We start from the raw sequence: 56,258 nt of genomic DNA on the forward strand, positions 1-56,258 counted from the left end.
GACGAGCCGGTCAAGGTCATCGGCATGCGCCGCAAGATCGCCGAGAATATGGCGGCATCGAAGCGCGCGATCCCGCACTTCACCTATGTCGAGGAAATGGACGTCACCGCGCTCGAAGAGATGCGCGCCGACCTCAATGCCAATCGCGGCGGGCGTCCGAAGCTGACGATGCTGCCCTTCCTGATCGTCGCGATCTGCCGGACGATTCCGCAATTTCCGATGATCAACGCGCGCTACGATGACGAGGGCGGTGTAGTGACGCGTTACGGTGCCGTGCATCTCGGCATGGCAACGCAGACCGATGCCGGCCTGATGGTCCCGGTGATCCGCGACGCGCAGGACAAGAATGTGTGGCAGCTCGCGAGCGAAATCGCCCGCCTCGCCGAAGCCGCACGCACGGGCAAGGCCAAGGTCGAGGAGCTGACCGGCGGAACGCTGACCGTCACCTCGCTCGGCCCGCTTGGCGGTATCGCGACGACGCCGGTGATCAACCGGCCTGAAGTCGCGATCATCGGCCCGAACAAGATCGTCGAACGCCCGGTTTTCGACGGCGACGATATCCGCCGCGCCAAGCTGATGAACCTGTCGATCAGTTGCGACCACCGCGTTGTCGATGGCTGGGACGCTGCAAGCTATGTGCAAGCGCTCAAGAAGCTGATCGAGACGCCGGTTCTACTGTTCGCGGACTGAGTCTATGCCGTCATTGCGAGGAGCGTAGCTGCGCTCGCAATGACGGCTATCCAAGCTGCGTTACAATCCCAGCCCGGCAAAGCTCGTCTGGTCGAACTTCAGCTTGAAGGTCACATAGGCACCCGAGCGGGCAAAGCGCGCATCCTCGAAATCGCGGTCGTGGAAGCCCGCGAAATTATAACCGAAGGTGACATTCGCATTGGCCATCGGCGCGAGGGTCAGCGTCGGGCCGGCGGCCCAGGCGACGGTATCGCCGCCGGTGCCGACGCGAACGCTCCCGGAGGCGCCGACGTCGACATGCTCACCCAGATTGAAGCGGAAGTCGGCGCCGAGCATGTTCGACCAACCTTTGACGTCATCGGCGCCGAAGCGGTCGAAATTATAGCGCGTGCCCCAGAAGAAACCGAATTCGCCGCGTTCATACCATAGCCGGTCGCCGTCGCGCCGATCGCCGCGATCACCGAGCGGCGACCAGTTGACCGACAGGCTGTTGATGACGCGGCGGCTGGTCGCATCGCCGTCGATCGTCAGCGCCGCGCCGCCGATCGGCCCGGCCTGACCCGCGACAGCATCGCGCACCTTGTCCGAACGGACTTCGGTCTTGTTGAGCCACGACAGCCGCGAATCGGCCGGACGGTGCGCCCAGCTGAGTTCGAACTGGATCACTTCGGTCGACGGCGTGGTGCCGGTGCCGCTGGCTTTCGCATAGGTGAAGAGCGCGCCGAGCGCCCGGCCTTCGCCAAGCTGGCGCAGCCCGCCGAGCGTGAGGCCATAGCGATTGGCAAGCTCACCATCGCGATATTCGGCGCGGCCCGTGATCGTCCAGCGGTCGGCGCGATAGGTGGCGCCGGTGCTGACCGCCACGAAATCCTCGGTCAGCGCACCGTTGCCCGCGAGGAAGCCTCCCGACGCAGCAGGCTGGCCGGCATTCAGGACATCGCCCGCGCGGATGCCGCCCAGGGTGCGGTTGCCATCGACCGAGAGATCGACCGACCAGCGCTCGCCGAGCCGCAGCGACTGCGACAGGCCATAGGCCGCAAAGCTGCGCGGGCCATATTCGCTGATATCCTGCTGGTTGGCGGTCGCGAGCAGGCGTGCCCCGGCCCATGGCGCGAGATCGAAGCCCAGCCGCGCGGTGCGGGCCTTCACGCTGCTGCCGTCGGCGATTTCGTAGCTACCGACCAGATTGACGTCGCGCGTGATCGCGAACCGCGCGCCGAGCCGCTGACGGGTCGGGAAATCGACGCTTGCATCCTGTCCGCCCAGGGCGAATTCGCTCTGCGCGTCGAGTTCGAGGCGCTTGTCGAGCAGCCGCTGCGTCGCACCGAGCTGGACGATGTCCGATTTGTTGGTGCTGCCGTCACTGAGCCGGTCGTCGGCGTGGGTCAGTCCGGCGCGGAGCAGCGTGGTGCCATTGTCATATTCGACCAGCGCGCGCGCTGCCCGGCGGCGGGCATCGGTGTCGAGATAATCCTCCTGCCACGCGCTGCCCGTCACCGAAAGCTGGCGACCAACGCGCAGCCGCCCGTCGAAACCGAACTTGCGCGTGCCATTTTCGCTGCTGCTGATCTGACCGGTGCCGAAGCCGCTTTCCTGTTCGCGAATATATGCGAGGAAATCGGCGCTGCTGCTATGATGCTCGGCCTCGATCAGCCACGCCTTCGCGGTCCCGGTGGGGCTGCTGTTGCTGCTGCCTGCCTTGCTGCTTGCGTCACTGACCGCGATTTCGGCGCGAACCTCGGTATCGGCATCGGGCCGGAAGCGCGCATCGACGCCGCCGAGGTTGGTTTTGCGATCATTATCCTCGTCGTGGATCAGCGTCGCGCCCACGCGCAGCCGGTCGTCGTCGCTGCGATAGCTTACGCGGCCGCCGGCATTGAGCACCCGTTCGCCGACGCCATCGACTTCATATTCGGCGACGATAAACTGCGGATCGAGCGCCGAGGACCGGCTGAGTATCGGCTCGCGAAAGCGCAGCGTGCCAGCGGCATAATCAATGTCATAGTCGAGGTTGCGCGTCAGCGTCTTGCTGTCGACGATGCGTTCGCTGTGCAGCCGGTCGCGCGTTTCGATCGTGATGCGGTCGCTGTTCGGCAGAATGTCCCGCGCAGCGAGCTGATAGGGGCCGGTCAGGCCATTGCCTTGAATCTCGTCGCGGCGGAAGCGGTAGGGCGTATCGGCGGCGAAGGCCGTCGCGCCGAGGTTGCGCCCGCGATACTCCATCTTGGCACCGTTGAGCGCGCGCTGATAGCGGGCAAGCTGCGGCTCCGAAATGCCCGTCTCGAAATCGCCGAACATCGCATAGAATTGCGGCCGTTCGAGCCGCAGATAGAGCTTGCGAACCGACGCGGCATCATAGCGCGTCTCGTTGCGGTCGGCGTAAATGGTGTAATAGGCGCGCGGATCGATCACGCCGCCAAATCGCGCGTCGTCCTGTTCCTTGTCGCTGTCATAGGCCAGCGTCATCAGCCATTTGCCCTGGATGCGGCCCTTGGCATAGAGTGCGAGCCGCGCATCGGCGTTGAGGTCGTCGAGCTTCTCCGCGACGGCTTCCATGCGGTCGTCCAGCGTATTGTAGCCGAGCGTGCCGGCTGCAAAGCCCACCACGGTCCAGGGGCGATTGCCCGGATCGAGCCAGGTTTCGATCGTCTGCTGGCGCTCGACCTTGGTGTCGCGAAAGCGGAAATCGATCGTCAGGGTTCCCGAAGCGGTCGTCGGTTCGAGCTCGATGAAGGCAAGACCGTCGTCACCTTCGGTCTTCCATACCGGCTGTGCGCGTTCGAGGCCGGCGAGCTGACGTGCCTGCTGCGCTTCGGCCTCGACCGCCGGGTAATAGGGTGCGGGGACGCTGAAATCGCCCGTCAGCCCGGCGCGGATCGGCTTGCCGTCGCGATCGGTCAGGCGCACAGCGATTACCGGGCGCGTGACACCGTCCGCCACAAGCACCGATTTTTCCCGCACCAATGTCGCGCGCATCGGCGTGATCGAATAATGGACATTGCGCTCGATCGTCTGCACCGGCGCGCCGTTCGCATCCTCGACCTTCGCTTCGAGGCGATTCTCGCCCTCGGCAATCTCGATCCCGCGCCAGACACTGACCGCGACGCTGCCATCGGCCGACTTGCTGACGCCTTCGAAATTGAGCGCGTTGACCGGCTTGCCATTGATACTGAGCGTCACGCGCTGCCCCGGCAGATGCTTGACTGCGGCGCGGATCGATTTGCCGCGCGGATTATGATCGGGTTCGGGAAAGATCCAACCGATGCCCGGTGCCTGGCCGGCAAGCCAGTCGCGATTGGCGCCTGCGGCTTCGGGGTCGCTCAACACTTTGCGGGTTTCGGCAGCGTTGGTCGCCGGAGCGGCGCGCGGCGCGCTGATCGCGGCCCGGAAATCGGCGCGCTTCAGCGAACCGCCGCGACCTTCGGCGAAGCGCGAGATCGCGCTGCCGGTATCGACGGTGGAGCGGGCGCAATCGACCGGCGCGCGGTCGAGCGGCAGGGTCGAAGGATCGATCTGGACGACGTGCAGGCCCGGGCGAACGCCTTCGAAATGATAGCGGCCATCCTCGTCGGTGACGGTGTAGCTGCCGTCCTGGAGCATCACGCGGACGCCGCCGATCCCGCGAGCCTTGCCCGGGTCGACGGCGCAGCCGCCGTCGGTGATACGGCCGATGATCGTCATACGGTCGCCAAGCTGGTCGCGTTTGATCGCGATCGTCGCTTCGGCGACGTTGCTGGCGGTCCCGCGGTTGTCCTGCGCCGTCGCGCGATTGAGCGCGCTGCCCGGCTGCGCCGAAACGGTGACTTCAGCGACATAGGTCAGCAGGGCCGACGCCGAGGGGGCGATGGAGGGAAGGGCGACACTGAAGTTGCGTCCGTCGGCTGCCACGATCGGGTCGACGCGCGTGCCGTCGATGCGAACCGTATCGGCGCGAAGGCGCATCCCGGCGGGCAACTGGTCGCTGACCGTCACTGCGCCGGTCGTCCGCCGCGCGTCGCGGTTCGACACGGTGATGCGATACTGGACGACATCGCCGGGCACCGCGATCTGCGTCGAAGTCGTCTTGGCGATCACCAACGGCTGGCCGGGCTGATCGACGGGAATATCGACCCGCACCGGGGCAGGGCTGGAAAGCGTGAAGGCGCGGCTGTAGCTCGCGTCGGTGATCGTGAAGGGCTGACCGTCGTCGGGACGGCGCAAGCCCGCAAGATCCGCAGGGCTGGAAGCCGAGGGCGCGGTGTAAGGCGCGGGCGGTTCGACGAGCAGTCGATAGGTGCCGGGCGCCACAAAGGGAAAGCGATAGTCGCCCGCGGGGAAGGTATAGACCGTGCCTCCGCTGTCGGTGACGTTCTGCCCGGTGACGACCGTGGACGGGTAGGAGGAGGTTCCGTCGTCGCCGAACACTTGCGCCGGCTGGCCGGTTGCTGCGTCGATCAGCGTGACGCGGCTGCCCGCGACGGGCGAACCATCGCCACTGTCGAAGACGATGCCGAAGGGATCGACCAGAAAGTCGATCGTCGCGATGGCGACGAGGCTCGCATTGGCGCGATCGGTGACGCGGATCTGAATTGGCGCGCCCGGCGTGACTGACAGGCGGCAATCGCCGGCAACCACGGCGGGCGGAACGCCGATCGTGTTGATGATACCGACAAATTCGCCGCTGTTTGGCGCGGTTTCGGTCAGCGTGATCTGTTCATGATCGCCATTCTGCAAGTCGATGCTGACGGGCAGCAGGTCGCGCTGCGCCGGATCGGTATTTGCGGAGGCGAGGGTGACGCCGACGACAAGCATTTCGCCCGCCCGGAAGCTGGCGGTGCTCTGCAGCGACGCCGGATTTGTCGGCAGGCCGGCATAGGGTCCGGCAAGCTGGATGAGTTGGCCCGCGCTCGCGGCGCTCAGGCCCTGTGCGGCGATGATCGACCCGCCGCAGGGCGTCGGAACGACCGGAACCGATTTGTTGCCCCCGCTGTCGACCAGGCGGTAGGTGCTGATGACCGGCTGCTCAGGCGGCCTTGCAAGCACCGTCACATCGACGCGATTGGAGAGCGTTTGCGCCGCGCCGCCGCTGCCCGTCCACTGCGCCGACGCGGTATTCGAAATCACCTGCGCATGCGCCGCGGGTGCCGCAGGCAGCAGGGCTGCCGCGACCAGGGCGGTCACATAGGAGAGGGTTTTCGAGCCGAAGGTCATCGCCGGTCCTGAAGGGGGCGGTGCCGCGCCATGCGCGCCGCCGCCCCCTTCGCTGGTCCTGTCAGTTGACGGTCGCGCGGAACAACAGGGTGCGCGTGTCGCCCGCGGCCACCGTCGCAACGGTGCCCGACACGACCGGCGCGGCATAGTTGGTCCCTGCCGCAACGCCGTCGGTGTTGCAGGTGCCCGCCGTAACCGTGCCGTTGACCCGCGCCGAACCGGCGACATAGGTCAGCTGCGTCGGCACGCTGTCGTTGATCGCGACCGACGTGGCGCTGGCACCGCCCGCGGCGTTGGCGACGAGGATGCAATATTCCACCGTCGCCCCCGGGATCAGCTTCGGATTCGTCGTTCCGTTGAACGGATCGTCGACCACGCGGCTGGTTTTGGTTACCGTGAGCGTCGCGGTCTTGACCGTATAATCGTCGGCGGCGCTATGCGACGCGTCGCGATTGGCGTCATTCACCCCGGCGACGTCCGCAAAGACAGTGTCCTTGGCGGCCGTATTGGCCCCGGCAGTTTGCGTAATCGCAGCGCCCTGCGTGCCCGAAGCCCCACCTTCACGTGCCGTCGCGCGGAGCTGGACGCCCGCAACAGCACCGGTGGAAAGACCGGCCGGGACGTCGGCGACGACGAACAGACGGATCGGCGTATCGGTTGCAAGCTCGTCGATATAGGTGACGAGCGTATCGGCCGCATCGAAGCTGCCGACCGTTCCCGATGACGTATTGTCGCGGTAGATGCGGACGTTGCCGACATCGAAGTTGTCGGAGCCGCCATGCGCAGCCGTCCCGCCAGCGATCTGGCTGGCCGTCAGTGCGAAATCGAGCACTTCGTTAGATGTATTCGTCAACTGGAACGTCGTGACGGCATTGCTTTGCCCCGGCACGACCTCGGTCGTGACGCTGCCCACTTCTTCGACAAGCAGATTGATCTTGCGGTCGACAACAAAGCTGTTCGACGCGGTCTGCTGGCCCTGTGCGACGCCGCCGACCTGATAGTCGACGGTGACGTTATTCGTAATAGTGGTGCCCGCGGTCGTGCCGGCCGCATAGGCCGGGCTGGCAGCGATCAACGCGATCGCTGTCATTCCGATGGCGCCCACATAAGTCAGCTTGCTGGTCATAGCTGAACTCCAGGCTTGTTCGGTCCCCTATTGCCCCACCGCCGGTGACCTTTAAGCGGTTATGATCAGGGGGTTATTTTACGACCCCCCTGAAGATGAGCTTGCCGGTCGCTCCCGCCGGGATCGGCTTCTGGAACGCCCAGCGAACGTGCGTGACGTCGGCGGGCTGCGCCGGGCGGCGCGTTCCATCGGCCATCGGCACGGTCAGATCGGCGAGTTGTCCCCACATCTTGCCGCCATCGACCGAGACGAGCGGCGGCGTATCGCCGGCGCCCGCAAAACGGACCGCAGAGGGCATCGGATTGGTGATGACGAACTTGTCGGCGGGCTGCGCGCCCGCGTTGCGATAGTTCAGCACGAAGACTAGCCGGTCGCCGGGAACGACGACCTTCGGTTCCTCGAGCAGGACGCGCTGCTTGCCGGCCGCGTCGGTCGTCACCCGCTCGACGAAGACATTATTGTCGAGTGCGACCTGGTTGGCGGCGAACGCCTGTGCCGGTGCGAGGGCGGCGATCAGAAGGAAAAGAGCCTTGCGCATGCGAATCTCCATCAGTCGATCTTGGTCTTGAAGGTAACGGTGCGGGTCTGGCCGCCCGCGACGGTGCCGAGTTGCACGCGGATCCGCGTGCCGTTGTAGTCGCCGGCATCGGCGTCGCTCGCATCGCTCAGCGGCGCACCGCCAAGAGTGATCGAGCCGGTGACATAGGATGTGTCGGCCGGAATATTGTCGGTGATCGCGAGACCGCTGACCGACCCCGTACCCGCGACCGTCGCGGTGATCGTGTAGGTGATCGTCGCCCCGGGAACGGGCTCGCTGCCGCCGAACGGATCGGCGATGACGGCCGATTTGACGAGCGAGACGGTGGCCGCCGACACTTTGTAGGCGCCATTGTCCTGACCGTCGGCGCCGGTCGAACCCACGACCGCGTCGCCGCCGCCCTGGCCCTGGCCCGCAAAGCTGGTGCCCGGCGCGCCGGTGCCGGTCTTGGCCGCCGCGACCAGCGTAACGATGCCGCGATCATTGTCGGCGACCGTCCCCGGTGTCGTGGCCACAACGAAAATGCGCGCGCTCTGGTCGGGGTTGAGCACCGGATCGTTCGATCCGGCGGTATAGAGCGTGTCGGTGGCGGCATCGAAGATGCCGTCGCCATTGTCGATGTAGATGCCGGTGATGGTCGGGTCGTAATTGTCGCCGCCGACATTGGCGATCGTGCTGAGCCCGAAGGCTTCCTGCCCGTTGCCGGTGTTGGTCACGGTGAACGTGAGCAGCTGGTTGGTCCCACCCGGCGTCGTTGCGACATCCGACGGGTTGTTCGAGGCAACCGTCACGTCGAGCAGTTCGTCGACGCGCAGGTTAACCGTGTTCGAATCGATCGTCTGCGTCCCCGCTCCGTTGTCGAAGCTGGCGCTGGCGGTGTTGCTGATGGTCGATCCGGCTACCGTACCGGCGGCGTGCGCCTGCATCGGCAGGGCGAGCGCGCAAAGCAACAGGGCGGAATAAGAGGGTCGAAGAAGCTGATGCTTCGCGCCCCCCACAGGCGCTTTCATCATCGAATTGGCTCCATAATTGCTGGTCCTTGGGAGCCGTCCTCGCGGAAAAAGGGTAATTTCTGGTTAAAATGGTGAAAATACTCGGCCTTTTGTCCTAAATGGGGACAGGGCAATAATGGCGCACCATTGGGCCAATCCATTCGGGCGCCACTGGCGCCGACGCCAAAGTGCGCCTAAGAGGATCGGGTTCAACGGGAGCGATCGACGCAATGGAGGACAGCGAGCACCCGAAGGTGCCACCCTTGCTCAAAGACGCAGCGCAACGCGTTGAGATCGATGATTTTCGTCGGGACCGGTTGCTCGCGGCGCTGACGCTTATCATCGGTGCGGCCTTCTGCCTGGGCCTGCCCTTCGCGCTGCAGGCCGGCGCCGAATTCTTCCTGCCGCTTACGGCGGCGATCGTCGTTTCGATTGCCCTCGTTCCGCTGCTCGAATGGCTCGAGCGGCGCCGCGTTCCGTCGGCGCTGGCGGCCTTTCTGGCGCTCTCGAGCTTTCTGATGCTGGTCAACGCGGCGCTGGCGATCATCGTCGTTCCCGCGACGGGCTGGTTCGCGCGCATCCCCGAATCGATCCCGCGCATCCAGACCAATCTCGCGCCGGTGATCGATTTCTATTCGACCTTGCAGAAATTCGTCGACCGCACATTGACCTCGGTCGCGAGCGGGTCCGAAGCGACCGCGCAGGCCATGGCCGCCACCGCGCCAACCTCGGTCGTCGACTATTTCATCTCGGCCGCGCCCGCGGCGGCAGTGCAGCTTCTCTTCGCGGTACTCGTGATCTTCTTCTTCCTCGCCGGATGGACGCGGCTGCGGCGCAGCACGATCCGGCGGCGCGGCAGCTTCGATGGCGCGATGCAGACCGCGCGCGTGATCCAGAATGTCGTCGATGCGACTGCCGACTATCTCGCGACGATCACGATGATCAATGCGCTGCTGGGACTGATCGTCTCGCTGTTGCTGTGGGCGCTTGGCATGCCGTCGCCCTTCATGTGGGGCGGCATCGTCTCGCTGTGCAATTTCGTGCCCTATCTCGGGCCGATCGTCGCCGCGATGCTCCTGGGTCTCGGCGGGCTGATGACCTTCGATGCGGTGGGGGTGGCACTGTTGCCCGCCGTCATCTTCATCGGGGTGCATCTGGTCGAGGCCAATCTGATCACGCCGCTCGTGCTGGGGCGACGGCTGACCGTCAATCCGCTGCTGATTCTCGTCTCGCTCAGCTTCTGGGGATGGGTGTGGGGGACGCCGGGCGCGCTGCTCGCGGTGCCGCTGCTCCTGATCGTGCAGACCGTCCTGGCCTCGACCGGCACCCCCGATCTTGCCGGTTTCCTTTTCGAACATGGGACGCTCACCGCGACCGAAGAGATGCGCGAACGATTAAATCGAAAAGAGTTTGATCGGGACGGTTGACAGGTCGGGGCGAGGGCAATATTGGCGCGGCTCCCAAGCGCAAGCGGGTGTAGCTCAGTTGGTTAGAGCGCCGGCCTGTCACGCCGGAGGTCGCGGGTTCGAGCCCCGTCACTCGCGCCACTTGCCCTGAATTTCGGCAGGTGGGCCTCCCTCAATCCTTGGCTTGGATCGCTTCCTTTTTTCGCGAATAGACCGGATAGTCGATCGCGCCGACCTTCTGCCGGGCAAGCTCCACCGACGCCATATCGAGCCCTTCCGGTATGGCGGGCCGGTCCGGCGCGTCGCAGATTTGCGCGATCCCGAAACGCCGCTGCATCGCCTCCTGAAAGGCGGCGAGATTGCCGATCGGAGCATCGCAGCGCAACTGGTCCTGCTGATAGTCGGCCCGGCAGCAGCCGCCAGCGCAGCCGATAGCCGGATATCTCGCTGGGCAGCGCCGATCCCCTATTGCGGGGCGCGCCAGCGTCCGGTTTCCATCCAGCACAGCAGCGGCCGCAGCGGCAGTACCCAGACCCAGGCGATCCCCGCGACGAGATAGAAAATCGCCTGGACCAGCACCGGCCAGCCGCCGACCCACGGCGACAGGCTGACGACAGCCGCGGCCCATGCGGTGATCAGCGCCAGAATCAGAAGAACGCCGGTCGGCTTGCGCCAGCTTGGCTGCGGATCGGCGGGGGGCTGGCTCACAATCGGTCTCCGGTGATGATAAATTCCTGCTCGGTCAGGACCGCATCGAGCAAAATGTCGGTTTGTTCAATGGGAACAGTGTCAACTTCCTGCACCGACCAGCCGATTCCGATGCGCGGAACCGCCGGATTTTCGGCAAAGAACCGGTCATAATGCCCGCCTCCCTGGCCGAGACGGCCGCCGTGGCGGTCGAAACCGACGAGCGGGCAAAGGATGATGTCGGGATGCGCGATTTCGGCGCTATCGGGCGGCTGGGGCGATCCCCACGGACCCTTGCGAAGCGCATCACCATCCTCCCACAACCGAAAGGTCATGGCGGGCGTGCGATCGCTATGATGCGGCAGCGCGACGCGCCGACGATCCAGCCGTAGCAGCGGGCGGATGTCGGGCTCGTCGCCCCACGGCGCGTAGGCGCCGACGACCGGGCCGGCATCAAGCAGCATGCGCAGTGCGTCGGGCATCGCGTGAAAGGCGGCGAGGCGCCCCATCGGGTCTAGATTGGCGACGAAATGACGGCGGCGAAAGCGCAACCGGTCGCGCAGCGCCTGTTTCTGCGAAGCGAGGTCGGGCGTCATGCGGGCCGGGCCTCCTTCAAAGCCTGTCGGGTTGGCGGGACCACCATGGGTCGGTTTCCGGAAGATCCTCTGACGCCAGTAACGTCAGGTGGGGGCCATGTACGTCGGACCAGGGTCCGGGCAGGGACAGCTCCCTTGGATGATGTATCGCCTCAGGGATTTTCGCAACGGCTCGTGCCGGGCAGTACCCGCCGATACCTATTTAGGGACGCGGAGCCCCATCCTCAAGCGCTTTGCTCAACCTTTGCGGCGAGCGCCTCGATCCGGTCGGCAATCTGGAGTAGTGCGCGGTCGTGCGCCGCGCGCGGCGCGGCGGCTGGAGCAGGTGGTGGTGCAGCCTTCAGCGCCTCGATTTCCTTGCGGGCCGCGGCGAGTTCGTCGCGCGCCTGCGTTTCGCGGCTTTCCGCCAGCGCAACCGCGGCGCGCAGCGAATCGGATTGCGGTTCGGACCTGTCGGCCTTGGCCTTTGCTTCCTGCGCTTCGTCGGCGAGCATGAGCGCCGCGAAGAGAAGCTGGCGCACCTCGGTGCTGCCGGGGATGGCGCGGACCTTTTCGTCGATCAGTCCGGCCAGCTTCTGAAGCTGCGGTTCTTCGCCGTCGGCGCAGGTCAGGTCATAGGTGCGCCCGGCTATGTTCAGTCGGACATCAGCCACGATTCGCCTCCGCAATCAGTCGGTCCAGTTCACCGATAACAGCGTTAACTTCGGCTTTCAGGGCCGATTGATCGCTTGTCGGTTGATCGGATGCGCCGCGTTCGGCGCGCTCGGCCAGGCTCTTTTCGATGCGGCTCAGCGCGCGCTCGATGCGGCCGATGGCGAGGCTGGATTCGTCGAGATCGAGTTCCATGCCACAGGGGTAGCAGCGCCGGGGGAGGGGTGCAATCGCCTGTCGGCGCCGAAATGCGCGCGAATTCTTGCCGCGGGCGGTTGACTCTCGGCGGCGCCGCCGCAAAGGGCAGTCGCGCACGCCAGCCCAGACATAAGCGGGGAAAAGATGACACTGCCCGAACGCCAGCTCGCCAACGCGATCCGCGCGCTTGCGATGGACGCCGTACAGGCCGCGAACAGCGGTCACCCCGGGATGCCGATGGGCATGGCCGACGTCGCGACCGTCCTCTATTCGGATTATCTGAAGTTCGATCCGACCGATCCGAAATGGGCCGATCGCGACCGATTCGTCCTGTCGGCGGGCCATGGTTCGATGCTCGCCTATGCGACGCTCCATCTCGCGGGCTATGCGCACCCGACGATCGAGGAAATCCGCAATTTCCGCCAGCTGAACAGTCCCTGCGCCGGGCACCCCGAAAATTTCGAACTCGCTGGCGTCGAAACGACCACGGGGCCGCTGGGGCAGGGGCTTGCGACCGCGGTCGGCATGGCGATCGCCGAGCGCCATCTCAATGCCATTTACGGCGACGACCTCGTCGACCATCGCACCTGGGTCATCGCCGGTGACGGCTGCCTGATGGAGGGCATCAATCACGAAGCCATTGGTCTGGCCGGTCATCTGGGCATCGGCCGCCTGATCGTTCTGTGGGACGACAACAAGATCACGATCGACGGATCGACCGACCTTTCGACCAGCGAGGATGTAAAGGCGCGCTACGCGGCGACCGGATGGCATGTCGACAGCTGCGATGGCCATGATGCCGCCGATATCCGCCGTGCGATCGACGCGGCGCTGGCGGATGATCACCCGTCGCTGATCGCGTGCAAGACGCTGATCGGCTTCGGCGCGCCGAACAAGCAGGGCACGTCGGCGACGCATGGCTCGCCGCTCGGCGCCGACGAGGTTGCGGCGGCGCGCGCCAATATGGGCTGGACCGCCGACCCGTTCGTCATTCCCGCCGACATCGCCGACGCATGGCGCGGCTTTGGACAGCGCGGCCAGTCGCTTCATGCAGCGTGGAAGAATCGCCTTGCAAATAGCGACAAGAAAACGAATTTTGAGGATCGCCTGAGCGGCAAGATCGCGCCGGGCGATGCATTCAAGGCCTATCTGGACGGGCTGGTCGCCGAACCGCCGAAGGTCGCGACGCGCAAGGCGTCGGAAAATGCGCTGACTGCGCTGACCGCCGACATCGCCTCGCTGGTCGGTGGCAGCGCCGACCTCACCGGCTCGAACAATACCAAGACATCGTCGACCAAGCCGCTGAACCGGAACGATTATTCGGGTCGCTACATCTATTATGGCATCCGCGAATTCGGCATGTCGGCGGCGATGAACGGGATGGCGCTGCACGGCGGCGTGATCCCCTATGGCGGCACCTTCCTGGTCTTTTCGGATTATTGCCGCGGCGCGATCCGCCTGTCGGCGCTCCAGCGTCAGCGCGTTGTCTATGTGATGACGCACGACAGCATCGGGCTCGGCGAGGATGGACCGACGCACCAGCCGATCGAACATCTGCAATCGCTGCGCGCCATGCCCAATCTGCTGGTGATGCGCCCCGCCGATGCGGTCGAGACCGCCGAATGCTGGGCGATCGCGCTGGCGCAGGACAGCCGTCCGACGCTTCTTGCGCTGACGCGCCAGAATCTGCCGCCGCTGCGTCATGACGTCACGGAAAATCTCTGTCTGAAAGGCGGTTACCGTCTTCGCAGCGCCGCCGCGGCGCGCAAGGTGGTGCTGGTCGCGACCGGCTCCGAAGTATCGCTGGCGCTCGATGTCGCCGAAAAGCTCGAAGCGGCGGGGCAGGGTGCCGATGTCGTTTCGATGGTGTCGACCGAATTGTTCGACGAACAGGATGCGGCCTATCAGGCCGGCCTGCTGCCCGACGATGCCCTGATCGTCTCGATCGAGGCCGGGACGACCTTCGGCTGGGAGCGCTACACCGGCCGCCATGGCCTGCGCTTCGGCATCGACAGCTTCGGCGCGTCGGCGCCGATCGACGATCTCTACCGGCATTTCGGCCTGACGGTCGACGCCATCACCCCCAAGATTCTGGCGCGGCTCGGCGCATAAGACCGACCGCCACCTTCCGCAGAAAGGACTAACCGACATGGCAGTGAAAGTCGCAATCAACGGTTTCGGACGCATCGGCCGCAATGTGGCGCGCGCCCTTCTCGAGCGCACCGATCATGACCTTGAACTGGTGTCGATCAACGACCTGGGCGATGCCAAGGCCAATGCCCGCCTGCTTCGCCATGACTCGGTTCATGGCGCCTTCAACGGCACCGTCGAAGTCGATGGCAACGACCTGATCATTAACGGCAAGCGCATCCAGGTCACCGCCGAGCGCGATCCTGCCGCGCTGCCGCACGCCGCCAACGGCGTGGACATCGTGATGGAATGCACCGGCTTCTTCACCAACAAGGTCGGCGGCCAGAAGCATCTCGACGCCGGCGCGAAGCGCGTACTCATTTCGGCGCCCGCCAAGGAAGTCGACCTGACCGTCGTTTACGGCGTCAATGACAGCCAGATCACCGCCGATCACCGGATCATCTCGAACGCGTCCTGCACCACCAACTGCCTCGCGCCCTTCGCCAAGGTGCTGCACGAAGCGATTGGTATCGAACGCGGCCTGATGACGACGATCCATGCCTATACCAACGACCAGAAGATCCTCGACCAAATCCACGACGATCCGCGCCGCGCCCGCGCCGCCGCAATGTCGATGATCCCGACCTCGACCGGCGCGGCGGTCGCCGTCGGCCTCGTCCTGCCCGAACTGAAGGGCAAGCTCGACGGATCGTCGATCCGCGTTCCGACGCCGAATGTGTCCGTCGTAGACCTTACTTTCACCCCGTCGCGCGAAACGACCAAGGAAGAAGTGAACGCGGTGCTCAAGGCGGCGGCCGAAGGTGCGCTGAAGGGCGTCCTTGGTTATACCGAGGAGCCGCTGGTTTCGATCGACTTCAACCATAATGCCGCCAGCTCGACCATCGACAGCCTCGAAACCGCGGTTATCGACGGCAAGCTGGTGCGCGTGCTGAGCTGGTACGACAATGAATGGGGCTTCTCGAACCGCATGATCGACACGGCGGGCGTGATCGCGAAGTTCCTTTAACAATATTCTGGTGCCCCTGCGAAGGCGGGGGCCCCTCTCCGACCGCATCGGAATGAAACCGGCGGTGATCAGGGGACAAGAGCGCAGGAGATGGACCCCCGCCTTCGCGGGGGAACACTCCGGGATCGGAGTGAGAGATGGCAGATTTCAAGACGCTCGACGACATCGGTGACGTAACCGGCAAGAAGGTGCTGGTGCGCGTCGATCTCAACGTGCCGATGTCCGATGGCGCCGTCGCCGACGACACGCGAATTCGCGCGGCGATGCCGACGATCCGCGAACTGTCGGACAAGGGCGCCATCGTTCTGCTGCTTGCCCATTTCGGCCGCCCGAAAGGGGCGAAGAACCCGACCCAGTCGCTCAGCCTCGTCATCGACGGCCTCGCCGACGTTCTCGGCCATTCGGTGATGTTCATCCCCGACTGCATCGGCGAAGGCGCCGAGGCAGGCGTTGCCGTTCTCGCGCCCGGCGACGTCGCCGTGCTCGAAAATACGCGCTTTCATGCGGGTGAGGAAAAGAACGACCCCGCGTTCGCCGATGCGCTTGCCGAAATCGGCGACATCTATGTCAACGATGCCTTTTCGGCGGCGCACCGCGCGCACGGCTCGACCGAGGGCATTGCCCACCGGTTGCCCGCCTATGCGGGCCGCGCGATGGAGGCCGAGCTCAAGGCGCTCGACGCGGCTCTCGGCAATCCCGCGCATCCGGTTGCGGCGGTTGTCGGCGGCGCCAAAGTGTCGAGCAAGATCGACGTGCTGCGCAACCTTGTCGACAAGGTCGATCATCTGATCATCGGCGGCGGGATGGCGAACACTTTCCTCGCGGCGCGCGGCGTCGATGTCGGCAAGTCCCTGTGCGAGCACGACCTCGTCGATACCGCCAACGCGATTTTCGACGCGGCGGATGCGGCAGGCTGCACCATCCATCTGCCCTATGACGTGGTCGTCGCGAAAGAATTCGCCGCGAACCCGCCGACGCGCACCGTGAACATCCACGAAGTCGCCGCGGACGAGATGATCCTCGATGTCGGGCCTGCGGCGGTCGAGGCGCTCGGTGACGTTCTGAAAAGCTGCCGCACGCTGGTGTGGAACGGTCCGCTCGGCGCTTTCGAGATTTCGCCGTTCGACGCCGCAACCGTCGCGCTCGCCCGGACAGCGGCGGCGTTGACGCGCGAAGGGTCGCTGATTTCGGTTGCCGGCGGCGGCGATACCGTCGCCGCGCTCAACCATGCTGGCGTTGCGGACGAGTTCACCTTTGTTTCGACTGCGGGCGGCGCCTTCCTCGAATGGATGGAAGGAAAGCCTTTGCCGGGGGTAGACGCGCTTAAGGCCTGAGTTCCCATCGCATTGCGTCCCGGGCGACGGGCCGCTATGCGCGCCGCACCATACGTATGCAAATCCACGGAGACGTTATGACGACCGCCAATGCCGAGATGCTGGAAAAAATCAAATCGGGCCAGGGTTTCATCGCCGCGCTCGACCAGAGCGGCGGTTCGACGCCCAAGGCGCTCAAGGGCTATGGCATCGACGAAGGTGAATATTCGGGCGACGAGGAAATGTTCGCGCTGATCCATGCGATGCGCAGCCGGATCGTGACCGCACCCTGTTTCAACGGCGACAAGGTGATCGGCGCAATCCTGTTCGAACGCACGATGGACGGCGAAGCCGACGGCAAGCCGATCCCCACCCTGCTGTGGGAACGCGGTGTGGTCCCGTTCCTCAAGGTCGACAAGGGTCTCGAAGCCGAAGCTGACGGTGTGCAACTGATGAAGCCCAATGCCGATCTCGACGCGCTGTGCGAGCGGGCGGTTGCGAAGGGCGTGTTCGGAACCAAGATGCGCAGCGTCGTCAATCTCGCCAACCCGGCGGGCGTCAAGGCGATCGTCGCGCAGCAATTTGCCGAAGCCGCGCGCATCGCCGCGCACGGCCTGGTGCCGATCATCGAACCCGAAGTGAATATCAAGAGCGCCGAGCGCGATGCAGCGGACCGGCTGCTACTTGCCGAACTCGTCGCGGCGCTCGACGCGTGGACCGGCGCGCCGGTCATGCTCAAGCTGTCGCTGCCCACCGAAGCGGGACTGTTCCAGCCGCTCGTCGATCATCCCAAGGTGCTGCGCGTCGTCGCGCTGTCGGGCGGCTTCGCGCGCCCCGAAGCGTGCGTCGAACTGGCCAAGAATCCCGGCATCATCGCCAGCTTCAGCCGCGCGCTGCTGGAAGATTTGCGTCACCAGATGAGCGACGCGGAATTCAACGGCTCGCTCGGCAGCGCGATCAACGAAATTCACGCCGCGTCGGTCGCCTGATGGCTGACAGCTGGGACCGCGTCGACACCTATATCGGCGAGAAGCTGATCGGCGACGACCGGGTTCTGGCGGCGGCACTCGCGCACAATGCCGAAAACGGCTTGCCACCGATCGACGTCTCGGCGGCGCAGGGCAAGATGCTCTATCTGCTCGCGCAAATGGCGGGCGCGCGGCACATCCTCGAAATCGGGACGCTCGGCGGCTATTCGACGATCTGGCTCGCGCGGGCGTTGCCGGACGATGGCGCGTTGGTGACGCTGGAAGTCGACCACATGCATGCCCGCGTCGCGCAGGCGAACCTCGATCGCGCCGGCCTCTCTGATCGGGCCGAAATCCGGGTCGGCCCGGCGTTGGACAGCCTTGCCGCGATGACCGACGTCGCGCCTTTCGATTTCGTATTCATCGACGCCGACAAGCAGCGCAATGTCGATTATGTCGCCGAAGCGATCCGCCTCGGCCGCAGCGGCACGACGATCATCGTCGACAATGTCGTGCGCGAAGGCGGCGTCCTCGATCCCGCCAGCAACGATCCCGGCATCCTGGGCACACGCGCGCTGTTCGATTTTCTGCAATCCGACCTGCGCATCGACGCCACCGCCTTGCAGACGGTCGGTGCGAAGGGCTGGGACGGTTTCGTGCTGGCGCGCGTCGTTTAAAGGCCGCCCATGAAGCGAAAGGCGAAGCGGTAGTCGCCGGGCTTGATCGCCTGGTCGGCGCGCTTGTCGGGATGCACCGATTCGAGCGTGATCGCGCCGTCGGCGAGGGGCGTCGGCTCGCCCAGCACCGCTTCGAAAGGCTGTGCCTCGCCATTGGGACGAAGCCAGAGCATCTTCACGCGGACGCGGCCTGCCCACACACAGGCGACTCCGACGGGGCAGCGACTGTCCTCGATCACCGCGACCGGCTGGATCAACGGGCCGTCGGCATAGGCGCGCTGGCCGATGGCGACATTGGCGGCGTCGGGCAATGCGGTAACGTCGCGAGTCGTTGCGCAGGCCGAAACGGTCGCAGCAGTGACGAGGGACAGGGTGGCGGCGCGAAACATCTTCTGCATTTGCGGCATGCTGGCGGCGTAGCTATGAACCCGCCATGACCGAACCGACCTGCCAGCTTTACCTCATCTCGCCGCCCAATGTCGGCGGCGACTTTCCGGCGCAACTCGAAGCGGCGCTGGCCGCCGGCCCGGTTGCCGCGTTCCAGTTCCGCGTCAAGGGTTTGACCCAGCACGAAGCGGCGCGCCTTGCCGAACCGCTACAGGCGATTTGCGCCGCGCACGATGTTGCCTTCATCGTCAACGACGACATGGCGCTGGCGAAGCGGCTCAAGGCCGATGGCGTCCATCTGGGGCAGGGGGACGGCGATCCGCAGGAGGCGCGGCGGCTGCTCGGCCTCGGCGCGCAGATCGGCGTAACCTGTCACAACAGCCGCCACCTCGCGATGGATGCCGGGGAGGCCGGGGCGGACTATGTCGCCTTCGGCGCCTTCTTCCCCACGACGACGAAGGCGGTCGAACATCGCGCCGAACCCGAAATCCTCAGCTGGTGGCAGGGACTGTTCGAGCTGCCCTGCGTTGCGATCGGCGGGATCACGGTCGACAATGCGAAGCCGTTGATCAATGCTGGCGCCGATTTCCTTGCCGTATCGGGCGGCGTCTGGAACCATCCGGACGGCCCGGCGGCAGCGGTTCAGGCTTTCGCCGCGCTGATGGCAGCGGATTAGGCCGCGCGCGTCAGGTCCGCGTGCGCGGACGCTCGTCGCGCGGTGCGTCATCGCACTTGCGCCACCCGAACAGGCCCGCGCACGGCGCCGGGCGCTTGACCGAAGCGGCCGCTTCGGGGCCGGGATGCGGCTTGGGATCGGGAAGGGTCGTTGTCATGCCCGGCTCTATGCGCCGCGCCGCGTGGCGATGATTGGATCGAAGCGTCAATTCGGTTTCGCTTCGTCGTGTTTCGATGCCTGTTTTGACTTGCCTAATCCGGCGCCGCCCGCAACACAGCGCGCGGGGAGAAGTTTATGTCCGATACCGACCAGCGCAGCGTTGCGATGCGCGAACTCACCGTCCGCGGGATCATCCTCGGCGGACTGATCACGCTGCTGTTCACCGCGGCAAACGTCTATCTGGGGTTGAAGGTCGGACTGACCTTCGCGACCTCGATTCCGGCCGCGGTCATTTCGATGGCGATCCTGCGCTTCCTGTCGGCGGCGACGATATTGGAGAATAATATCGTCCAGACGATCGCCAGCGCGGCGGGGACGCTTGCGGCCATCATCTTCGTCCTGCCCGGTCTCGTCATCGTCGGCTGGTGGCAGGGTTTCCCCTATTGGACGACCGCCGCGGTCTGCTTCATCGGCGGAACGCTGGGCGTGATGTTCTCGGTCCCGCTGCGCCGCGCGCTCGTCGCCGGGTCGGATCTCCCCTATCCCGAAGGCGTCGCTGCGGCCGAAGTGCTCAAGGTCGGATCGCGCGCAGGTGAGGGGGCCGAGGAGAATCAGCGCGGCCTGCGCACCATCCTGCTCGGGTCGCTGATCAGCGCCGGTTTTTCGTTGCTTGGCGCGATGAAGCTCGCGGCGCTCGAAGTGTCGAAGAATTTCAAGCTCGGCGCTGGCGCCACCGGCGTCAGCGGCAGCCTGTCCTTCGCGCTGATCGGCGTCGGCCATCTTGTCGGGCTGTCGGTCGGCGTAGCGATGTTCATCGGCATGGTCATCGCATGGGCGGGGCTGATGCCTGCGCTGACGGCGGCGCAGGGGCTGACAGGACCGGTCGACGATGTGGTCGGCATGGTGTTTTCGCAGCAGGTGCGCTTCATTGGCGCCGGGACAATCGGGGTCGCGGCCCTGTGGACGCTGCTCAAGATCGTCGGCCCGATCGTCAAGGGCATCAAGGGCTCGATCGCGTCGTCGCGGGCGCGCGGCGCGGGCGAGGTGGTCGAACTGGGCGAGCGCGACCTGTCCTTCGGCATCGTCGCGGGGACAATCCTGGGCTCGCTGATCCCGATCGCCGGGTTGCTGTGGTTCTTTGCGCAGGGCGGCCCGATTGCCGCCAATCCGGTCGGCGTCATTTTCGCGACGCTGCTGTTCGTATTGTTTGTCGGTGCGATCATCGCCGCGGTCACCGGTTATATGGCCGGCCTGATCGGCGCGTCGAACAGTCCGGTGTCGGGCGTCGGCATTCTCGCGATCATTGCCGCTTCGCTGATGCTGCTCCTCTTCTTCGGGCGCAATCACAGTGAAGCCGATACCGCCGCGCTCGTCGCCTATGCGCTGTTCACCACCGCGATCGTCTTTTCGGTCGCGACGATTTCCAACGACAATCTCCAGGATCTGAAGACCGGCCAGCTCGTCGGTGCGACGCCGTGGAAGCAGCAGGTCGCGCTGATCATCGGCGTCGGTTTCGGTTCGCTCATCATTCCGCCGGTACTCGACCTGCTGAACCAGGCGTTCGGCTTTGCGGGTGCCGCCGGCGCCGGCGCCAATGCGCTGCCGGCGCCGCAAGCGGCGCTGATCAGCGCGCTGGCCAAGGGCGTGCTCGGCGGCGACCTGCGTTGGGATCTGATCGGCTATGGCGCATTGATCGGCATCGCAATCATCGCCGCCGACGAGATATTGGGGCGCATGGGCAAGCTGCGCCTGCCGCCGCTCGGTGTCGGCATGGGCATCTATCTGCCAATGTCGCTGACCTTGCTCATTCCCATCGGCGCGGTGATCGGCCATTTCTGGGAAAAACGTGCCGAACGCAGTGCGCGCTCCGAATTCTACAGCCGGATGGGCGTCTTGCTCGCGACGGGCTTCATCGTCGGCGAGAGCATTTTTGGCGTGCTGTTCGCGGGCGTTGTCGCGGGCTCGGGCAGCGATGCACCGCTGGCGCTGGTCGGCGAGAGCTTCGAGCCGACGGCGATCATCGTCGGCCTTTCGCTCTTCATCGCGCTGATCGCATACAGCTATCGGCGCACGCGCCGCGCGACCGAAAGCGTCTAACGCGCTTGCCCTTGGCCGCGCAGGCGGCTAAGGGCGCGCTCCTGTGACCGGCGCACCCGCTGCGCCGGCGGCTCTTTCCATCCTTGAACTAGCGAGTGTGCGCGATGAAAATCACCGGCGTTGAAATCCGTCCCGGCAATATTATCGAATATGAGGGCGGCATCTGGAAGGTCACCAAGATCCAGCACACCCAGCCGGGCAAGGGCGGCGCCTATATGCAGGTCGAAGCCAAGAATCTGATCGACGGGCGCAAGCTCAACAACCGTTTCCGCAGCGCGGACACGGTCGAGAAGGTCCGCCTCGACACCAAGGATTTCCAGTTCCTCTATGCCGAGGGCGACGACCTCGTGTTCATGGACAAGGACAGCTACGAACAGATCACCATTTCGAAGGATGTCGTCGGCGAAGCCCACGAATTCCTGCAGGATGGCATGGAAGTCGTGCTCGAACTGTGGGAAGAGCGCCCGATCTCGGTCGAACTGCCCGAACAGATCGAAGCGACGATCGTCGAGGCCGATGCGGTGGTGAAGGGCCAGACGGCCTCCTCGTCGTACAAGCCCGCGATCCTCGACAATGGCGTGCGGGTCATGGTGCCCCCGCACATCACCAGTGGTACGCGTATCGTGGTCAACGTCTATGACCGCGAATATGTCCGCCGCGCCGATTAAGAGGCGTCGCCCCCGCGCAGGCGGGGGCCGCTAGCGTTTTACATTGCCGACAGCGGCCCCCGCCGTAGCGGGGGCGACGTGTTGGAGGAAAGAAAATGGCCGTATCCGGCATCATCACCGTCATGGAACGTGCCGCGCGCAAGGCGGGCACGAAGCTGCGCCGCGACTTCGGCGAGATCGAGCATCTGCAGGTTTCGCAAAAAGGGCCGGCGGATTTCGTGTCCAAGGCCGACCAGGCGGCCGAGCGCACGCTCTATGACGAACTCACCCACGCCCGTCCGGGTTGGGGCTTCCTGATGGAGGAAGCGGGCGAGATCGAAGGCGAGCCCGGCAAGCCCCGCTTCATCATCGACCCGCTCGATGGCACGTCGAACTTTCTCCACGCGATCCCGCAGTTCGCGATTTCGATCGCGGTGCAGGAACCGAAGCTCGGCGGCGGCTGGGGCGATGTGACCGCAGGGTTGATCTACCAGCCGGTCACCGACGAAAGCTATTGGGCCGAACGCGGCCGCGGTGCATGGTTGCACGACCGGCGCCTGCGTGTCTCGTCGCGCCGCAGTCTCAACGAATGCCTGATCGCGACCGGCATCCCCTATATGGGGCATGGCGATTTCGGCCAGTGGAGCCGCATTTTCGGTGCAGTTGCGCCCGAAGTTGCGGGCATCCGCCGCTTCGGCGCCGCCAGCCTTGACCTTGCATGGGTCGCCGCGGGGCGGTTCGACGGCTTCTGGGAAGCCGATCTGTCGATCTGGGACGTCGCAGCTGGCATGTTGCTCGTGCGCGAAGCGGGCGGCTTCGTCAGCGATTTCCGCGGCGGCGATCGGGCGATCGAGCGCAGCGAGTTCATCGCTGGCAGCGGCGCGGTGCATTCCAAGCTGCAAAAGCTGGTCGCGGGCGCACTGCGCAACGCCTGAGCCGTCACGTAAGCGCAAAAAAGGCCATCCGCGGGATAACCGGGATGGCCTTTTTGCTGTCCGCGTTTTCGCGGCTCAATCTTCGTAGATGAACTCGCGATAGGCATCCATCAGCGCCGCCCAGGTGTTGAAGCTTTCGCCCAGATTTTCGCGCGGCAATCCGGCAAAATCGACGTCGACGTCCATTTCGAGCACCGGATCGCCTTCATTGTCGCGATAGGCGCGCGCGAAACGCTTATCCTTGTTCCAGCTGTTGAACTTTTCGAACGGCACATTCTTCGCGTCGTTGAAGCCCATATAATATTGCAGCGTCTTGCACTCCTTGTGCGAGTCGTTGCAGTTCATGAACAGAACGAGGAATTTCAGGCCGTTGCGGCTGCTCTCGATATAGGGATCGGCATCGCTGGCGGTCACCAGCTTGGCGGGCCAGCCCTGCGATTCGACGATCGCGACGATTGCGGCGGGATTCTTGGGCGTAACCAGTTCGGCATGGGCCGGCGTCGCGCCGAGCGCGGTGGCGGCAAGTGTGGCAAGAGCCGTGGCAAATGGCAGTTGGCGCATAAAGTCCCCCAGTTGGATGGCGGCAAATCGTGCCGCAACACGCGTCCCGTCAAGCCGCCTAACATAGCTTCGCCCGTCCTTGCCAGCGTTCCCCGCGCTTTTGGCGTTCGCAAGGCGATTTTCCTGTCCGCAGCGCTTGCGGGCAGCGCCATGCTGGCCTAAAGCGCCCGCAGAAACGGGGTGGCAAACGCCCGAAATCATGACTGCGAGCTCCCATGGTCGATCTGACTCAATATTTGCCGATCCTGATATTCCTGGGCATCGCCGTTGCGCTGTCGGCAGCGTTCGTGTTCCTGCCGATGGGCGTGGCGCGGTTGACCGGGGCGCATCAGCCCGATCCGGCGAAGCTGACCGAATATGAGTGCGGCTTTCCCGCTTTCGAGGATGCGCGCAGCCAGTTCGACGTGCGCTTCTATCTCGTCGCGATTCTGTTCATCATCTTCGACCTCGAAGCGGCCTTCCTCTTTCCCTGGGCGGTCAGCCTGAAGGAAATCGGCTGGGCCGGCTGGGCGACGATGATGGTTTTCCTGGCCGAGCTCGCGATCGGTCTTGTCTACGCGTGGAAGAAAGGGGCGTTGGATTGGGAATGAGCAATTCGACCATCCTAACCCCCGGCACGATGCCGGTCGCTCCGGGGACGGCCCCGGACCAGAGCTTTTTCGACGATCTCAATGCCGAGGTCGGCGACAAGGGGTTTCTCGTCACCTCGACCGAGGATCTGTTCAACTGGGCGCGCACCGGCTCGCTGTGGTGGATGACCTTCGGCCTCGCTTGCTGCGCGGTCGAGATGATCCACGTCAACATGCCGCGTTATGACATGGAACGCTTCGGCGTCGCGCCGCGCGCCAGTCCGCGCCAGTCCGACGTGATGATCGTCGCGGGCACGCTGTGCAACAAGATGGCCCCGGCGCTGCGCCGCGTTTACGACCAGATGTCGAACCCCAAATATGTGATTTCGATGGGTAGCTGCGCCAATGGCGGTGGCTATTACCACTACAGCTATTCGGTGGTGCGCGGCTGCGATCGTATCGTGCCCGTGGACATCTATGTCCCCGGCTGCCCGCCGACCGCCGAGGCGCTGCTCTATGGCGTCATGCAGTTGCAGCGGAAAATCCGCCGCACCGGAACGATCGAACGCTGATGGCCAGTCCCGCTCCCCTGATCGCGCCGCGCGACGGCATTGTCGAGGCGTTGAAGAAGGTCGTCGGCGGCGATCTGATCGCGCATGTCTTCACCGTGGGCGAGGACAGCATCACCGTGCGCCGCGAAGCGGTTGCCGGGGTGATGGTCGGCCTGCGCGACGAACTTGCCTATCAGCAGCTCATGGAGATCGCCGGGGTCGATTATCCCGACCGTCCCGAGCGGTTCGAAATCGTCTATCATCTGCTCAGCGTGACCCAGAACCACCGTCTGCGCGTCCGGGTGCTGACCGACGAGGCAACTCCGGTGCCGAGCATTGTCTCTGTCTGGCCCAACGCCGGCTGGCTCGAACGCGAAGTGTTCGACATGTACGGGGTGCTGTTCAGCGGCAATCCCGACCTGCGCCGCATCCTGACCGACTATGGTTTCCAGGGGCATCCGCAGCGCAAAGACTTCCCGCTGACCGGGTATACCGAGCTGCGCTATTCCGAAGAGGACAAGCGCGTCGTCTATGAACCCGTCAAGCTGGCGCAGGATTTCCGCAGCTTCGACTTCCTCAGCCCGTGGGAAGGCGCCGACTATATCCTTCCCGGCGACGAAAAGGCGGGCGGCACCGGCGAGGCGCCGGGCAAGGGCGCGCCGACGCCGATGACCGCAGAGGCGGTCAAGAAGGCCGACGAGGCGAAGAAGGCACCGCCGCCGACGCCCAAGACGACCGACAACGGCAAGCAGACCGGTGCGGGCGAAAAGGCGAACAAGGAAGCCGCGAAGCCGAGCAAGGATGGCGCCAAGGCCAAGCCTGCGGCAAAGGCGAAGACGCCCGCGACCAAGAAGGCCGAAAAGGCTCCGGCAAAACCCAAGGCAGCCGCCAAGGCGCCAGCCAAGCCGCGCAAGCCCAAAGCAGGAGGTGACGCATGACCGATAATGCGACGGTCCGGCACCACGGAAGCGACATGTTCGAAGGCTATCCGGTCGATACCGCCGACACGGCGGGCGATCAGGTCGTTACCAATTACACGATCAACTTCGGTCCGCAGCACCCCGCGGCGCACGGCGTGCTGCGCATGGTGATGGAGCTCGACGGCGAGATTATCGAACGCGTCGACCCGCACGTCGGGCTGCTCCATCGCGGCACCGAAAAGCTGATCGAATATAAGACCTATCTACAGGCTTTGCCCTATTTCGACCGGCTCGACTATTGCTCGCCGCTCGGCATGGAGCACAGCTATGTGCTGGCGATCGAGAAGCTGCTCGATCTCGAAGTGCCCGAACGCGCGCAATATCTACGCGTGCTGTTCGCCGAGCTGACGCGCATCTGCAACCACATGCTCAACATCGGGTCGCACGTCATGGACGTCGGCGCGATGACTCCGAACCTGTGGGTGTTCGAACTGCGCGAGGATTGCCTCAACTTCTTCGAACGCGCGAGCGGCGCGCGGATGCACTCGGCCTGGTTCCGTCCCGGCGGCGTCCATCAGGACGTTCCCGAAAAGCTGCTCGTCGATATCGGCGAATGGGTCGACAAGCGCCTGCCCGAACTGTTCGGCGATGCGATGAGCCTTGTCATCGACAACCGCATCTTCAAACAGCGCAATGTCGATATCGCGGTGGTCAGCAAGGAAGATGCGCTCGCCTGGGGCTTCTCGGGCCCGATGATCCGCGGCAGCGGCATCGCGTGGGATTTGCGCAAGTCGCAGCCCTATGACGCCTATGCCAAGATGGAATTCGACATTCCCGTCGGCACGCGCGGCGACTGCTACGACCGCTTCATGGTCCGCGTGCAGGAAGTCTATCAGTCGGCGCGCATCATCAAGCAGTGCCTGCGCGATATGCCCAGCGGCCCAGTTGCCAGCCTCGACCGCAAGGTTTCGCCGCCCAAGCGCGGCGAGATGAAGCAGTCGATGGAATCGCTGATCCACCACTTTAAGCTCTATACCGAGGGCTTTCACGTCCCGGCGGGCGAGGTTTACGTGGCGACCGAAAGCCCCAAGGGCGAATTCGGCGTCTATCTGGTCAGCGACGGCACCAACAAGCCGTACCGCTGCAAGATTCGTCCGACGGCGTTCAGCCACCTCCAGGCGATGGACTTCATGTGCAAGGGCCACATGCTCGCCGACACCACTGCAATTATCGGCGCCATTGACGTCGTTTTCGGAGAGTGTGACCGCTGATGGCCGACGCACCGCAAATTCCCGATGAAGCCGAGGTCCGCGCGCGCTGGGGCGCTTTTGCGTGGACGAAGGAAAATGCCGAGAAGGCGAAGGCCGTCATCGCGCGCTATCCCGCGGGGCGGCAGCGCTCGGCGGTGATGCCGCTGCTCGACCTCGCGCAGCGCCAGGTTGGCGCCGAGACGCAGACGCAGGGCTGGCTGCCCGTCCCGGTGATCGAATACGTCGCGGCCGAGCTCGATATGCCGTTCATGCGCGCCTACGAAGTCGCTACCTTCTACACCATGTTCAATCTGACGCCGGTCGGCCGCTTTCATGTGCAGGTTTGCGGCACGACGCCGTGCCTGTTGCGCGGGTCGGACGATGTCATGGCGGCGTGCAAGAACCGCGGAATGACCAAGGGCAAGACCACGCCCGACGGGCTGTTCACGCTGACCGAGGTCGAGTGCATGGGCACCTGCACCAACGCGCCGATGGTCCAGATCAACGACGATAATTACGAAGATCTCGACTATGACAGCATGACCCGCATCCTCGAGGATCTGGCGGCGGGCAAGCAGCCCAAGGCGGGCACCCAGAATGCGCAGCGTCATACGAGCGACCCCGAAGGCGGCCCGACGACCCTGAAGGACATGGTCAAGGCCAACCACGACTATCGGAAGGAATGGTGATGACCCAGAAGGACATCATCACGATCCTGGCGATCATCGGCGCGCTTGTCGTGCTGGGTTTCGTGCTGCGCGTGACCTTTGCGCTGATCGGTCCGCTGCTGATCCTCGCGCTCGGTTACGTCGTTTACAAGATGATGCAAAACAAGGGTGGGACCAACTGATGCTCGCCGACAAGGATCGCATCTTTACAAATCTCTATGGCTATCAGCCGTGGAACCTCAAAAGTGCGCAGGCGCGCGGCGATTGGGACCAGACCAAGGATCTGATGACTCGCGGCCAGGACGCGATCATCGAGGAAATCAAGGCGTCGGGCCTGCGCGGCCGCGGCGGCGCGGGCTTCCCGACCGGGCTCAAATGGAGCTTCATGCCGAAGGAACCGCGCGCCGACCGCCCGAGCTTCCTCGTCATCAACGCCGACGAATCCGAACCTGGCTCATGCAAGGACCGCGAGATCATCCGCCACGATCCGCACAAGCTGATCGAGGGTGCGCTGATCGCGGGCTTCGCGATGCGCGCGCGCGCGGCGTACATCTACATTCGCGGCGAGTTCATCCGCGAGGCCGAGACGCTCTTCGCGGCGGTGCAGGAGGCCTATGACGCCGGCCTGCTCGGCAAGAATGCGGCGAAATCGGGCTATGACTTCGACGTCTTTGTCCATCGCGGCGCCGGCGCGTACATCTGCGGCGAAGAAACCGCGATGATCGAAAGCCTCGAGGGCAAGAAGGGCCAGCCCCGCCTGAAGCCGCCGTTTCCGGCGGGCGCGGGCCTCTATGGCTGCCCGACGACGGTCAACAATGTCGAAAGCATTGCGGTCGTCCCGACCATCCTGCGCCGCGGCGCCGCGTGGTTCTCCAGCTTCGGGCGCGAGAATAACAAGGGCACCAAGCTTTTCCAGATTTCGGGCCATGTCGAACGCCCGTGCGTCGTCGAGGAAGAGATGGGTATCCCGTTCCGCGACCTCATCGAAAAGCATTGCGGCGGCATTCGCGGCGGCTGGGACAATCTGCTTGCGGTGATCCCCGGCGGTTCGTCGGTGCCGCTCGTCCCGGCGGCGCAGATCATGGACGCGCCGATGGATTTCGACGGCCTCAAGGAACTCGGCTCGGGCCTCGGGACCGCCGCCGCGATCGTCATGGACAAGTCGACCGACGTCGTCCAGGCGATCAGCCGCATCAGCTATTTCTACAAGCATGAAAGCTGCGGCCAGTGCACGCCGTGCCGCGAAGGCACCGGCTGGATGTGGCGCGTGATGGAGCGGCTGCGCACCGGCGACGCCGACATTAGCGAGATCGATACCTTGTTCGATGTGACCAAGCAGGTCGAAGGGCATACGATCTGCGCGCTCGGCGATGCGGCTGCCTGGCCGATCCAGGGCCTGATCCGCCACTTCCGCCCCGAACTCGAACGCCGCATTCGCGAAAATGGCGGCGCGCTGGAGGCAGCCGAATAATGCCTAAAGTTACCGTAGATGGCGTAGAAATCGACGTTCCGCAGGGCGCGACCGTCCTGCAGGCGTGCGAGATGGCGGGGAAAGAAATCCCGCGCTTCTGCTACCATGAACGCCTATCGATCGCCGGCAATTGCCGCATGTGCCTCGTCGAAGTCTCGCCCGGCCCGCCGAAGCCGCAGGCGTCGTGCGCGCTGCCGACCGCCGAGGGGCAGGTCATCAAGACCGACAGCCCGATGGTTAAAAAGGCGCGCGAAGGGGTGATGGAGTTCCTGCTCATCAACCACCCGCTCGACTGCCCGATCTGCGATCAGGGCGGCGAATGCGACCTGCAGGACCAGTCGGTCGCCTATGGCCGCGGTGCCTCGCGCTATGACGAGAACAAGCGCGCGGTGACCGAGAAATATATGGGGCCGATCGTCAAGACGGTGATGACGCGCTGCATCCAGTGCACGCGCTGCGTCCGCTTTGCCGAGGAAGTCGCCGGGGTCGAGGATATCGGCGCGATCTATCGCGGCGAGAATATGCAGATCACCAGCTATCTGGAGCGTGCGGTCGCGAGCGAGCTGTCGGGCAATGTCGTCGACCTCTGCCCGGTCGGCGCGCTGACCAGCAAGCCCTATGCGTTTGAGGCGCGGCCGTGGGAGCTGACCAAGACGCTGGGCATCGACATGATGGACGCGGTCGGCACCAATGTCCGCATCGACAGCCGCGGGCGCCAGGTGCTGCGCGTGCTGCCGCGCGTCAACGACGATGTGAACGAGGAATGGGCGAGCGACAAGACGCGCCACCATGTCGACGGCCTGATGCGCCGCCGCCTCGACCGCCCCTATGTGCGCAAGGACGGCAGGCTCGTCGAGGCGAGCTGGGCCGAAGCCTTTGCCGCGATCAAGGCGGTGAACGCCGGCAAGTCGGTCGCGGCGATTGCGGGCGACATGGCCGATTGCGAAACGATGTTCGCGGCGAAGGCGCTGGTGAATGCGCTCGGTTCCGACCTGCTCGAAGGACGCCAGACGGGCCTTGCCTATGACGTCACCAGCCTGTCGGCGGTCAATTTCAATACCACGATCGCGCAGGCCGAAAATGCCGACGTGATCCTGCTCGTCGGCACCAATCTGCGCTGGGAAGCGCCGCTCATCAACACGCGCGTCCGCAAGGCGGTGTGGAAGAAGGGCGCGAAAGTGTTCGGCATCGGCCCCGAAGTCGATCTCACCTACAAGACCGAATGGCTCGGCGACGATGCCTCGCTGGTCGCGAAACTGCCCAAGGCGGCGATGGATGCGCTGAAGGGCGCCGAGCGGCCGATGCTGATCTTCGGCGGCGGCGCGCTGTCGGTGCCGGGCGTCCATGGCGCGGCGCTGGCACTCGCCAAGAGCGTCGACGCGGTGAAGGATGGCTGGAACGGCTTCAACGTCGTCCATTTCTCGGCCGCACGCATGGGGGCCTTGATGCTCGGCTATGCGCAGCCGGGCGGGATCAAGGACATCATCGCCGCCAAGCCCAAGCTGACCTTCTTCCTGGGCGCCGATGAGGTCGATTTTGCGGCCTTCGACAAGAGCTTCAAAGTCTATGTCGGTCATCATGGCGACAAGGGCGCGCATGCCGCCGATGTCATCCTGCCGGCGGCGGCGTGGACCGAAAAGGACTTCACGACGGTCAACACCGAAGGCCGCGTCCAGCGCAGCGAAAAGGCGGTGTTCGCGCCGGGTGACGCGCGCGAAGACTGGAGCATCTTCCGCGCGCTGGCCGATGCGCTCGGCGTCAGCGTCGGCTTCGACAGCTTCGACGAATGTCGCGCGGCGATGGTCGCGGCGGTGCCGGCGCTCGGTATCGAAGGACTGGTCGATTACGGCTGGTCCGTGCCCAAGCTCGACGCGAAGCCCGAGGCGCGCGCGATCCCGTCGCCGATCAAGGATTTCTACCTCACCAACGCTATCTGCCGCGCCTCGCCGACGATGGAGCGCTGCTCGGCCGAACTGCTGCATGGCGCGGATTATGCGGAGGCCGCGGAATGACCGAGTTTTTCCAAAGCCTGGGCATGTCCTATGAATGGGCGTGGGGCGTCGCCACGATCTGCGGCATCCTGCTCATCGCGCTGCCTCTGATGCTCGCGGTGGCGATGATCATCTATGCCGACCGCAAGATCTGGGCGGCGATCGCGCTGCGCCGCGGTCCGAACGTCGTCGGTCCCTTCGGGTTGCTGCAGAGCTTCGCCGACGGACTGAAAGTGTTCCTGCAGGAAACGATCATCCCGTCGAGCGCGAACCGCGGCCTGTTCCTGATCGCGCCGATCATCACCTTCACGGTGGCGTTGATGGCGTGGGCGGTGATCCCGTTCAATTCGGGTGCGGTGCTCGCCGACATCAATGTCGGGCTGCTCTACATCCTTGCGATTTCGTCGCTCGGCGTTTACGGCGTCATCCTGTCCGGCTGGTCGTCGAACTCGAAATATCCCTTCTTTTCCGCGCTGCGCGCCTCGGCGCAGATGATCTCCTATGAAGTGTCGATCGGCTTCATCCTGATCGGCGTCGTCCTGTGGGCCGACAGCTTCAACCTCAACGAAATCGTCAAGGCGCAGCAAGGACATGGGCTGGGCTTCGTCAACGCCTTCGGCTTCAACCTGCTGCTCTTCCCGCTCGCGGTGATGTTCCTCATTTCGTCGCTCGCCGAAACCGCGCGCGCGCCGTTCGACCTGACCGAGGCCGAGAGCGAGCTCGTCGCAGGCTATCAGACCGAATATTCGTCGATGAGCTTCGCGCTCTTCTGGCTCGGCGAATATGCCAACGTCCTGCTGATGTGCACGCTCAACGCCGTGCTGTTCTGGGGCGGCTGGCTGCCGCCGGTCGACTGGGCGCCGCTCTATGCCGTCCCCGGCATCATCTGGCTGTTCGCGAAGATCCTCTTCTTCTTCTTCGTCTTCAGCTGGGTGAAGGCAACCGTCCCGCGCTATCGCTATGATCAGCTCATGCGGCTGGGCTGGAAAATCTTCCTGCCGATCTCGCTGATCTGGGTGTTCCTGATCTCGGGCTATCTGATGCTGACGAGGTACGGGGCATGAGCTTGGCGTTATTGTCCGCGGCGACAGTCGCATTGAATTGCGCGGGAAGCCAATCGTCGGCGCTGCTGTGGCAAGAAGAGCCGACGCAGTTTCAGATGGAATTGCAAGCTCATGATTTTTCCGTATCGAAAGGCCCGTTCATTTGGGAACTTGAAGGAAGAGAAATTTCGGACGCTACGGATGGAAGCCGGATTGTGACGGCGACGATCAAGGGCAATCCTCGCGCAAGTTTTTCGGCCACTCTAATTCGCAACGGTGAAGATAGCTCGCTTAATTGGCAGATTGTGGAAACGACATCCAAAGATGGACGCGGCACTCTTCAAGCCAAAGGCGAAGCGACCTGCAGCGCAGATAATCAAGTGAGCACGCTATGAGTTACGTTGCCCATCTCGTCAAAAGCTTCACCTTGTGGGAATTCGTGAAGGCGCACGCCCTCACGCTGAAATATTTCTTCAAGCCGAAGGCGACGATCAACTATCCGTTCGAGAAGAACCCGTTGAGTCCGCGTTTTCGCGGCGAGCATGCGCTGCGGCGCTATCCGAACGGCGAGGAGCGCTGCATCGCGTGCAAGCTGTGTGAGGCAATCTGTCCGGCGCAGGCGATCACGATCGAGGCCGAGCCGCGCGACGACGGTTCGCGCCGCACGACGCGGTACGACATCGACATGACCAAGTGCATCTATTGCGGCTTCTGTCAGGAAGCCTGCCCGGTCGATGCCATCGTCGAGGGGCCGAACTTCGAATTCGCGACCGAAACGCGCGAGGAACTGCTCTATGACAAGGCCAAGCTGCTCGCCAATGGCGACAAATGGGAACGCGCGATTGCGGCCAATCTTGCCGCCGACGCGCCCTATCGGTAAGGGCGCGCGGACATGATTCAACTGATCGCCTTTTACCTGTTCGCGACCATCGTGATCGCGTCGGCCGCGATGGTGATTTTCGCCCGCAACCCCGTGCATAGCGTGATGTGGCTGATCCTCGCCTTCTTCAACGCGGCGGGGCTGATGCTGCTCGCAGGGGCGGAATTCATCGCGATGCTGCTCGTCATCGTCTATGTCGGCGCGGTCGCGGTGCTGTTCCTGTTCGTCGTGATGATGCTCGACATCGACTTCGCCGAGCTGCGCGCCGGTTTCGTGCGCTATCTGCCGCTGGGCGCGCTCGTCGCGATCATCCTTGCCGCCGAACTGGTGTTCGCGGTCGGCGCGTGGAGCGCCGGGGGGATCGATCTTGCGGCGCGCGCCGCGCCTCTGGTCAGCGACAAGAGCAATATCCAGCAGATCGGCGAACTGCTCTATACGCGCTACATCTTCCTGTTCGAGGCGGCGGGCATCGTCCTTCTCGTCGCGATGATCGGCGCGATCGTGCTCACCCACCGCCAACGCGGCGGCGTGCGTGGACAGAATATCAGCCAGCAGGTGCGCCGCCGTCCCGAAGATGCGACGCGCCTCGTCGATCCGGGCGTCGGGCAGGGGATGGAACTGTGATTTCGGTCGGCCACTATCTCGCCGTTTCGGCGGTGCTGTTCACCCTGGGCGTGCTCGGTATCTTTATCAACCGCAAGAATATCATCGTCATCCTGATGGCGATCGAGCTCATCCTGCTTGCCGTAAATATCAACCTCGTGGCGTTCAGCGCCGCGCTGGGCGATCTGGTGGGCCAGGTCTTTTCGATGTTCGTGCTGACCGTTGCCGCGGGCGAAGCCGCGATCGGTCTCGCGATCCTGGTCATCTATTTCCGCGGCCGCGGCACCATCGCCGTCGACGATGCCAACCGGATGAAGGGGTAAGCCGGTGATTCAGGCGATCGTTTTCCTGCCGCTGCTCGCGGCGCTTGTTGCAGGTCTGGGCCAGCGCGCCATCGGCACTACCGCGGCAAAGCTCGTGACCACCGGTGCGCTGTTCGCAAGCTGCGCGCTGAGCTGGCCGATTTTCCTGTCCTTCGTCGCGGGAACGGGCGAAGCGGGTGTCACGCCGGTGCTGCACTGGGTTTCGTCGGGCGCGCTCCAGTTCAACTGGGAATTGCGCGTCGACACGCTGACCGCGGTGATGCTGGTCGTCATCACCACCGTTTCGGCGCTCGTCCACCTCTATAGCTGGGGCTATATGAGCGAAGACCCGGATCAGCCGCGCTTCTTCGCCTATCTGTCGCTCTTCACCTTCGCGATGCTGATGCTCGTGACCGCGAACAACCTCGTCCAGATGTTCTTCGGCTGGGAAGGCGTTGGTTTGGCGTCCTATCTGCTGATCGGTTTCTGGTACAAGAAGCCGAGCGCCAATGCTGCAGCGATCAAGGCGTTCGTCGTCAATCGCGTCGGCGACCTTGGCTTCATGCTCGGCATCTTCGGCACCTTCCTGGTGTTCGGCACCGTCTCGATCCCCGAAATCCTGGCCGCGGCGCCGGGCATGGCCGGATCGACGATCGGCTTCCTCGGCCACCGCTTCGACACGATGACCGTGCTCTGCCTGCTGCTGTTCATCGGCGCGATGGGCAAGTCGGCGCAGCTTGGCTTGCACACCTGGCTTCCCGACGCGATGGAAGGTCCGACCCCCGTGTCGGCGCTGATCCACGCCGCAACGATGGTCACCGCGGGCGTGTTCATGGTCTGCCGCCTGTCGCCGATGTTCGAAGCCGCGCCTGTCGCGGCGGGCGTCGTCACCTTCGTCGGCGCCGCCACCTGCTTCTTCGCCGCGACCGTCGGCACGACGCAGTGGGACATCAAGCGCGTCATCGCATATTCGACCTGTTCGCAGCTAGGTTACATGTTCTTCGCGGCGGGCGTCGGCGCTTATGGCGCGGCGATGTTCCACCTGTTCACGCACGCCTTCTTCAAGGCGTTGCTGTTCCTGGGCGCGGGGTCGGTCATCCATGCGATGCACCACGAACAGGACATGCGCTATTATGGCGGCCTTCGGAAGCACATCCCGCTCACCTATTGGGCGATGATGATGGGGACGCTGGCGATCACCGGCGTAGGCATCGCGGGCGTGGCGGGTTTCGCCGGTTTCTATTCGAAGGACGGGATCCTCGAGGCGGCGTTCGCTGCCGGCGGTGGCGGCCAGATCGCCTTCTGGGTCGGTATTTTCGCCGCGCTGCTGACGAGCTTCTACTCATGGCGTCTCGTCTTCCTGACCTTCTACGGCAAGCCGCGGTGGGAGCAGAGCGAGCATATCCAGCATGCGGTGCACGACGATCATGGCCACGGCCACGACGATCATGCTCCTGCGGCGCACCATGATGCGCACGGCGACGGCACGGCGGGCTATCATCCGCACGAAAGCCCGATCAACATGCTGATCCCGCTGGGCGTGCTGTCGCTCGGCGCGGTGTTTGCGGGGATGCTCTTCAACCACCAGTTCATCTACCCCGAAGAGGGCGCCGCCTTCTGGAAGGGCAGTCTGGCGTTCAACGAGCATCTGATGCACGCGGCGCACGAAGTGCCGCTGTGGGTCAAGTGGATGCCGTTCACGGTAATGGCGATCGGCCTGTTCCTTGCCTGGAACAGCTATATCCGCAACACGACGCTGCCCGCGCGGTTCGTGGCGCAGTTCTCGCTGCTGCACAAATTCCTGTTCAACAAATGGTATTTCGACGAGCTCTACAACTTCCTCTTCGTCAAACCGGCGTTCGCGATCGGTCGCTTCTTCTGGAAGCGCGGGGATGAAGGCACCATCGACCGTTTCGGTCCCAATGGCGTGGCGGCACTCGTCCAGGGGGGCACCCGGCTCGCGGTCCGGCTGCAATCGGGTTATGTTTATGGATATGCGTTCGTGATGCTGCTCGGTCTTGTCGGCCTCGCCAGCTGGGCCATGGTGAAGTTCCAGTGAGCGGTCTTCCGATCCTTTCGCTGATGCTGGCGGTCCCCGCGATCGCCGCCATCGCCTGTGTTTTCGCCAGCGACCGCAACGCGCGCCTGATCGCGCTCGCGGCGACGCTGATCGACTTCGCGCTTGGCGTCATGCTGTGGGCGAATTTCGATATCGGCGGCGCGCAGTGGCAGTTTCAGGAGATGCATCGCGGCATCTTCGGCCCGTTCAACTATGCGCTCGGCATTGACGGCATCGCGCTGGTGCTGATCATGCTCAGCGTCTTCCTGATGCCGCTGTGCATCCTGGCGAGCTGGCAATCCGTGACGAAGCGCGTCGGCCTCTACATGGCGATGTTCCTCGTCATGGAAGTGGTGATGATCGGCGTCTTTGCGGCGCAGGATCTGCTGCTCTTCTATATCTTCTTCGAAGCCGGCCTGATCCCGATGTATTTCATCATCGGCATCTGGGGCGGCGCGAACCGCATCTATGCGGCGTTCAAATTCTTTCTCTACACGCTGCTCGGCTCGGTGCTGATGCTGATCGCGATGATCGCGATGATCCGCGAAGCGGGGACAACCGACATCCCGACGCTGCTCGTCTATAATTTTCCGCCGGAAATGCAGACGTGGCTGTGGCTCGCCTTTTTCGCCAGCCTCGCGGTGAAGATGCCGATGTGGCCGGTCCATACCTGGCTTCCCGACGCGCACGTCCAGGCGCCGACGGCGGGTTCGATGATCCTGGCGGGCGTGCTGCTCAAGATGGGCAGCTATGGTTTCATCCGGTTCATGATGCCGATGTTCCCCGATGCCTCGGCGCAGCTGATGTGGATCGTCTTTGCGCTGTCGATGATTGCGGTGGTCTACACCAGCCTTGTTGCGCTGGTGCAGAGCGACATGAAGAAGCTGATCGCCTATTCGTCGGTCGCCCACATGGCGATCGTGACCGCGGGCCTTTTCGCCTTCAACCAGCAGGGCATCGAAGGCGCGATGATCATCATGCTCAGCCATGGGGTCGTGTCGGCCGCGCTCTTCTTCTGCGTCGGCGTGATCTATGATCGGCTGCACACGCGCGAAATCGATCGCTACGGCGGCCTCGCGGTGAACATGCCGGCCTATGCGCTGTTCTTCATGCTCTTCACCATGGCGTCGATCGGCCTTCCGGGGACCAGCGGCTTCGTCGGCGAATTCCTGAGCCTCGCCGGCATCTACGAAGCGTCGAGCTGGGTCGCGCTGGTTTGCACGACCGGGATCATCCTGGGCGCCGCCTATATGCTTTATCTCTATCGCCGCATCGTGTTCGGCGAACTGACCAAGGACGATGTGAAGGCCATGCCCGACATCAATCCCCGCGAATGGGCGATTTTCGTGCCGCTGGCCGCGGTTGCACTGTGGATGGGCGTCTATCCCGAAAGCTTCCTCGCCCCGATCCGCGGCGACGTGACCACCGTGGTCGCGCGCCTCGCGCCCGCCAAGCCCGCCGGCGATGCCCACGTCACCGCTGGCAAACCCAAGGCGGCGCACGACACGCACGGCGAGGCGACCGCCGGCGAAGCGCATCATGCGGGAGGCGTCCAATGACCGCCGATCTCGCCCTCATCTGGCCCGAGCTGATCCTGACGATCGGGGGGCTGATCACGCTGCTGCTCGGCACCTTTGGCGGTGACCGCCGGGTTGGCCTTTATCAGCTTGCGGCGCTCGTCACGCTTGCTGCTGCGGCGGCGGCGGTTGTCGCGATGTTCGGGACGCAGGCGTCGGTGTTTTCGAACACGCTGGAAGTTGATGCCTTCGGCGGCTTTGCCAAGCTGCTCATCTACGCCGCAAGCTTCATCTGCATCCTGATCGCGCCGCGCTTCTTCAAGGACGCGATGCGCGCCGAATATCCGGTGCTGATCCTGTTCGCGGCGCTCGGCATGGGTATCATGGCATCGGCGCGCGACCTGATGACGCTCTACGTCGGGCTCGAGCTCAACAGCCTTGCCGCTTATGTTCTCGCCAGCTTCATGCGCTCGGACGACCGGTCGAGCGAGGCGGGGCTCAAATATTTCGTCCTTGGCGCGCTGGCTTCGGGGATGCTGCTCTACGGCATTTCGCTGCTCTACGGCTTTTCGGGCACGACGCAGTTCGCCGGCATTGCGCAGGCGATGGGCGGCGGCATGAACAACGGCCTACTGTTCGGCCTCGTCTTCGTGATCGCCGGTCTGTCGTTCAAGATCAGCGCGGTGCCCTTCCACATGTGGACGCCCGACGTCTATGAAGGCGCGCCGACCCCGGTGACGACCTTCTTCGCCAGCGCTCCGAAGGTCGCGGCGATGGCGCTGATGACGCGCGTCGTCATCGAAGCCATGGGTCCGGCGACCGCCGCGTGGCAGCAGATCATGATCTTCCTCGCGCTCGCGTCGATCATCCTCGGCGCTGTCGGGGCGATCGGGCAGAAGAATATCAAGCGCCTGCTTGCCTATTCGTCGATCAACAATGTCGGCTTCATGCTCGTCGGCCTGGCCGCCGGCACGCAGCAGGGCGTCGAGTCGGTGCTGACCTATCTGCTCGTCTATGTCGTGACGACGATCGGCAGCTTCCTCGTCGTGCTCCAGCTGCGCGATACCGAGGGCAATCCGATCGAGAGCATCCCGGCGCTCGCGGGCTTTTCGCAGCGCCGCCCGGGCCTTGCCGCGGCGATGGCGGTGTTTCTGTTCAGTCTCGCCGGCATTCCGCCGCTGTTTGGTTTCTGGCCCAAATATCTGGTGTTCCAGGCCGCGGTCGATGCCAATCTGTTGCCGCTGGCGATTGCCGGGATCGTCGCTTCTGTGATCGGGGCTTTCTATTATATCGCCGTGATCAAGACGATGTACTTCGACGACAAGTCGGAGGTCGAATTCGGCACGGGCGGCGTCGTGGTCGAGGATGCGGTCATTACCGCCAGCGCCCTGTGGCTGTCGGTCGTCGGCTATTTCTTCATTCCGGTGCTGGCGGTCGTCTCCGCCACCGCGGCTGCGGTGCTGTTCTGATCCCGCCGATCGAGCGGATCGCGCAGACAGGTTCGACCAACGCCGACCTGCTGGCGCGGCTGGCAGCGGGCGAGCATGTCGGCGAAGGGCACTGGCTTGTCGCCGACCGCCAGACCGCCGGGCGCGGGCGACTGGGCCGCGCATGGGGCGATGGCCTGGGCAATTTCATGGGATCGACGGTGGTGCAGCTGCGCGCGGGCGACCCGCTCGCCGCGACGCTGGCACTGGTCGCCGGGGTCGCGCTGGCGAAGTCGATCCGCGCGCTCGCGCCGGGGATCGACTTCCAGCTCAAATGGCCGAATGATGTCCTGGCGGAGGGCGCCAAATGTTCAGGCATTCTGCTCGAGCGCAGTGGCGACAGCGTTGTCATCGGGGTCGGCGTCAATCTGGTTTCGGCGCCCGATCTCCCCGACCGTGCCACCGCATCGCTCGCCGACAAGGGCGCGGTCGTCGAGCGTGACCGCTTTGCCGATGCGCTGGCGGTCGCCATGGCCGATGCGCTCTGGACCTGGCGCCAGGAAGGCGTCGAAAGCATCGTGCGCGCCTGGCTGCCGCTGGGGCATCCCGTGGGCACGCCGCTGCATGTGTCCGAACAGGCACTCGACGGATATTTCGACGGCCTCGCGCCCGACGGAGCGCTGCGCTTGCGCCGCGCCGATGGGGAGGTCATGCTGGTGCATGCGGGCGACGTCGAATTGCGGCGACCCGTAGAGGAGGGGACATAGCCGTGCTGCTCGCGATCGATGTCGGCAACACCAACGCGAAATTCGCCGTTTTCCGCGACTCGATGGCGGTCGCGCGCTGGCGCATCGCGACCGACGACCGGCGCACCGCCGACGAATATATGGTGTGGCTCGATCAACTGCTGCGGCTCGAAGGGCTCGACCGCGCTGAAATCGACGCCGTGATTATCTCGACCGTCGTGCCGCGTGCGCTCCACAATTTGCAGCTGCTCGCCGACAAATATTTCGGTGTCGAGGCACTCGTCGCCGGGCGCGAACCGGTAAGCTGGGGCATCGCGCTCAAGGTCGACGAGCCGCAGGCGGTGGGCGCCGACCGCGCCTGCAACGCTATTTCCGCGCAAGCGATCGAGCCGGGCAAGGACAAGCTGGTCATCAGCTTCGGCACCGCGACGACCTTCGATCATATCGGGCCCGACGGCGCCTATCTCGGCGGCATCATCGCGCCCGGGGTCAATCTGTCGCTCGAAGCGCTCGTCAACGCCGCTGCCAAGCTGCCGCGCATCGCGATCGAGGCACCGGCGTCGAACAGCGTCATCGGCCGCACCACCGAAAGCCAGATGCTGATCGGCGTCTATTGGGGCTATGTCGGGATGATCGAGGGGCTTATGCACCGCATGAAGGCGGAAATCGGCAAGCCTGTCACTGTCATCGCGACGGGCGGGCTCGCGATATTATTTCAGGAACAGGCGCATCTGTTCGACCGGGTCGAACCCGATCTGACGCTCAACGGGTTGATGCACCTCTATAATCAGAGAGGCATTTCGGCATGACCGTTCCCGGCAAGGAACTGCTTTTCCTGGCGCTCGGCGGCTCGGGCGAGATCGGCATGAACGCCAATCTCTATGGCTGCGACGGCAAGTGGATCATGCTCGATCTCGGCGTGAGCTTCGGGTCGCAGGATTATCCCGGCATCGACATCGTGATGCCCGACCTCGAATTTATCGAGGATCGCAAGGCCGACCTGCTCGGCATCATCCTGACCCACGGGCACGAGGATCATATCGGCGCGATTCCCTATCTCGCCGCCGACCTTGGCGTGCCGCTCTATGCCAATCGCTTCACCGCCGGCCTGATCGCGCACAAGCTCGCCGAGGAAGGGCTGGAGAAAGAGGTCGAGCTGAAGGTTGTCGATATCGATGCGCAGTTCCGCATCGGCCCGTTCGGTATCCGATTGATGCCGCTCGCCCACTCGATCCTCGAGATGAGCGCGGCGGTGATCGACACGCCCTATGGCCGCGTCTTCCACACCGGTGACTGGAAACTCGACGACGATCCGGTCATCGGCACACCGTCGAGCGCCGCGGCGCTGACCGCGGTGGGCGATGAAGGCGTCGATGTGCTTGTCTGCGATTCGACCAATGCGTTCAACGCCCAGGCCTCCGGCACTGAGGGCGGTGTGCGCGACGGTCTGCTCGCGGCCGTCGGCGCGGCGAAGGGGAGGGTGGTCGTCACCACTTTCGCCTCCAACGCGGCGCGCCTCGACACGCTGGGGCAGGTCGCCAAGGCCACCGGGCGTACCCTGTGCGTCGCGGGGCGGTCGCTCGATCGCATTTTGGGCGTTGCACGCACCGCGGGGTATCTCAAGGATTTCCCGCGGACGGTCGACTTCGACGAAGCGATGCGGCTGCCGCGCGACAAGGTGATGATCGTCGCGACGGGCGGGCAGGGCGAACCGCGCGCCGCGCTCGCGCGCATTGCCGAAGGGATTCACCAGATCAAGCTCGAGGCGGGCGATACGGTCGTCTTTTCGTCGAAGCAGATCCCGGGCAACGAGATTGCGATCGGGCGGATCATGAACCAGCTCGCGGCGCGCGACATTCTGACCGTGACCGAAAAGCAGGCGCATATTCACGTCAGCGGCCATCCGGGGCAGCCCGAACTTGCGGCGCTTTATGGCTGGCTGCGTCCCAAGCTGATAGTGCCGGTGCATGGCGAGATCCGCCATATGCACGAACAGGCGCGTTTCGCTGTCGAACAAGGCGTCCCCGACGCGCTGGTGCAGGAAAATGGCGATCTGGTCCGCTTGGCCCCCGGTCCCGCTCATATCCTCGAGCGCGTGCGTTCGGGCCGACTCATCCTCGATGGCGACGTGATCCTGCCCGCCGATGGCGAAACGATCAACGAGCGGCGCAAATTGTCCTTCTACGGCCAGATTTCTGTCGCCGTCGTGCTGTCGAACGGCAAATTCACCGACAGCGCGATCCAGTATCGCGGCGTTCCGGTCGAGGACGAGCGCGAAGCCTTTCTCGACGAAATGAACGCCGCTGCAGAAAAGGCAGCCAAATCCCCGGCGCGCGACCGCGATGCCCTCAAGGAAGCGATCCGTCTTGGCGTCCGGCGCATCGCAACCGACTGGACCGGCAAAAAGCCGATAGTCGATGTGCTGATTCTGGATATCTGACCCATGAAATGGACCTCGGCGCTCGCCATCTACCTGCTTATCTGGGCGTTCAGCACCTTCTTCGTGCTGCCCTTCCACGGTCGCCGCGCCGAAGATGATGCCGTGCCCTTGATCGACGGCCAGGAGCCGGGCGCACCCGCGCGCTTCCACCCGCTGCGCATTCTGATCCAGATCACGATTGTCGCCACGATCGCCTTCGGCCTCTTTTATGTCGCCTATATCAACGGCTGGACAAACCCTGACGTCCTGAGCGGCCGCGCCTGACGCGACGCGGGCAGCGGCTTCGGGTCTAAGGGCGGTTTGGGGTGGGGAGTGGACGCTTGAAGCGCGCGCTGTTTTCCCCTCCCGCAAGCGGGAGGGGCGGCGAGACTTGCGAGCTTGCTCGCTAGTCGCAGCGGGGTGGGCCTTTTAAACGCCGCATGCCCACCCCCGACCCCTCCCGCCCGCGGGAGGGGAGAAGAATGTCCCCAATCGGTCGATAGCAGCCCATCCACTGCCGCGCGCCCTGGTTACGTAATCAGTTCCGCAGGCGGTCGATCGCTTGCGCCAGCGCCACGTAAAGCTTGCCGATGTCCGACGACAGCAGCGTCACACTTATCGCCGATCCGTCGCGCGCGCCGATCAACAGGCGCAGCATCGCCTCGAAGTCATGGATGAACTGATTGACAGCTGCGTGGAAACCATCGTCATTCTGGTAAAGGCGCAGAATTTCCTTGGTTTCGCTGTTGTCGAGCAGCTTCACCGCGCGCCGCGCGAAAATGCCGCGATCGCCCTTCAGATAAGCGTCCCATGCGGCATCGCTGACCTCACTCGACATCACCTTGGTAATATCGATCGCGCTCGATTTGAGCGCTTCGGTGAGGATACCGACCTGCTTTGCGAGCGAATCCCGGTCCGATGCGGCGATGGCCTGCTCGGCTTCGGCGACGCGCTGTTCGACGCTGGCGCTGGTGTCCATGATCGTAATGAGCTGGCGCATGAGCCGATCGGCGGCGCCATTCGCCGCTTCCACCGCGCGCTGCGAGGCATCCTCGACCGCCTTGAGCTGCGCCGTCACTTCGGTCTTGAACGCCGCGTCGATGGCCTCAGTCGCGGTCGCCTGCATCGCATCGCGGGCATTCCCGACCAGTCGCTCGAGCGTCTGCCGCGCTTCGTCAGCAGCGGCTTCGGCGGTGAACTTAACTTCGGCGAGGGTAGCGATCATGCGCGCGCCGCCCTGATCGGCAAAATCGTCCGCCCCCGCACGCAGCCGGGCCAAGGCCGCATCGGCATCGGCAAGCGCTGCGTTGACCCGGTCGGTCAGCGCCTGTTGGCTTTCGCCATGATCGGCCATCTTGGCTTCATTCGCCTGCAACGTCGATTTGACTGCGTTGACGTGTGACAAGGTCGATTGCGCAACGAGTTCGGAGGCTTCAAGCAGCGGCTTGATCTGCCCGAGCGCACCTTGGGTCGCCTTGCCGTGCGAGGCCATGCGGTCGAGCGCATGCGGCAGCGTTTCGTCGAGTTCGCGCGTCACCGCATCGAGCGCGAGCAACAGCGACTCGGCGTGAGTGATAAGCTGATGCGCCGAATTATTGCCGGTCTGCACATCGGCGATGAAAGCCCCGAGTTGGGCTTTTGTGTCCTCGATCGCGCGGCCAATGACGCCGGTGCTGGCCGATACGCTGACATCGAGCACTTCGAGCTGCTGCCGCGTTTCGGTGACATGCGCCGTAATCCGCGCCGCCAGTTCCTCGCTCGCCGTGCCATGCGCCGCGAGCTGGTCGCCCAGCGCGGCGCCGGCTGCTTCCGCCGACGCAAGACGTGCATCCATCTGGTCTGCGGCGGCATCGACCCGGTCGCGATATTGCTGCCAGGTGGTGTCGAGCCGCGCGCCCAGATTGTCGACCGTCGTCTGCAGCGTATCGCGGATCGAGGCCGAGGATTGGGTGATTTGCGCAAGCGCGACGCCATGCGCGTCGGTGACTTGCGATGCCGCGGCAATCAGCCCCGATTCGGTTTCCTGCGTTTGCTGTTGCAGCGCGCCGAGCGCTTCGTGGAGGCCCGCTGCGGCGGCTTCGCCGGTCCGCGCGGCCTTGGCCGCCTCTTCGCCGAGTTCGGCGAGCTTGGCTTCGAGGTTCGCGCCCTGCTGATGTGCGACGAGCCCCGCTTCGCGGAAATTGACCGCGAGCCGCTGCGCCACATCGTCGATGCGCGGCAGCCCGGCGAGCAGGCCGTCCATGCGCTGCATCGCGACGTCGCCCGATCGCGCGAGCTGGTCGTGGGCGTTGGCGATGACCGACGCATTGGTTGCGAGCTTGTCGCTGCTGTCGTTGAGCCGGAGCACGGCATCGACGCCCAGCTGCTGAACATTGCGCGCCTGTTCCGAAAGCTGACGTTGAGCCTCGGCGAGTTTGTCGCCAAGCACCGCCATCGATTGCGCAAGCGCATCATTTTCGTGGCGCAGCGCCGCGGCGAGGCGAGCAAAGCGCGCCTGTTCGGACCGGCTCGACCGCAGCAACGCCATCCAGAGCAGCGTCAGCAAAACGAGCGGCATCGACAGGGTCGCGACAAGCGCCGGCCATTGATCGAGCGCGACCGGACGTGCAAAACCCTTCGTCGCGATAAACAGGGCGAACAGGCACCAGCCGAGGCCGATGATTACCAACAGCGTCGGCATCAGCCGGTCGCGCCACGCGCCGCTCTGCGGACCGGGCATATCGTCGTCATCGGTCGCGAGCGGCGTCATATCGAGCCATTCGCGCTCGACCGGAACCTCGGCTTCGAGGGCGGACGCGGCTTCACTCGCCGGTGCATCGGTCTGCGCCGGCGTATCATTCTCCGGGTTTGCCGCGGACTCCCGCCACAGACCGACGATTTTCTTTTCCCCCGTCATCAGGCCATCTTAGCATCAAATGCCCGCCATGAAACGGAAACTTAACCATGGGCTGTCAAGGCTGTGGAATGTCGTTCGACAGCGGCCCTCTCGATCGCTTTCTCTCTTCGGCCATCGGCGACGATGCGGCGATGGCCATGGATCTGCGCGCCGTTTTTGCCGACAGCGCCCGCGAGCTTGCCGACCTGATGCGCCGGTCGCGCTGCGATGCCAACTGGCATATGGCGGCGCTGCGGCTCAAGAGCCTCGCCGCGACCTTCGGCGTCATCTCGCTGATCGAGCTAGCGGAAGGCGCGATGGCCGGGGTCCCGGGCGATCCGGCAGTGCTGCGAGATATCAACGCCGCCATCGACGCCATCGGCTGACCCGGTTTCGGGTTCAAACGCCGTTCAGGCGGCAACCTCCATTGGAAATATCGACTGTGCTCGTCTTGCCATGGCAACGCGACGGGGCTAGCCGCGTTGCTGAACGTGGCCGGACCTGTTCGTGCGGGAAACCGGCGGCCGATACAAAGGAGAGATTTCGATGTTCAAGCGTTTCCGCCAGACGTCCGCAACCGCCGTTGCCGCCGTCCTCGGCTGCGCCCTGATTGTCGCCGCGCCCGCCGCCGCGAAGGAAAAGCCGAAAAAGGAAGAAGAGCAGAAGGGCGCGCAGCTCAAGCCCAGCAAGGAATTCAGCCCTGCGCTCAAGAAGCTGACCGAGGCGGCGAAGGCCAAGGACATGGCGGCCCTCGAAGCCGCACTCGCCGAAGGGCAGGCGAGCGCGACGAGCCCCGACGACAAATATCTCGTATCTTTCTACGAACTCCAGCTCGGAATCGGCAAGAGCGACAAGGCGATCCAGGGCAAGGCGCTCGACGGCATGCTCGAATCGGGCCTGACGCCGCCGGAAAGCCTGGCCGCCTATAATTTCTTCTCGGGCAATTTCGCCTATGGTGACAAGGATTATGCGAAGGCCGTCAAGCGTCTGGAAGCCGCAAAGGCCGCCGGTTCGACCGAACAGGGCCTGCCGGTTCTTCTGATGGACAGCTATCTCAAGCTGAACCAGGTCGATCAGGGGCTTGCTGTTGCGAAGGAAGCGATCGCTGCGGCGCGTGCCGCGGGCCGTGTGCCGTCGGAAGAACTTTATGTTCGTCCGGCAGGCGCCTTGCAGGCGGCGAAGCGCAATGGCGAACTGCTCGATATGCTGGCGATGCGCCTGGAGGACTATCCGCAGCCGGTGATCTGGCGGAACACGCTTTTCATCCTGCTGCAGCAGGAAGCGAGCGACAAGGTCATGAACCTCGACACGTTCCGCCTGATGCGCGCAACCAAGTCGATGACGCAGCGTCCCGAATATCTTGAATATGCCGCGCTGGCGACCGAGGCGGGCTATCCGAGTGAGGCTGTGGCCGTGATCAAGGAAGGTCAGGCTGCGAACGTCATCCAGACGTCCGACGAGCGTTTCAACACGATCCTCGAATCGCAGGAACCGCGGGCCAAGGCCGACGCCGTCGCGCTCAAGGCCGACGCGGCCAAACCCGCAACCGCGGCGAACCCCAAGCTGGCGCGCCAGACCGCCGACGGCCTTGTCGGCATCGGCGACTATGCGACCGCGATCTCGCTGTATGAAAAGGCGTCTGCCGGCGGCGACCCGCTTGCGCAATATCGCCTCGGCGTGGCGCAGGCTCTCGCGGGACAGAAGGATGCGGCGATCGCCAGCTTCGCGAAGGTGCAGGGTGACCGGGCACGTCTCGCGAATCTGTGGACCATCCACCTGTCGGCCAAAGCGCCCGCTGCAGCCGCAGCAGCGGCTCCCGCCGCCGCACCGGCGAACTGATCGGACATAAAAAGGGGCGCCCTCCCGCTGGGGAGGGCGCCCCTTTTTCGTGCGCGCCGCGATTATGGCTCGACCGGGATGCCGGCGAGTTGTTTGGCGGTGCGAATCGTAAGCGACGTCTTCACGCTCGTGACATTCGGTGCCGAGGTGAGATGCGCCGTCAGGAACGACTGAAAGCTCTGCAAGTCGCGCGCGACGACCTTGAGCAGAAAGTCGATTTCGCCGTTGAGCATATAACATTCGCGCACTTCGGCCAGCCCGCCGACATAATCCTCGAACGCCTTGAGGTCGGATTCGGCCTGACTGCGCAGGCTGACCATCGCGAAGACGGTGATCCCGTAACCCAGCTTCGCGGCATCGAGATCGGCGTGATAGGATCGTATCACGCCCGACTCCTCCAGCGCGCGGACGCGGCGCAAGCACGGGGGAGCCGTCAGCCCTACCTGCTGTGCCAATTCCACATTGGTTATCCGCCCGTTTTTCTGCAGCTCGTTGAGGATCTGCAAATCAATTTGATCGAACTTCTGGCTTGCCATCATTGAAACATCCGCTTTCCCCGATTGCCCTCACCATAATATTATTTCAGGCGATTGCAATTGTCCCACAATGTGACGTGGCACCCTTACCCTCTTTCGTGAGCGATTGATTCACGCTAGCCGCTAAGCTTCCGCTAACCAACAAAACGGGAATGGGCTGGCCTCGCGTGACCGCTGACTCGATGATCGCGACCATCTTGCGGCAAGCGCCGGCGGACCGCCGTGCGAGCATCGCCGCGTGGCGCCAGCTCACCGATATTCTGGCGCAGCGCGGCAATCAACTGGATACGACCGATATACGTCGCGCCTTCCACGCGCTCGCGGTGCTGCGCCGCGATGTGCCTGAAAAGGTGCGGCGCGATTGCGCCGTTGCGGTGGCCCGCCACGGGCGCTTTGCGCCGCTGGTCGCTTTTTACGCGAATGACGTTCCGGCCGTCTCCGCGACGATGCTACGCCGCGCGCGGCTGGCGGAGGCGGACTGGTTGGCGATGCTGCCGACGACCGCCGCCACCGCGCGTTCGATCCTCGCCGGGCGCAGCGATCTGCCCGTGAGCGTGCGCCGCGCGCTGGACAGCCTGGGCGCGGGATCGGTCGCACTGCCGCAACCCGCTCTCGCGGCCGCCGACGCCGCAGCATCGGACGTCGTCGACGAGGCACCTGCGAGCCAGATCAGCGAACTGGTACGGCGGATTGACAAATATCAGTCGTCGCGCAGCAAGCCCGCTCCGGCACGGCCGCGCACGAGCTTCCTGTTCGAAACCGGACCCGACGGCGTGATCCGCTGGGTCGACGGAATAACCCGCGGCGCGGCGATCGGTCTGTCGATCGCCGAGAGCGCCTTGGGCGGCGAGCCAGGGACCGATGGCGCCGCAGTGGGCGCGTTTCGCCAGCGTGCCGAAATCGTCAACGCCCGTATGATCCTTGAAGGGTCGGCAGCTGACGCCGGCGAATGGCGCTTTTCGGCATTGCCCTGGTTCGATCCCGCGACCGGCCAGTTTTGCGGCTATCGCGGCACCGCTCGGCGGCCGCAGCACAATGAATTGCCTTATGGCCGCCCGGAATCGAGCGATTCGGGCGACTCTATCCGGCAGTTGATCCATGAACTGCGCAGCCCGCTCAATGCGATCTCGGGCTTTGCCCAGATTATTTCGGGACAGATGTTCGGTCCGGTCAGCGGCGCCTATCGCAAGATGGCCGATTCGATCATCGCCGACGCGGGCGCGGTTCAGGACATCATCGACGATCTTGAGGTCGCGGCACGTTCGACAGGCGTCGTTGAGACGAAGGCGAGCGACGAGGTCGCCGACCTTGCGACGGTGATGGCGCAGATCGAAGGCGACCTCGCGCCGCTGCTCGCCGACCAGCGGATCGACCTCAGCATTTCGCGCGTCGGCGGCCCCTTCCTGGCCCATGCCGACGATGCCAATTCGCGGCGGATGGTGGGACGGCTGCTCACCGCACTCGTCGATATTTGCGAAGCCGGTACGACGCTTGTCGGGCAACTGGTTGCGGAGGCCGGTCCCGATGACATGCTGCAACTGCGCATCGTGCGTCCCGCCGCGATCCGCTTCGCATCGGCGGCCGATCTGCTTGATCCGGGCTTCAGCCCCGAAGGCGAGGCGCCCGGCGCCGCGATCCTCAGCCTCGGCTTTTCGTTGCGACTGGTCGACAGCCTGGCGCGCGGCGCCGGGGGACGACTCGATATCGGTCATAATGCCTTGACCTTGTATCTTCCCTCGGCCAACCCAAGGGCCGACACCGAACTAGGTGCCCAACACGGCGAATAGCCGAACCGCATAGGGGCGGGGTAAAGGGGAATAAGGTGGGTTCTGCGGCCAATATTCAGGCCTATCCTCCGGAATCCGGTCAAATTGCACTCAACGACGGTGAGGCGCCGCGTTTTTGGGTCACGATCGATACCGAGGAAGATTTCGACTGGAACGGACCATTTTCGCGGACCGGTTTCCGGCTCGATTCGGTCCCGGCCTTGTCGGCATGCCAATCCTATTTCGAACGCGCCGGGGTGCGTCCCATCTATCTCGTCGACTGGCCGATCGTGCAGGACGACCGGGCGGTCGCCATTCTAGCACCGGCGCTGGCGTCAGGCCGCTGCGACATCGGCGCCCAACTCCATCCCTGGGTCACGCCGCCGTTCGACGAGGCGGTGAATGACCGCAACAGCTACACCGGGAATCTCCCCGAAACATTGCAGCGCGCCAAGATGCAGACGCTCCGCGATGGCATCCGCGACCGGTTCGGCACCGCGCCGCTCGCCTATCGTGCGGGGCGTTACGGGCTGGGACGCAGCAGCGCCGCGATGCTCGCCGATCTCGGCTTTCGGCTCGACACCTCGGTCCGGTCGGGCTTCGACTATCGTCCCGGTCATGGTCCCGACTATCGCTGCGCGCCGCTGCGGCCCTGGTGGGTGGGGCAGGGGAGCGATGCCATTCTGGAAGTCCCCGTCACAACCGTCTTCGGGGGCGCGCTCGGCCGTCTCGGTCCGCCGGTCTATCACCGGGTGGCGCGCGATGGCCTGCGCGCCGGCGCCGCGCTCGCGCGCCTGGGGCTCGTCGAACGCATCGCGCTGACGCCCGAAGGAATTCCCGCCGACAAGGCGTGCCGCGCAATCGACATCGCGATCGAGCAAAGCCTGCCCATCCTCAACTTTTCGTTTCACTCGCCCTCGCTGCAACCGGGAAACACGCCCTATGTGCGCAGCGACGCGGACTTGGACCTCTTCTACCGCTGGTGGGACGTGGTGCTCGACCATCTGGCGCGGCGCAGCATCGCCGCAATCGATACCGACGGCATATTGGCAATGGCGACGCGCTCGGCTATCGCCCGCTGATCCCTCTCGGGGGCCTGTAGCTCAATGGTTAGAGCTGGCCGCTCATAACGGCTAGGTTGCGGGTTCGAGTCCTGCCGGGCCCACCATTTCCCTTGCAAATTGCAACCGGTCGCTGTCCATTGGGCCGAGTTGAAAGGGAGAGGGACATGGCAAGCAAGAAGACGATCCTGCTCGGCGGGCTGGCGGTCATCGTGGCGGTCGGGGCTGTCGTCGGCGTGCGAACCGCGACCTTTGCGCCCAAGGACATCGCCGACGGCAGCGACGTGACGCTCGCGCCCGCGCCTACGTACGACCTGCAGGCCGCCGTCCGGCACCTCAGCGAAGCGGCACAGATTCCGACCGTCTCGCATCAGGATGCCGCCGACAACGACGGGGCGCAGTGGGACCGGCTGCACGGCTGGCTCGCGGCGAGCTATCCGGCGGCCCATGCGGCGATGACCCGCACCATCCTGCCGAACAAGACGTTGATCTACCAATGGCAGGGCAGCGATCCCGCCGCGGCGCCGATCATCGTCATGGCGCATCAGGATGTCGTGCCGGTGACCCCGGGGACCGAGAAGGACTGGAAATATCCGCCCTTCGCCGGGACGATTGCCGAAAACGCGGTATGGGGCCGCGGCACCGTCGACGACAAGGGATCGCTCGTCGGCCTGTTCGAGGCGATCGAGGCGCTGGCAGTGCAGGGTTTCAAGCCGAAGCGCAGCATCTACCTCATCTCCGGCCACGACGAGGAGGCGGGTGGATCGGGTGCCATCACCGCGGCGGCGCAGCTCAAGGCGAAGGGCGTCAAGGCGATCTTCACTATAGACGAAGGCAGCATCGTGCTCACCGACACGCCGGTCATCAACGGCCCGGCCATCCTGATCGGCGTCGGCGAAAAGGGCTATGGCACGCTGAAGGTCACGGCCAATGCCCCCGGTGGGCATAGCTCGATGCCGCCGGCCCAAACCGGGGTCGAAACGCTGGCCAAGGCGATCCTCGACATTACCGGCGATCCCTTTCCGATGGAGGTGCGCGGCCCCGGTGCCTCGATGATCGAAGTGCTCGCCGCGAAGAAAGGCGGCGTTACCAAGATGGCGGTCGCCAACCAGTGGCTGTTCGGGCCGATACTCAAGCGCCAGCTCACCGGCTCGCCGTCGACCGCGGCGGCGTTTCACACCACGATCGCGCCGACGATGCTCGAGGGCAGCCCCAAGGAGAACGTACTGCCGCAATCGGCCAATGCGCTCATCAACTATCGCATCGCGCCGTGGAACCGGTCGTCGGACATCATGGCGCGCGCGAAGGCGGCGGTGGGCGATGCCAAGGTCGATCTCGCCTGGGTCAAGCCGCCGCGCGAACCGTCGCGCATCTCTTCGTCAACGTCGCAGGGCTGGAAGTGGATCGCTGCAGCGGCACGCGCCGACGCGCCCGAGGCGGTGCTCAGCCCGATGCTCGTCGTCGGCGGCACCGACAGCCGCAGCATGGAGGGCGTGTCCGAGGACGTCTATCGCTTCATGCCGATGCATTTCACGCTGAAGGAATCGGCAATGATCCACGGCACCAACGAGCATATGGCGATCGACAGCTTCAAACGCATGATCGATTTCTATGCGCGGTTGATCGCGACGTCAGCGGGATAGACTTGCGCCCCAAGCCTGTCTAAGGCGCCTTCCACGGTCGGGGAGTAGCGCAGCCCGGTAGCGCGCCTGCTTTGGGAGCAGGATGTCGCAGGTTCGAATCCTGTCTCCCCGACCAATGCTTCACCGCAGCGCCCCCTCTGGCTGCGCGCGGCCAGGCTTAACCCGCTGCTAAACAATCCTCTCTATGCTCGCGGGTCGAGATAGGGACCAGATATCGAGATGACCGGCGGCAGTCTGAAGAAACTGTTCGCGGCGCTGGCGGCGCTGTTTGCGGCGCTGTGCGCTGCAAGTCCCGCAATGGCGGCCAATTGCTATTACGCGACCGCTCAGGGATCGACCGGGCCTGCCGATTGGCAGACCTATTGCTGGCTCGACTTTACCGGTTACAGCGAAACGACGGCGCGATCGGCGTCCGGACAGAATTTTTCCTTCACCCTGTCCGACGGCACGGTGATGAGCTTCAATCTCAAGGTGTCGGGAGCGGCGATGACCGCCGCTACATCGCCGTCCTGGTCGGGCAGTGCGGTCGGCAATACGGCTTTTCTTGGCATCGCCGGGCGTCCGATCATGTATCAGACCGCGGCCGGGACAACGACCATCGCGATCAGCAGCATCGCGCTGACGCCGCCCGCAGCCGGGACGATCAGCGCCTATATGTTTGTCGCCGCCGACGGCGAGTCGAGCAACGAAGGCGAATCGCTGCGATTCCAGACCAATGGCGGCAACTGGCAGGAGCTCGATCGCGCCGGGCCGATCAGCGGCAGCACCTATCCGACGACATCGGGGACGGGAACGAACAGCTTCACCGAAACGGGCGCCGCGGGAACCGTGGGTGCTTATATCATGGGGTCGACATCGCCGACGTCGGTGACCACGACTTTGGTGGGCGGGGGGCTGCAAGGCGCGATGTTCGCGGTGCGCTTCGCCTCGATCCGGCTGAACACGCAGATTTCGGGCGCACGCGCCAACCCGGCCGACCAGTTCACCTTTTCGGTCAACACGACGGGAACGGGATCGACGCTGGCAACGGGGACGTCGAGCGGCACCGGCCTCGGTCCCTTTACCTCGGCCGCGCTGTCGAGCTCGGCGGCGATCCCGCTGACACTGAACCAGACGATGGCCGCCGGCAGCGTCAACAGCCTGTCGCATTATCGCTCGGCGCTGACCTGCACCAACACGGCAACCGGTTCGAGCACGCCGCTGCCGACCAATGTCGTCACCACCGCCTATAATTTCGGACCGCTCCAGTTCGGCGATGCGGTGCAATGCACCTTTACCGAGACGCCTTATCCGCATCTGACATTGACCAAGGCTCTGGCAGCGTCCGGCCGTCAGTTCAGCGGCGACCAGTTCACGCTGACGATCGCGCAGGGTGCCACGGTGGTCGGCACCACCACCACGACGGGCAGCGGGGCGACCGTATCGAACGGCTCGACGCCGCAGGTACAGCTGAGCGCTGGCACGGTGTACAGCCTGTCGGAAGCGGCAGCCGGGACGACGACGTTGGGTCAGTATACGGCGACGATGAGCTGCACCAATGCGGCGACCTCTTCGACGGTCCTGCCGACAGCCGCCGGCGGCAGTGTGACGCCGCAAATGGGTGACGTGATCGCCTGCGTCATCACCAATACCAAGCGCGGATCGAACGCCACGCTGGCAATCGCCAAAAGTTCGACGCTGGTATCGGACCCGGTGAACGGCACGACGAACCCGAAGGCGATACCGGGCGCGATCGTTCGCTACAGCTTAACCGTCCAGAACAGCGGGCCGACTGCGACCGACAGCAACAGCGTGCTGATCATCGACAGCTTGCCGGCGCAGATCAGCGTCGGCACCGCCGCGTCGCCGGTTTTCTCCCAGGGGTCGCCGACGAGCGCGCTCAGCTTCAGCGCCGCGAGCGATATCCGCTATTCCAATGCCGCAACTGCGCCAACGAGCTTTGCCGCCTGCACCTATTCGCCGGTGGCCGCCTATGATCCTGCGGTGCGCTATGTCTGTCTGCGGCCGCAGGGCAGCATGGCGGGATCGACCGGCACGCCCACCAGCTTCACGCTGAGCATCGAGGGCCGGATCAACTGAGCCGCAGCGTGCACCCAGGCTGACAGAGGCGAAAAAGCAGCGCGCAAAGAAAAAGGCGGCCTTCCCGAAGGAAGACCGCCCTTTGTTTCGGTCATTGCCCCGAAGGGCTGTGACTTACTTCTTTTCTTCTGCCGTGGCAGCGGTCGCAGCCGAGTCAGCAGCGGCAGCGGCGGTGTCAGCAGCCATAGCAGCCGTGTCGGCAGCAGCAGCAGCCGAGTCAGCAGCCATAGCGGCGGTGTCCGCACCAGCTTCAGCGGCGGTGTCAGCAGCCGGAGCTTCGGTGGTCGCTTCTTCAGCAGCCTTTTCACCGCAAGCGGCGAGGGCGAACATGCTGGCAGCAACAGCGATAGCAGCAAACTTCTTCATGATGTGTGGGCTCCCTAAAATGCCATTCCGCGCTGGGGAAACTTTCCCGTCCCGCGAGCGGCGGGATTTAGACGTTCCGTACCAATCGTCAACAAAAATAATTGAGATGGCAGGCGCGCCCTGTTCTGATTACCCCGCGCTGTCCGTCATGGTAGCTCGGCATCGGCGCTATTTGCAAGCAGCCCGATCGTGACCGTCCAGGCGACCACATTTTGGCGGATTTGCGCGGGATCCACCTTGTCGAACGTGTCATCGGGCGTGTGGTGAATATCGAAATAGCGTGTCCCATCTTGTTGCAGGTCGATGGTCGGCACCCCCGACTCGATCAGGGCGCCGACATCGGCGCCGCCACCCGCAGGCTGCTTTCCGCGGGTGATTCCATAAGGCGCGAGTGCCGCGGCGATGCGGTCGGCAAGCCCGGCTGCGCCCTCGGGCAGCTTGAAATCGACGCGCCAGACGCGGTCGGCACCGAAATCCGACTCCATGACGACCGCGTGGCGTTCCTTGCCATGGGCATCGAAATAGGCCTTGCCGCCGAACACGCCGACTTCTTCGGCACCGGCCCACAGGATGCGGATCGTCCGCCGCGGCTGCCCCGCGGCCATGATATGCTTCGCCGCAGCCGTTATGATACCGCAGCCCGCCGCATCGTCGATCGCGCCGGTGCCGAGGTCCCAGCTGTCGAGATGGCAGGCAATGATGACCGGGCTTGCCTTGGGATCGCTGCCGGGGACTTCGGCGATGACATTGCCCGACGGCTGGTCGCCCAGTGTTTTCGGGGTCAGCAACAGCTTCAGCCGCAGCGGCTTGCCGTGCTGCCATTGCCGGACGAGCAGGTCAGCGTCGGGATTGGAGATGGCACCCGCGGGAATCGGCGTGACACCGGCTTCGAAATTGGTCACGCCGGTATGCGGATTGCGGTGGCTGTCGGTGCCGATCGATCGGATGACTATGGCGATGGCGCCCTTTTTGGCGGCTGCATTGGGCCCGACGAAGCGCCCGCGTCCGAAATAGCCATAGCCGCTGCCGTCCTGCGCCGCCTTCATCTGGTTGTCGATGAAGACGATCTTGCCTTTGACCGCGGCATCGGGCGCGGCCTTCAGCGCGTCGAAGCTCGGGAAATAGGCGATGTCGCCCTCGATGCCGTCGGCTCCGGTCGAACCGCTGTTGCCCAGCGCGGCGATCGCGAGCTTCTGGGGGTGGAACGGTCCGGTGAGTTCGGCCGTCTCGGCGCCGCGGACCCAGACCGGCATGGTATAGGCTTCTTCACGAACATTGGCGAAGCCCATTGAACGCAGCCGTTCGACCGCCCATTTACGGGCAGCGGCCTCGGCTTCGGTCCCCGCCATGCGCGGTCCGATCTCGGTCGTAAGGTCTTCGGTGATCTTGAGCGCCGGGTCTTCGCCCCTCTGCGCCATGTCGACGGCGCTCGGCGCGGCAAAGGCGGCGGTGGACAATAGACAGGCGGCGAGGCCGGTCAGGCGAGCGATGGTGCAGCGATGTGTCATGCCTCTGTCCTAACCAGCCAATACGCCCTGCCGCAAGCGTCGATTGCCAAGCGCGCGCCCATTCGCTAACCGGCCCGCGACCTCATTCTCTTCCGGCCGCGCGCTGCGCGGCTCAGCCAGTTTCGGAGCATTTCATGGCCGCCCAATATAGTTTCGTGATGAAGGGTCTGACCAAGACCTATCCCGGCGCGCAAAAGCCGGTGCTCAACGGCATCAATTTGCAATTCTATTCGGATGCGAAGATCGGCATCGTCGGACCCAACGGCACCGGCAAGTCGACGCTGATGAAAGTCATGGCGGGCATCGATACCGATTTCACCGGCGAAGCGTGGCCGGGCGAGGGGATTACCCTCGGCTATCTGGCGCAGGAACCCGAACTCGATCCGACGAAGACGGTGAAGGAAAATGTCATGGACGGCGTCCGCCCCGTCGCCGACATGCTCGACCGCTTCAACGAGATCAGCGCGCTGATGGCCGATCCGCCCGAGGATGCCGATTTCGACGCGCTGATGACCGAA

54 protein-coding genes and 3 tRNA genes (2 of these 57 cut by a window edge) are annotated in these 56,258 nt (G+C 64.4%); 41 read left to right on the forward strand and 16 right to left on the reverse strand.

Annotated elements, in window-relative coordinates:
* Positions 1-690, forward strand: partial view of a dihydrolipoamide acetyltransferase family protein gene (locus P1IM2_RS17295; protein WP_186403266.1) — the 3' portion only. Its footprint begins 621 nt before the window's first position; 690 of the gene's 1,311 nt are visible here — the last part of the coding sequence; its start codon lies off the left edge, out of view; the stop codon is at positions 688-690.
* A gap of 60 nt (positions 691-750) precedes the next feature.
* Here P1IM2_RS17295 and P1IM2_RS17300 read toward each other — a convergent pair whose 3' ends face one another.
* The 4 genes from P1IM2_RS17300 to P1IM2_RS17315 all read right to left on the reverse strand — a co-directional run bounded on the left by P1IM2_RS17300 (position 751) and on the right by P1IM2_RS17315 (position 8,557).
* The gene (locus P1IM2_RS17300; protein WP_186403267.1) at positions 751-5,880 is read right to left on the reverse strand and encodes a DUF11 domain-containing protein; all 5,130 of its coding nucleotides are present in this window, start codon (positions 5,878-5,880) and stop codon (positions 751-753) included.
* 61 nt (positions 5,881-5,941) lie between these two features.
* Positions 5,942-7,006 carry a DUF11 domain-containing protein gene (locus tag P1IM2_RS17305; protein WP_186403268.1) on the reverse strand — a complete coding sequence of 355 codons (1,065 nt, stop codon included), beginning with the start codon at positions 7,004-7,006 and terminating at the stop codon, positions 5,942-5,944.
* A gap of 73 nt (positions 7,007-7,079) precedes the next feature.
* Positions 7,080-7,544: a hypothetical protein gene (locus tag P1IM2_RS17310; RefSeq protein ID WP_120649328.1), complete on the reverse strand. Its 465-nt coding sequence runs from the start codon at positions 7,542-7,544 to the stop codon at positions 7,080-7,082.
* Between the two features lie 11 nt (positions 7,545-7,555).
* The gene (locus P1IM2_RS17315; protein ID WP_186403269.1) at positions 7,556-8,557 is read right to left on the reverse strand and encodes a DUF11 domain-containing protein; all 1,002 of its coding nucleotides are present in this window, start codon (positions 8,555-8,557) and stop codon (positions 7,556-7,558) included.
* A gap of 209 nt (positions 8,558-8,766) precedes the next feature.
* Between P1IM2_RS17315 and P1IM2_RS17320 the strand changes: the two genes are divergently transcribed.
* Together P1IM2_RS17320 and P1IM2_RS17325 are read left to right on the forward strand one after the other, a co-directional pair.
* Positions 8,767-9,963 carry an AI-2E family transporter gene (locus P1IM2_RS17320; protein WP_058811659.1) on the forward strand — a complete coding sequence of 399 codons (1,197 nt, stop codon included), beginning with the start codon at positions 8,767-8,769 and terminating at the stop codon, positions 9,961-9,963.
* A 43-nt stretch (positions 9,964-10,006) separates the two neighbouring features.
* Positions 10,007-10,083: transfer RNA gene (locus P1IM2_RS17325), tRNA-Asp, on the forward strand.
* A gap of 31 nt (positions 10,084-10,114) precedes the next feature.
* On the opposite strand, the gene P1IM2_RS17330 is transcribed toward P1IM2_RS17325, so the two are convergent.
* The 5 genes from P1IM2_RS17330 to P1IM2_RS17350 all read right to left on the reverse strand — a co-directional run bounded on the left by P1IM2_RS17330 (position 10,115) and on the right by P1IM2_RS17350 (position 12,071).
* Positions 10,115-10,327, reverse strand: coding sequence for a hypothetical protein (locus tag P1IM2_RS17330; protein WP_186403270.1), 213 nt, complete (start codon positions 10,325-10,327; stop codon positions 10,115-10,117).
* 80 nt (positions 10,328-10,407) lie between these two features.
* Positions 10,408-10,650 carry a DUF2842 domain-containing protein gene (locus tag P1IM2_RS17335; RefSeq protein WP_186403271.1) on the reverse strand — a complete coding sequence of 81 codons (243 nt, stop codon included), beginning with the start codon at positions 10,648-10,650 and terminating at the stop codon, positions 10,408-10,410.
* On the reverse strand, positions 10,647-11,225 hold the full coding sequence (locus P1IM2_RS17340; RefSeq protein ID WP_186403272.1) for a 5-formyltetrahydrofolate cyclo-ligase: 579 nt from the start codon (positions 11,223-11,225) through the stop codon (positions 10,647-10,649). Before P1IM2_RS17340 ends, P1IM2_RS17335 begins: the two co-directional genes overlap by 4 nt.
* A gap of 224 nt (positions 11,226-11,449) precedes the next feature.
* A complete protein-coding gene (locus tag P1IM2_RS17345) occupies positions 11,450-11,878 on the reverse strand; it encodes a cell division protein ZapA (protein ID WP_186403273.1) in 429 nt (142 codons plus the stop codon).
* Positions 11,871-12,071, reverse strand: coding sequence for a hypothetical protein (locus P1IM2_RS17350; protein WP_003051535.1), 201 nt, complete (start codon positions 12,069-12,071; stop codon positions 11,871-11,873). Before P1IM2_RS17350 ends, P1IM2_RS17345 begins: the two co-directional genes overlap by 8 nt.
* Before the next feature lie 147 nt (positions 12,072-12,218).
* Here P1IM2_RS17350 and tkt point away from each other — a divergent pair, with 147 nt between their 5' ends.
* From tkt to P1IM2_RS17375, 5 genes are all read left to right on the forward strand, one after another.
* The gene (gene tkt / locus P1IM2_RS17355) at positions 12,219-14,186 is read left to right on the forward strand and encodes a transketolase (protein ID WP_186403274.1); all 1,968 of its coding nucleotides are present in this window, start codon (positions 12,219-12,221) and stop codon (positions 14,184-14,186) included.
* Between the two features lie 37 nt (positions 14,187-14,223).
* Positions 14,224-15,231, forward strand: coding sequence for a type I glyceraldehyde-3-phosphate dehydrogenase (gene gap, locus P1IM2_RS17360; RefSeq protein WP_186403275.1), 1,008 nt, complete (start codon positions 14,224-14,226; stop codon positions 15,229-15,231).
* A gap of 137 nt (positions 15,232-15,368) precedes the next feature.
* Positions 15,369-16,565 (forward strand): phosphoglycerate kinase, encoded by a 1,197-nt coding sequence (locus P1IM2_RS17365; protein ID WP_186403276.1) that lies wholly within the window; start codon positions 15,369-15,371, stop codon positions 16,563-16,565.
* 77 nt (positions 16,566-16,642) lie between these two features.
* The gene (locus tag P1IM2_RS17370; RefSeq protein WP_186403277.1) at positions 16,643-17,533 is read left to right on the forward strand and encodes a fructose bisphosphate aldolase; all 891 of its coding nucleotides are present in this window, start codon (positions 16,643-16,645) and stop codon (positions 17,531-17,533) included.
* Positions 17,533-18,189: an O-methyltransferase gene (locus P1IM2_RS17375; protein ID WP_186403278.1), complete on the forward strand. Its 657-nt coding sequence runs from the start codon at positions 17,533-17,535 to the stop codon at positions 18,187-18,189. The genes P1IM2_RS17370 and P1IM2_RS17375 overlap by 1 nt, the downstream gene beginning before the upstream one ends.
* Here the strand turns inward: P1IM2_RS17375 and P1IM2_RS17380 are convergent.
* Entirely contained in the window at positions 18,186-18,587 is a 402-nt protein-coding gene (locus tag P1IM2_RS17380; protein ID WP_260834189.1) for a hypothetical protein, read from the reverse strand. The genes P1IM2_RS17375 and P1IM2_RS17380 overlap by 4 nt on opposite strands.
* Positions 18,588-18,622: 35 nt before the next feature.
* Here P1IM2_RS17380 and thiE point away from each other — a divergent pair, with 35 nt between their 5' ends.
* Positions 18,623-19,252 carry a thiamine phosphate synthase gene (gene thiE / locus P1IM2_RS17385; RefSeq protein ID WP_186403280.1) on the forward strand — a complete coding sequence of 210 codons (630 nt, stop codon included), beginning with the start codon at positions 18,623-18,625 and terminating at the stop codon, positions 19,250-19,252.
* Positions 19,253-19,262: 10 nt separating this feature from the next.
* Here the strand turns inward: thiE and P1IM2_RS17390 are convergent, their stop codons facing one another.
* The gene (locus tag P1IM2_RS17390) at positions 19,263-19,409 is read right to left on the reverse strand and encodes a hypothetical protein (RefSeq protein ID WP_186403281.1); all 147 of its coding nucleotides are present in this window, start codon (positions 19,407-19,409) and stop codon (positions 19,263-19,265) included.
* A 137-nt stretch (positions 19,410-19,546) separates the two neighbouring features.
* On the opposite strand from P1IM2_RS17390, the gene P1IM2_RS17395 reads away from it, so the two are divergent.
* The 3 genes from P1IM2_RS17395 to P1IM2_RS17405 all read left to right on the forward strand — a co-directional run bounded on the left by P1IM2_RS17395 (position 19,547) and on the right by P1IM2_RS17405 (position 23,090).
* Positions 19,547-21,508, forward strand: coding sequence for an OPT family oligopeptide transporter (locus P1IM2_RS17395; RefSeq protein ID WP_186403282.1), 1,962 nt, complete (start codon positions 19,547-19,549; stop codon positions 21,506-21,508).
* A 104-nt stretch (positions 21,509-21,612) separates the two neighbouring features.
* A complete protein-coding gene (efp, locus tag P1IM2_RS17400; RefSeq protein ID WP_003051563.1) occupies positions 21,613-22,176 on the forward strand; it encodes an elongation factor P in 564 nt (187 codons plus the stop codon).
* 95 nt (positions 22,177-22,271) lie between these two features.
* The gene (locus tag P1IM2_RS17405) at positions 22,272-23,090 is read left to right on the forward strand and encodes an inositol monophosphatase family protein (RefSeq protein ID WP_058811896.1); all 819 of its coding nucleotides are present in this window, start codon (positions 22,272-22,274) and stop codon (positions 23,088-23,090) included.
* Positions 23,091-23,165: 75 nt separating this feature from the next.
* On the opposite strand, the gene P1IM2_RS17410 is transcribed toward P1IM2_RS17405, so the two are convergent.
* Positions 23,166-23,651 (reverse strand): YbjN domain-containing protein, encoded by a 486-nt coding sequence (locus tag P1IM2_RS17410; protein ID WP_186403283.1) that lies wholly within the window; start codon positions 23,649-23,651, stop codon positions 23,166-23,168.
* A 215-nt stretch (positions 23,652-23,866) separates the two neighbouring features.
* Between P1IM2_RS17410 and P1IM2_RS17415 the strand changes: the two genes are divergently transcribed.
* The 20 genes from P1IM2_RS17415 to P1IM2_RS17510 are packed head-to-tail and all read left to right on the forward strand — an operon-like array spanning position 23,867 to position 42,352.
* Positions 23,867-24,241, forward strand: coding sequence for an NADH-quinone oxidoreductase subunit A (locus tag P1IM2_RS17415; protein ID WP_003051572.1), 375 nt, complete (start codon positions 23,867-23,869; stop codon positions 24,239-24,241).
* Positions 24,238-24,792 carry a NuoB/complex I 20 kDa subunit family protein gene (locus P1IM2_RS17420; protein WP_086455609.1) on the forward strand — a complete coding sequence of 185 codons (555 nt, stop codon included), beginning with the start codon at positions 24,238-24,240 and terminating at the stop codon, positions 24,790-24,792. The genes P1IM2_RS17415 and P1IM2_RS17420 overlap by 4 nt, the downstream gene beginning before the upstream one ends.
* Positions 24,792-25,709: an NADH-quinone oxidoreductase subunit C gene (locus P1IM2_RS17425; RefSeq protein WP_186403284.1), complete on the forward strand. Its 918-nt coding sequence runs from the start codon at positions 24,792-24,794 to the stop codon at positions 25,707-25,709. The genes P1IM2_RS17420 and P1IM2_RS17425 overlap by 1 nt, the downstream gene beginning before the upstream one ends.
* A gap of 35 nt (positions 25,710-25,744) precedes the next feature.
* Positions 25,745-26,962 (forward strand): NADH-quinone oxidoreductase subunit D, encoded by a 1,218-nt coding sequence (locus P1IM2_RS17430; RefSeq protein WP_040590797.1) that lies wholly within the window; start codon positions 25,745-25,747, stop codon positions 26,960-26,962.
* Entirely contained in the window at positions 26,962-27,630 is a 669-nt protein-coding gene (locus P1IM2_RS17435; protein ID WP_186403285.1) for a complex I 24 kDa subunit family protein, read from the forward strand. Before P1IM2_RS17430 ends, P1IM2_RS17435 begins: the two co-directional genes overlap by 1 nt.
* Entirely contained in the window at positions 27,630-27,791 is a 162-nt protein-coding gene (locus P1IM2_RS17440) for a hypothetical protein (protein ID WP_156001421.1), read from the forward strand. Before P1IM2_RS17435 ends, P1IM2_RS17440 begins: the two co-directional genes overlap by 1 nt.
* Entirely contained in the window at positions 27,791-29,080 is a 1,290-nt protein-coding gene (gene nuoF, locus P1IM2_RS17445) for an NADH-quinone oxidoreductase subunit NuoF (RefSeq protein WP_186403286.1), read from the forward strand. Before P1IM2_RS17440 ends, nuoF begins: the two co-directional genes overlap by 1 nt.
* Positions 29,080-31,092, forward strand: a complete 2,013-nt coding sequence (gene nuoG / locus P1IM2_RS17450; RefSeq protein WP_186403287.1) for an NADH-quinone oxidoreductase subunit NuoG — start codon at positions 29,080-29,082, stop codon at positions 31,090-31,092. Before nuoF ends, nuoG begins: the two co-directional genes overlap by 1 nt.
* Entirely contained in the window at positions 31,089-32,135 is a 1,047-nt protein-coding gene (gene nuoH, locus P1IM2_RS17455; RefSeq protein WP_186403288.1) for an NADH-quinone oxidoreductase subunit NuoH, read from the forward strand. The genes nuoG and nuoH overlap by 4 nt, the downstream gene beginning before the upstream one ends.
* Positions 32,132-32,509 (forward strand): hypothetical protein, encoded by a 378-nt coding sequence (locus tag P1IM2_RS17460; protein ID WP_186403289.1) that lies wholly within the window; start codon positions 32,132-32,134, stop codon positions 32,507-32,509. The genes nuoH and P1IM2_RS17460 overlap by 4 nt, the downstream gene beginning before the upstream one ends.
* The gene (gene nuoI, locus P1IM2_RS17465; protein WP_058811641.1) at positions 32,506-32,994 is read left to right on the forward strand and encodes an NADH-quinone oxidoreductase subunit NuoI; all 489 of its coding nucleotides are present in this window, start codon (positions 32,506-32,508) and stop codon (positions 32,992-32,994) included. The genes P1IM2_RS17460 and nuoI overlap by 4 nt, the downstream gene beginning before the upstream one ends.
* A 12-nt stretch (positions 32,995-33,006) precedes the next feature.
* A complete protein-coding gene (locus tag P1IM2_RS17470) occupies positions 33,007-33,618 on the forward strand; it encodes an NADH-quinone oxidoreductase subunit J (protein WP_186403290.1) in 612 nt (203 codons plus the stop codon).
* Complete coding sequence (gene nuoK / locus P1IM2_RS17475; RefSeq protein WP_003051614.1) at positions 33,615-33,920, forward strand: NADH-quinone oxidoreductase subunit NuoK; 306 nt, start codon at positions 33,615-33,617, stop codon at positions 33,918-33,920. Before P1IM2_RS17470 ends, nuoK begins: the two co-directional genes overlap by 4 nt.
* Positions 33,921-33,924: 4 nt before the next feature.
* Complete coding sequence (gene nuoL, locus P1IM2_RS17480; protein ID WP_062764940.1) at positions 33,925-35,958, forward strand: NADH-quinone oxidoreductase subunit L; 2,034 nt, start codon at positions 33,925-33,927, stop codon at positions 35,956-35,958.
* The gene (locus P1IM2_RS17485; RefSeq protein ID WP_186403291.1) at positions 35,955-37,517 is read left to right on the forward strand and encodes an NADH-quinone oxidoreductase subunit M; all 1,563 of its coding nucleotides are present in this window, start codon (positions 35,955-35,957) and stop codon (positions 37,515-37,517) included. The genes nuoL and P1IM2_RS17485 overlap by 4 nt, the downstream gene beginning before the upstream one ends.
* Positions 37,514-38,944, forward strand: a complete 1,431-nt coding sequence (gene nuoN, locus P1IM2_RS17490) for an NADH-quinone oxidoreductase subunit NuoN (protein ID WP_186403292.1) — start codon at positions 37,514-37,516, stop codon at positions 38,942-38,944. Before P1IM2_RS17485 ends, nuoN begins: the two co-directional genes overlap by 4 nt.
* Positions 38,866-39,669, forward strand: a complete 804-nt coding sequence (locus P1IM2_RS17495) for a biotin--[acetyl-CoA-carboxylase] ligase (protein WP_186403293.1) — start codon at positions 38,866-38,868, stop codon at positions 39,667-39,669. Before nuoN ends, P1IM2_RS17495 begins: the two co-directional genes overlap by 79 nt.
* A 2-nt stretch (positions 39,670-39,671) precedes the next feature.
* Positions 39,672-40,457, forward strand: a complete 786-nt coding sequence (locus P1IM2_RS17500) for a type III pantothenate kinase (protein ID WP_058811636.1) — start codon at positions 39,672-39,674, stop codon at positions 40,455-40,457.
* Positions 40,454-42,088: a ribonuclease J gene (locus tag P1IM2_RS17505; RefSeq protein WP_186403294.1), complete on the forward strand. Its 1,635-nt coding sequence runs from the start codon at positions 40,454-40,456 to the stop codon at positions 42,086-42,088. The genes P1IM2_RS17500 and P1IM2_RS17505 overlap by 4 nt, the downstream gene beginning before the upstream one ends.
* A gap of 3 nt (positions 42,089-42,091) precedes the next feature.
* Positions 42,092-42,352 (forward strand): DUF1467 family protein, encoded by a 261-nt coding sequence (locus P1IM2_RS17510; protein ID WP_003051636.1) that lies wholly within the window; start codon positions 42,092-42,094, stop codon positions 42,350-42,352.
* 253 nt (positions 42,353-42,605) lie between these two features.
* Here the strand turns inward: P1IM2_RS17510 and P1IM2_RS17515 are convergent, their stop codons facing one another.
* A complete protein-coding gene (locus P1IM2_RS17515) occupies positions 42,606-44,963 on the reverse strand; it encodes a hypothetical protein (protein WP_186403295.1) in 2,358 nt (785 codons plus the stop codon).
* A 68-nt stretch (positions 44,964-45,031) separates the two neighbouring features.
* On the opposite strand from P1IM2_RS17515, the gene P1IM2_RS17520 reads away from it, so the two are divergent.
* Positions 45,032-45,328, forward strand: a complete 297-nt coding sequence (locus P1IM2_RS17520; RefSeq protein WP_003051763.1) for a hypothetical protein — start codon at positions 45,032-45,034, stop codon at positions 45,326-45,328.
* Positions 45,329-45,488: 160 nt separating this feature from the next.
* On the forward strand, positions 45,489-46,781 hold the full coding sequence (locus tag P1IM2_RS17525) for a tetratricopeptide repeat protein (RefSeq protein WP_186403296.1): 1,293 nt from the start codon (positions 45,489-45,491) through the stop codon (positions 46,779-46,781).
* Positions 46,782-46,843: 62 nt separating this feature from the next.
* Here the strand turns inward: P1IM2_RS17525 and P1IM2_RS17530 are convergent, their stop codons facing one another.
* Positions 46,844-47,317 (reverse strand): Lrp/AsnC family transcriptional regulator, encoded by a 474-nt coding sequence (locus P1IM2_RS17530; RefSeq protein ID WP_003051752.1) that lies wholly within the window; start codon positions 47,315-47,317, stop codon positions 46,844-46,846.
* Positions 47,318-47,499: 182 nt separating this feature from the next.
* Here P1IM2_RS17530 and P1IM2_RS17535 point away from each other — a divergent pair, with 182 nt between their 5' ends.
* From P1IM2_RS17535 to P1IM2_RS17560, 6 genes are all read left to right on the forward strand, one after another.
* On the forward strand, positions 47,500-49,104 hold the full coding sequence (locus P1IM2_RS17535; protein ID WP_260834190.1) for a sensor histidine kinase: 1,605 nt from the start codon (positions 47,500-47,502) through the stop codon (positions 49,102-49,104).
* 35 nt (positions 49,105-49,139) lie between these two features.
* On the forward strand, positions 49,140-50,165 hold the full coding sequence (locus P1IM2_RS17540; protein WP_186403298.1) for a polysaccharide deacetylase family protein: 1,026 nt from the start codon (positions 49,140-49,142) through the stop codon (positions 50,163-50,165).
* Positions 50,166-50,175: 10 nt separating this feature from the next.
* Positions 50,176-50,251: transfer RNA gene (locus P1IM2_RS17545), tRNA-Ile, on the forward strand.
* Positions 50,252-50,311: 60 nt separating this feature from the next.
* Positions 50,312-51,787 carry a M20 family peptidase gene (locus P1IM2_RS17550; protein WP_186403299.1) on the forward strand — a complete coding sequence of 492 codons (1,476 nt, stop codon included), beginning with the start codon at positions 50,312-50,314 and terminating at the stop codon, positions 51,785-51,787.
* A gap of 38 nt (positions 51,788-51,825) precedes the next feature.
* Positions 51,826-51,902, forward strand: a tRNA-Pro gene (locus P1IM2_RS17555).
* Positions 51,903-52,006: 104 nt separating this feature from the next.
* Complete coding sequence (locus P1IM2_RS17560) at positions 52,007-53,866, forward strand: CshA/CshB family fibrillar adhesin-related protein (RefSeq protein WP_186403300.1); 1,860 nt, start codon at positions 52,007-52,009, stop codon at positions 53,864-53,866.
* Between the two features lie 114 nt (positions 53,867-53,980).
* Here the strand turns inward: P1IM2_RS17560 and P1IM2_RS17565 are convergent, their stop codons facing one another.
* Together P1IM2_RS17565 and P1IM2_RS17570 are read right to left on the reverse strand one after the other, a co-directional pair.
* Complete coding sequence (locus P1IM2_RS17565) at positions 53,981-54,232, reverse strand: hypothetical protein (RefSeq protein WP_003051737.1); 252 nt, start codon at positions 54,230-54,232, stop codon at positions 53,981-53,983.
* Positions 54,233-54,378: 146 nt separating this feature from the next.
* Positions 54,379-55,740: a M28 family peptidase gene (locus tag P1IM2_RS17570; protein ID WP_186403301.1), complete on the reverse strand. Its 1,362-nt coding sequence runs from the start codon at positions 55,738-55,740 to the stop codon at positions 54,379-54,381.
* A gap of 134 nt (positions 55,741-55,874) precedes the next feature.
* On the opposite strand from P1IM2_RS17570, the gene ettA reads away from it, so the two are divergent.
* Positions 55,875-56,258 carry the beginning of an energy-dependent translational throttle protein EttA gene (ettA, locus tag P1IM2_RS17575; protein WP_003051732.1) on the forward strand. The gene runs 1,296 nt beyond the window's last position, so the window shows 384 of its 1,680 coding nt (coding positions 1-384); the start codon lies at positions 55,875-55,877; the stop codon falls past the right edge of the window.

This window comes from Sphingopyxis sp. P1IMeth2, assembly GCF_900185685.1.
Taxonomy (GTDB): domain Bacteria; phylum Pseudomonadota; class Alphaproteobacteria; order Sphingomonadales; family Sphingomonadaceae; genus Sphingopyxis; species Sphingopyxis terrae_A.

Coding starts and splice junctions, on each gene's coding strand:
- P1IM2_RS17300 (WP_186403267.1), bottom strand. CDS start 5,880: ATGACCTTCGGCTCGAAAACCCTCTCCTATGTGACCGCCCTGGTCGCG.
- P1IM2_RS17305 (WP_186403268.1), bottom strand. CDS start 7,006: ATGACCAGCAAGCTGACTTATGTGGGCGCCATCGGAATGACAGCGATC.
- P1IM2_RS17310 (WP_120649328.1), bottom strand. CDS start 7,544: ATGCGCAAGGCTCTTTTCCTTCTGATCGCCGCCCTCGCACCGGCACAG.
- P1IM2_RS17315 (WP_186403269.1), bottom strand. CDS start 8,557: ATGATGAAAGCGCCTGTGGGGGGCGCGAAGCATCAGCTTCTTCGACCC.
- P1IM2_RS17320 (WP_058811659.1), top strand. CDS start 8,767: ATGGAGGACAGCGAGCACCCGAAGGTGCCACCCTTGCTCAAAGACGCA.
- P1IM2_RS17340 (WP_186403272.1), bottom strand. CDS start 11,225: ATGACGCCCGACCTCGCTTCGCAGAAACAGGCGCTGCGCGACCGGTTG.
- P1IM2_RS17350 (WP_003051535.1), bottom strand. CDS start 12,071: ATGGAACTCGATCTCGACGAATCCAGCCTCGCCATCGGCCGCATCGAG.
- tkt (WP_186403274.1), top strand. CDS start 12,219: ATGACACTGCCCGAACGCCAGCTCGCCAACGCGATCCGCGCGCTTGCG.
- gap (WP_186403275.1), top strand. CDS start 14,224: ATGGCAGTGAAAGTCGCAATCAACGGTTTCGGACGCATCGGCCGCAAT.
- P1IM2_RS17365 (WP_186403276.1), top strand. CDS start 15,369: ATGGCAGATTTCAAGACGCTCGACGACATCGGTGACGTAACCGGCAAG.
- P1IM2_RS17370 (WP_186403277.1), top strand. CDS start 16,643: ATGACGACCGCCAATGCCGAGATGCTGGAAAAAATCAAATCGGGCCAG.
- P1IM2_RS17375 (WP_186403278.1), top strand. CDS start 17,533: ATGGCTGACAGCTGGGACCGCGTCGACACCTATATCGGCGAGAAGCTG.
- P1IM2_RS17380 (WP_260834189.1), bottom strand. CDS start 18,587: ATGCAGAAGATGTTTCGCGCCGCCACCCTGTCCCTCGTCACTGCTGCG.
- thiE (WP_186403280.1), top strand. CDS start 18,623: ATGACCGAACCGACCTGCCAGCTTTACCTCATCTCGCCGCCCAATGTC.
- P1IM2_RS17390 (WP_186403281.1), bottom strand. CDS start 19,409: ATGACAACGACCCTTCCCGATCCCAAGCCGCATCCCGGCCCCGAAGCG.
- P1IM2_RS17395 (WP_186403282.1), top strand. CDS start 19,547: ATGTCCGATACCGACCAGCGCAGCGTTGCGATGCGCGAACTCACCGTC.
- efp (WP_003051563.1), top strand. CDS start 21,613: ATGAAAATCACCGGCGTTGAAATCCGTCCCGGCAATATTATCGAATAT.
- P1IM2_RS17405 (WP_058811896.1), top strand. CDS start 22,272: ATGGCCGTATCCGGCATCATCACCGTCATGGAACGTGCCGCGCGCAAG.
- P1IM2_RS17410 (WP_186403283.1), bottom strand. CDS start 23,651: ATGCGCCAACTGCCATTTGCCACGGCTCTTGCCACACTTGCCGCCACC.
- P1IM2_RS17415 (WP_003051572.1), top strand. CDS start 23,867: ATGGTCGATCTGACTCAATATTTGCCGATCCTGATATTCCTGGGCATC.
- P1IM2_RS17420 (WP_086455609.1), top strand. CDS start 24,238: ATGAGCAATTCGACCATCCTAACCCCCGGCACGATGCCGGTCGCTCCG.
- P1IM2_RS17425 (WP_186403284.1), top strand. CDS start 24,792: ATGGCCAGTCCCGCTCCCCTGATCGCGCCGCGCGACGGCATTGTCGAG.
- P1IM2_RS17430 (WP_040590797.1), top strand. CDS start 25,745: ATGTTCGAAGGCTATCCGGTCGATACCGCCGACACGGCGGGCGATCAG.
- P1IM2_RS17435 (WP_186403285.1), top strand. CDS start 26,962: ATGGCCGACGCACCGCAAATTCCCGATGAAGCCGAGGTCCGCGCGCGC.
- P1IM2_RS17440 (WP_156001421.1), top strand. CDS start 27,630: ATGACCCAGAAGGACATCATCACGATCCTGGCGATCATCGGCGCGCTT.
- nuoF (WP_186403286.1), top strand. CDS start 27,791: ATGCTCGCCGACAAGGATCGCATCTTTACAAATCTCTATGGCTATCAG.
- nuoG (WP_186403287.1), top strand. CDS start 29,080: ATGCCTAAAGTTACCGTAGATGGCGTAGAAATCGACGTTCCGCAGGGC.
- nuoH (WP_186403288.1), top strand. CDS start 31,089: ATGACCGAGTTTTTCCAAAGCCTGGGCATGTCCTATGAATGGGCGTGG.
- P1IM2_RS17460 (WP_186403289.1), top strand. CDS start 32,132: ATGAGCTTGGCGTTATTGTCCGCGGCGACAGTCGCATTGAATTGCGCG.
- nuoI (WP_058811641.1), top strand. CDS start 32,506: ATGAGTTACGTTGCCCATCTCGTCAAAAGCTTCACCTTGTGGGAATTC.
- P1IM2_RS17470 (WP_186403290.1), top strand. CDS start 33,007: ATGATTCAACTGATCGCCTTTTACCTGTTCGCGACCATCGTGATCGCG.
- nuoN (WP_186403292.1), top strand. CDS start 37,514: ATGACCGCCGATCTCGCCCTCATCTGGCCCGAGCTGATCCTGACGATC.
- P1IM2_RS17505 (WP_186403294.1), top strand. CDS start 40,454: ATGACCGTTCCCGGCAAGGAACTGCTTTTCCTGGCGCTCGGCGGCTCG.
- P1IM2_RS17510 (WP_003051636.1), top strand. CDS start 42,092: ATGAAATGGACCTCGGCGCTCGCCATCTACCTGCTTATCTGGGCGTTC.
- P1IM2_RS17515 (WP_186403295.1), bottom strand. CDS start 44,963: ATGACGGGGGAAAAGAAAATCGTCGGTCTGTGGCGGGAGTCCGCGGCA.
- P1IM2_RS17520 (WP_003051763.1), top strand. CDS start 45,032: ATGTCGTTCGACAGCGGCCCTCTCGATCGCTTTCTCTCTTCGGCCATC.
- P1IM2_RS17525 (WP_186403296.1), top strand. CDS start 45,489: ATGTTCAAGCGTTTCCGCCAGACGTCCGCAACCGCCGTTGCCGCCGTC.
- P1IM2_RS17530 (WP_003051752.1), bottom strand. CDS start 47,317: ATGGCAAGCCAGAAGTTCGATCAAATTGATTTGCAGATCCTCAACGAG.
- P1IM2_RS17535 (WP_260834190.1), top strand. CDS start 47,500: ATGATCGCGACCATCTTGCGGCAAGCGCCGGCGGACCGCCGTGCGAGC.
- P1IM2_RS17550 (WP_186403299.1), top strand. CDS start 50,312: ATGGCAAGCAAGAAGACGATCCTGCTCGGCGGGCTGGCGGTCATCGTG.
- P1IM2_RS17560 (WP_186403300.1), top strand. CDS start 52,007: ATGACCGGCGGCAGTCTGAAGAAACTGTTCGCGGCGCTGGCGGCGCTG.
- P1IM2_RS17565 (WP_003051737.1), bottom strand. CDS start 54,232: ATGAAGAAGTTTGCTGCTATCGCTGTTGCTGCCAGCATGTTCGCCCTC.
- P1IM2_RS17570 (WP_186403301.1), bottom strand. CDS start 55,740: ATGACACATCGCTGCACCATCGCTCGCCTGACCGGCCTCGCCGCCTGT.